Below are 57,671 nucleotides of genomic sequence, written 5' to 3'. Positions count from 1 at the left end.
AAGGCCAACCGCCCCCGTTTCCCCCCGGACCGGTCAGAATCCGGCCCGGAACTGCAGGAACAGGTTCCTCGGCGGCAGCGGATAGTAGTATGAGATCGAGCCGTCCGTATAGCCGCTGCCGTAGCGGTTGACCCCGGCCAGGTTATTCACGAACAGTGTGATCTCGTAGCCCCGGGCCGCGTCGCTCCACGCCACCTGGGCATCCGTGATGTACGCTGCCGGCAGCACGAACTGCCGGTCGCCCGTGTTGTCGAGGAACGATTGCGAGGTGTAGCGCCCCTCCAGCGACAGCGCGAGCCCCCGCGCCGGCGCGTAGCTCAACCGTTGGTTGGTGGACAGCTGCGGCGTGAGCAGCGGCGGGACGTCGTGGTACGTGATGCCGCTCGCGTCGTCGGTGTAGGCGGCGATCCAGTTGCGACTCAGGTTGCCGTTCACCGACGCGGTGAGCGCCGGCGCGAGCCGCCAGGCCACGTCCGCTTCGAGCCCCCGGCGCGTGCTCGCCGGCACGTTCTTCCGCAGCGGCAGCCCCAGATAGCTCAGCTGCCCGATCGCCGCGATCTCGTTGCGGAACTCCATGTCGTACCCGTCGGCGTCCAGCGTCACGGCCGCGCCGCGGTAGTGCACCCCCAGCTCCAGATCGTGGGCCGTCTCCGGACGCACCCGCTCGAAGCTCCCCACGAACGACACGTTCGACGTGTCCAGATTGTCGAATCCGGCCAGGATGTCGTTGCGGGCCGGCTCGCGGCCGTTCACGCCGTACGACGCGTACGCGCTCCAGGCCGGCGCCAACCGGTAGGTGAGCCCGCCCTTGGGGTTCAGGAACCGCCAGCTGATGCTCGCCGGCGCGATGTCGGCGTTCTGGTCGGGCACGTACCGCCACCAGGCATCGCGCGCCTGCACGTCGCCGAACAGCGTCACCCGGCCCACGTCGTAGGTGCCCTTCACGAACGCGCTCGCCTCGCGCTTGATCCCGCGGTTGGAGTACACCCGGTTGGCCAGATCGGGCAGCGTGAACATGTAGTGGTCCCGATGGTAGTCCGCTGCGTGCACGCCGATGTCCAGCTGCGTGCGGTCGCCGCGGTACGTGTACGTGCTCATCACCCCCGCCCACCAGAAGTCCAGGTGGTAGCGGTCGGTCTGCGGCTCCTTCACGTCGTAATAGCCGGTGGCCGAGACCCCGTACAGCGTGGTGGAGATGGACGACCGCGGGTTGATCAGCCGCGTGTAGGCCAGACTCCCGAGTTGCTCGCCGAAGTCGTCGCGCTCGTCGGGCGAGAGCGGATTGTCGCGGCGGTCGCGCACCAGCGTCGATTCAGCCGAGGCATAGTACGCCAGCTGGCTGTGCTCCTGCCCGGCCATGGCCGTGAGTTTCACGATGTTGCGGTCGCCGAAATATCCGGCGCTCAGAAAGCCCGAATGCGACATGTCGCCGGCGTGCTCGCGATAGCTGTCGGTGGCCTGGTCGCTGGCCCGCGCGTAGAACGCGAACCGGCTGGGCAGGAGCCCCGACGCGTAGTCCACGGAGCCGCGGCGCGAATTCCAGGCGCCCGTCCCCAGATCCACGTGCCCCCCGGCCGGCGTCGCGGTAAGCGATACCGACTCGAAGTTGATCGATCCGCCGTACGACGCCGTGCCGTTGGTGCTCGTGCCCACGCCGCGCTGGATCTGCACCGACTGCATGCTGGTCATGAAATCCGGCAGATCGGCAAAGTAGAAAACCTCGTCCTCCGGATCGTTGAGCGGGATGCCGTCGAGCGTGAGGTTGATCCGCGTCTGATCGATGCCGCGCAGGCGGATGTAGCTGTATCCCGAATAGCCCCCCTGCTCGGCGTACGACGTGAACGACGGCGTGTTGGCCAGCAGCAGCGGCGGCTCCTGGCCGAATGAGCGCGCCTGGATCTGCGCCTGGGTCACCACGTCGGCCGAGATCGGTGCGCTGGCGCCGGCCCGCAGCGCCGACACCGTCACCCGCTCCAGGCTCTGCGCCGTGCGCACCAGTTCCACCGCGGTCCCGCGCTCGGCCAGCACGTCGTGCTCCACGGTCACGTACCCGTGGCGGCTGAACCGGAGCCGCGCCGGCGGCGTGACGGCGAGCGTGAACCGGCCCGCCGAGTCGGTCACGGTGGCGGCGTGCGTGCGCACGTCCTCCACGCGGACGCCGGCCAACGGCGCATGGGTCTGGGCGTCGCGCACCACGCCGCCCAGGCCGGTGGCCGCGAACAGGGCGGTCAACAGGGTCAGGATGGTCATGCGCGGATCCCCCACGAGAGAGGACGCGAGTGCCGGCGCGCCCGATGGCGCGCCCGGTGGGCGGAATTGTGCATGGATGACTCCCTACGCCGGTACGAGCCGGTTCAGGTTCGACGGGTGTGATCTCAGCGCGGGCGCGGATGTGCGCCCGGGCACCCCGGTCAACGGAGGAACCTAATGCCGGCGCCCCGGGCCCGGCACCCGGGGAGGTCTGGCGCCGCCCGCCGGCCTGTTACACTATGGGGAGTGGGGCGCGCGGAGTGCCCCATCCAACCCCCCATTCCCCGGGCCGATGTTGCAGGAACCCCCGACCGGTGCTCGCTGGGAGCGTCTCCTCTCGGCCAGCGATGCCAGCCTGATCGATGCCGGAGCCGCCGGCGAGCGCACGGTGGCGCGGGCACGCCTCGTGTTCACGGCCATCCTCCTGCTGATCCCGCTGCAGAGCATCGTCCAGCGGTCCGACCAGCTCGAGAACTACGTGGGTCTCGTGGTGGGGTTGGTCAGCCTGGGGTTCGCCGCATCGGTGTTGGCGGCCGTCTCGCGCGGCCACTACCGCACGTGGTGGAGCATCGCGACCAGCGTCTACGACGTGACCAGCGTGAGCGCCATCCTGGCCGCGTTCATCCTCATCGGCCGCCCCGAGATCACCGTCAACAGTCGCGTCGTATTCGAGATCTATCTTCTCGCCATCGCCAGCACGGCGCTGCGCTACGACCGGCGGGCGCCGCTCGTGGCCGGCGCCGTGGCGGTGGTGGAATACGCCGCGCTCGTCCTCGTCGTGCACGCGCATTGGGATCTGTCCGACCCGCGCTACGCCGGCTACGGCAACTTCTCGTGGGGCGATCAGATCGGCCGTCTGATCGTCCTCGGTGTGGCCGCCATGCTGAGCCGTGCCGTGCTCGAGCGCGCCCACCGCCTGCGACAACTCTCCACGCACGATCCGCTCACCCGGCTCTTCAATCGCAACGTGCTCGAGGAACGCGTGCGCGAGGAGGTGGGGCGCGCCCGGCGCTACGGCCGGCCGCTCGCTCTGGCGATGGTGGATCTGGACCTGTTCAAGCAGTTCAACGACACGTTCGGGCACGCCTCCGGCGACGCCGCCCTGCGGGCGTTCGCGCACCTGCTCCGGCGCACCGTCCGCAGCACCGACATCGTGGCGCGGTTCGGCGGCGAGGAATTCGTGATCGTGCTGCCCGAAACGCCTGGCGACGACGCGGCGGTGAAACTCGACCAGATCCGTCGGCTCATGGAGACGATGCTGTTCGACATTCCGGGGGTGGTCGACGGCCACGTCACCTTCAGCGCCGGCGTCGCGACGCTCGATCGGGAGAGCGATCACGCCCTCGACCTCCTCCAGCGCGCCGACGACCTGCTGCTGGCCGCCAAGCGCGCCGGCCGCAACTGCGTGATGGGGGAATCGGGCCTGGTGGGGGCGCCGCGGTCCGATGCCGCGCCGGCGCGCGTTGACGGAACCGGTGGCCGGTCCTAGACTTCCCGCTGCCGCAGCCCCGCCCGCCGGAATTTCCCGGGCGGTGCCGCCTTCATGGAGAACTGGATGGCGAAGGAAGAAGCGATACAACTCGAAGGCCAAGTCACCGAAGTGCTCCCCAACGCCACGTTTCGCGTGCTCCTGAGCAACGGGCACACCGTGCTGGCCACGCTGGGAGGCAATATGCGCCGGTTCCGCATTCGCGTACTCGCCGGCGACCGGGTGACCATCGAGGTATCGCCCTACGATCTCAGCCGCGGCCGCATCACCTTCCGACACAAGAACTGAGAGCCGGCCGCTGCCCACCGCCTTCGGCGGGCAGCGTGCAGTGCGCGGTACGCAGCCGTCAGTGCATCACGTCGAGGGCCGGGATGCGGTGCGTGCCGGGATACGGCACCCCGTTCCCCTTGAGGTCGCGCCACAGGATGTGGTTGAACAGGTCCATGTTCGACATGTCCTCCACCTCCAGATCCAGCCGCCGCGACTCGCGCGCCCCGCGCCCCACGGATGGATTCACCGCGTCGAGCGACGGTGCGGGGGTGAGCGGCGTGTACGGCGTGAGATCCGGCGTGTCGGCCCAGATGTGCCGCAGCGGCCGCCCGTAATAGTCGAACTGCGACATCGACTGCAGCCCCAGGATCTCCTCGATCGTGCGGAGTACGTCGGTGGTATTCGTGAACCGGTGAATCGTGCCGGGCCGGTTGTACGCCGAGATCGTGAGCAGCACCGATCGATGCGAGTCCACGTGGTCGGGCCCGTTCTGCGCATCGTCCTCGAGCACGAAGATCACGGTGTTCTTCCAGTACGGTGAGTGGGAGATCGCCGCCACGATCCGGCCCAGCGCCAGATCGTTGTCGGCCATCGCCGCGAGCGGCGTCGGCGCGCCCGCCTGCGCGCCCGACGTGTGATCGTTGGGCAGGCGCACGATCTCGAGCGCCGGCAGCGTGCCCGACCGCACGTACGAGTCGAACTCGGCCTGCCACACGTCCACGCGATGCTGGTCCGTGATCCGCAGGTCGAAGCCCGGATAGTCGGGATTCGTGTGCTCCTTGAGGAACGGCTTGTCGCCGCGATAGGCGGCCGGCAGCGGGTCGTCCGGGTCGAGCGAGCCCGGCACCACGAACTCGCCGTAGTTCCGGAAGGTGATCCCCCGCTTCTGGGCCAGGTCCCACAGATACCCGTTCGCCGGCGCGGCCTCGTCGTCGCGCGGGATGCGCGCCTTCACGCCGCCCCCGAACACCGAGCCCTCGTAGTCATAGGGACGGCCGCGATCGGAGTAGTTCGACGGCACCGTCTTTTCCAGATAGTCGGTGGCGTACGCCGCCGTGGACCAGTTGTGCCCGTCGGCGCTCACCTCGGCGTTCACGAAGAACCGGTCGTACAGGCCGAACCGGTCGGCCAGCGCATGGTGGTTGGGCGAGTCGGCGCGCGGGAAGAACACCAGCGAGGTGTCGCCGTCGCCCGACGGCATGTCGCCGAACACCTGGTCGTACGTGCGGTTCTCCTTGATGATGTACACCACGTGCTGGAACGGCGGATAGTTCGCCGTGCGGCCCGTGGGCTGGTCCCACGCGTTGGCCCGCACCACGCGCTGGGTGAGCGCCGCCAACTCGGCGCCCCGCACCTCCGCCAGCGGCGCGATCGTCATCGTGGATTCCAACTGCCCCAGTGTGTAGTTGGTGCCGCGCGGCGGGTGCCCGGGCATCGGCACCGGCTGCGCGCCGTCGGGATTGGCCCGCGTGCCGTGGCCCTTGGCGCTCACCACGAGCAGGGTGTCGCGCACCGCGGCCACGAGCGTCGGATACCACGCCGTGGGCACGCGGCCCACCAGCGCGTCGGTGCCGGTGGCCGCCGCCACGCCCGCCGTCTTCGGGCTCAGGTCGAATACCGCCACCGCGTTGGCGTCGGCTTCGGCCGCGAACAACCGCGTGCCGTCGGCGGACAGCGCCAGCCCATTGGGCGTGCTCCCCTCGCCCGGTCCCGCCGGCGGCGGATCGAGCAGCGTCTGGATCACCCGATGCTCCGCCGTGGCCACGACGAATATGCGATCGGTGCTTCCCGACGCCACGAACAGTCGCGTGCCGTCGCCGTTGAGCACCATCGCCGACGGGTGACGGCCCACCGCGATTTTCCGCGCGCTCATGCCGTCGCCCTCGGGCGTGAATTCCGAGACGGTGTACCCGCCCCACGCCGAGACGAACACCCGACCGTCGCCCGCCACCACGACGCCATACGGATACGCATCGGTCGCGTAGCGATGCACCACGCGCCCGCTCGCCACGTCCACCGCGGCCAGCGAATCGGCCATGTTCTCGGCCACGTACAGCGTGCGCCCGTCGGGCGAGAACGCGAGGCCGGCCGCGTACCGCAGCCCCGGCGCGCGCGGGCGCTTGGGCGCCAGCACGATGCTGTCGGCGAGCGTCGCCCGGCCGTCGCTCCACGCGTAGCGATAGACCACGTCCTGATTGCCGCCCGAGGCGTAGAGTGATTGTCCGTCGGGCGCGAACGCCACGCCGATGAACGCCGCGGCCTGATCGAGCGTCTGCGTCACCTGGCCGGTGGTGCGGTCCACGATCTGCACGCCCTGTTCGCCCCACCCGCTCATCAACAGCGCCACGTGGCGGCCGTCGGGCGCCAGCGCCATCCCCAGCGGAAACTGGCCCACCGGGTACTGCACGCCGGCCGGGTCGAGGTGGACGCCGGTGGGCAGGCGGCCGATCGTGGCGCCCATGGAATCGCCGGCTCGCGGCGACCGCGGCGGCGACGCCTGGCAGGCGGCGAGCAGGAGCAGAGCGGTCGCGGCACTGAGCGCGTGCGCCGGCGTGCGATGGCTGTGCGACATGGGTCTCGGGTCGGGGACGCGTGGAAATTAGCACCGGGGCCATGGGGCGTAAGCCGCCCGGTGCACGACCGTTACTCGTGGGCCGCGCGCTCCAGCCGGTCGCGGACGCCGGCCCATTCGGGCGCGTCGGGCACGCGCTCCACGAGCACCAGCGCGCAGCCGCGATCGTCGAGCTCGTGCAGCTCGGCGTACAGCCGCCGCGCATACGCGGCCGCGCGGCGCGGCATGAGGCGCGGTTCGGCCACCGGCAGCGGCGAGAACGCCAGGCTGCCCACCCGCTCGCCGCGCGCCGTCGCGGCGGCGGCTTCGGCCAGGGCCGCGGCCCGCGAGCCGTCGTCGAACGGCAGCAGTCGCGCGCGCGGCGCGTAATGACGGTCCACCAGCCCGGGCGACGAACGCGCCGCGCCGGCTTCCACGGCCACCGGACGCTCGTCCACCGCGCCCACCACCGCGCCGATCTGTTCCGCGCTGATCATGCCGGGTCGCAACACGCGTGGCACGGGACCGGTGAGATCCACGACCGTGGATTCGATGCCCACGGTGGTCGGGCCGCCATCCAGCACCAGATCCACGGCGTCGCCCAGCGACGCCACCACGTGCTCGGCCGAGGTGGGAGACACCTGCGTGAAGCGATTGGCGCTCGGCGCCGCCACCGGAATCCCCGCCGCGCGCAGCAGCGCCAGCGCTACCGGGTGTCCGGGCACGCGCACCGCTACGCTGGGCAGGCCCGCGGTCACCGCGTCCGGGATCATCTCGCGCTTGGGAAGCACCATCGTGAGCGGGCCCGGCCAGAAGGCGCGCGCCAGGAGTTCGGCGGCCAGCGGCCAGGCGGACACGAGCGCGCGCGCGGCGTCGGCGTCGGCCACGTGCGCGATCAGCGGGTTGTACGCCGGGCGCCCCTTGGCGGCGTAGATCCGCGCCACGGCCCGCTCGTCCAACGCGTGGGCGCCGAGTCCGTACACGGTCTCGGTGGGGAAGGCCACCAGCCCTCCGGCGCGCAGCACCTCCGCGGCGCGCGCCAGCGCGGCCGGATCGGGAGCGGCGGGGTTCACGCGGAGCAGTTCCATACGGCCCGCAAGTTAACGCGCGCCGGTCGCGGCCGGTGGTGTTGCGCCGGTCACGCGGGGTATGTTACGTCGCGCCGGGGAACGGTCCCGCGGCGCGCCGTCCCATCGCGCCGGTACCGCATGCCGCCTCGCCCACCGCTCATCGCTGCGCTGCTCGCGCCCGTCATCGCCGGCGCGTCGCCGCGCATCGGATCGCCCGCCTGCCGGCGGTTCGCGAACCTTAGCCGGTGAGCGGCGTCGAGTGGTTCGCCGCGCTGGCCGGCGCGATCAGCGTGTACCTGAGCGCGCGAGAGAACATCTGGAGCTGGCCCACGGCAATCGTGAACGTGGGCCTCTACATCCTGATCTTCCAGCGCAACGGCCTCTACTCCGACATGGGGCTGCAGGTGGTGTATCTCGTGCTGTCGGTGTACGGCTGGTACGAGTGGCTGCATGGCGGAACCGACAAGACGCGACTCGAGGTCTCACGGGCGTCGGGCCGGGTGTGGCTCCTGTCGGCGGTGGCCGGCAGCCTCGGCTGGGTGGCGATCTACGCCGTCACGCGACATCTGCACGGCGTGTCGATCCCGGCCGTCGATGCCGCCCTCACCGCCACCAGCCTCGTCGCGCAGTGGATGATGACGCGCAAGATCCTCGAGAACTGGATTCTCTGGATCATCGCCGACATCGTCTATGTCCCGGTGTACATCTATAAGAAGCTGTACGTCACGTCGGGCCTGTACGCCGTGTTCCTGGTGCTCGCGATCCTCGGATGGGTGGAATGGAAACGCAGCCTCGATCGCCATCGGTTGTCCGCGTCGTCCTGACCGGGTCGGAGTCCACCGGCAAGACCACCCTCGCCCACCGGCTGGCGGCGCACTACGGCACGGTGGCGTCGCGCGAGTTCGTGCGCGAGTACGCGCTCGAGCGCGGCAACGTGCTCGGCTTCGAGGACCACGGGCCGATCGCCCGCGGACAGATGGCCGCCGAGGACGACGCGGCGGCGCATGCCACGCGCGTCGTGTTCATGGACACCGACCTCGTGAGCACCGTGGTGTACTGCGACCATTACTTCGGCCGCTGTCCCGCGTGGATCGCCGACGCGGCCATGGAGCGCGCCGCCGATCTGTATCTGCTCATGGACGTCGACGTGCCGTGGGTGCCCGATCCGGCGCGCGACCGCGGCGATCGCCGCGACGAGATGCACGCGCTGTTCCGCGATCGCCTCGACGCGCTGCATCTGCCCTACGTGGAGATCCGCGGAGACTGGGACGCGCGGTTCGCGGCCGCCGTGCGCGCCGTGGACGCGCGGCTCGCGCGCCGGTAGCCGCGGCTATTCCACCGCCGCCCGCTCGTCGTCCACGTGCAGCCGCGTGAGTTCGCCGCGGAACAACGCCGCCACGCGCAGCGACAGGAACAGCGCCACCGACGACAGTCCCGCCACGAACCCCCACCACAGGCCCGTGGGCCCGGCCGCCGTGCGGAATCCCAGGTAGAGACTCACCGGCAGCCCGATCGCCCAGTAGCCGGCGAGCATCGCCACCAGCGGCGCCCGCGTGTCGCCGATGCCCCGCAGGACCCCCGCCGCCACGGCCTGGATGCCGTCGAACACCTGGAACACGCCGGCCACCGGGATCAGCAGCGACGCGATCCCGATCACCGCGCCGTCCGTGGTGAACAACCGCGCCAGCGCCTCGGGCAGCGTCAGGAAGAGCAGGGCGGTGCCGCTCATGAATCCCACGCCGCACAGAAACGCCGCCCGTGCCGCCCGGCGCGCGCGCTCGCCGTCGTGCGCCCCGATGGCCTGCCCCACGCGCACCGCCGCCGCGGCCGACACCCCCAATGGCACCATGAACGTCAGCGCGGCGAGCTGGATCGCGATCTGATGCGCCGCCACCTGCGCCGTGCCGAACCACCCCATGAACAGCCCGATCGCTCCGAACGCCCCCACCTCCAGCACCTGCTGCAGGCCGATCGGGATGCCGATGGCCAGCATCCGCGCCAGCGCCCTGGCCTTCCAGGCATCGGCGTGGCGCGCCATGAGATACCGGCGCAGGGTGCGCCACGACAGCGCGAGTAGCGCCGCGAACATCACCCACCGGCTGACGACCGTCGCGATCGCGCTCCCCTCCACCCCCAGCGGCGCCGACCCCAGATGCCCGTAGATGAACACCCAGTTGAGCCCCGCGTTGAGCGCGTTGGCCCCCACGATCGTGAGCACGATCGGCGCCAGCTCGTGCATCGCCTGCAGGCTCTGACGCAACACCACGAAGGCGAGAAACGGCAGCACGCCCAGGATCGAGATCCGCACGTACGCCGCCGCGTCGGGTATGATCTCGGCCGGCTGGCGGGCCAGCGTGATCACCCGCGTGGCCGGCGCCATGACCGCGGCGCAGACCACGCTCAGCGCCACCGCCAGCAGCATCCCCCGCTGGATGCCGCGCGCCACCGCGGCGTCGTCGCGCGCGCCCACGGCCTGGGCCACGATCGGATCGAGCGCCATCAGCGTGCCCATGGCGAACACGATCACGTTGAAGAAGTAGATGTTTCCCAGCGCCACGGCCGCCAACGCCCGCGCCGACACATGACCGACCATGATCGAGTCGATCACGCCCATGCCCATCAGCCCCACCTGCACCACCACCACCGGCAGGGCCAGCGATACCAACGCCCGGAATTCGGTGCGCAGCGGGCTCGTGCCGTCGGCGGGCGGTCGGTTTGCGGCGGTTGCCATCCGGGGAATCTCGCAGGCCCGGTGCGCCGGTGCCACGCGGGCCCACCGCAATCGGGACAGATTGCGTTGACAAACCGTCCCGGCCCGTACTTCTTCCCCTGATACCTCCAGCCGTTCGGACCCCCGCATGCCGCGCTTTCGCACCGCCGCTGTCACCACGCTCCTGTTCGTCCCCATCGTCGCCGGCGGATTCCTGCTCCAGGAACCGCCGGCCCGCGCCAACGCGCGGCTGTTCGAGCAGGTGATGTCGCTCGTGGCCAACCAGTACGTGGACACCGTGCCGGTGCCCGACATCTACGCCAAGGCCGCGGCGGGACTGGTGCGGGAACTCGACGATCCCTACTCGCAGCTCTTCTCGCCCAAGGCCAGCGCCGATTTCGCGCGCGGCACCGGCGGCCGCTACGGCGGCACCGGGATGGTGCTCGGCGAGGATCCCGCCGGCACGTACGTGGCGCAGGTGTTCCCGCATACCCCGGCCGCCGACGCCGGCGTGCAGGAAGGCGATCGCATCACCGCCGTGAACGGCAAGAGCGTGATGGGCGTCTCCAGCGTCGACATCGCCACGAAGCTGCGCGGCGAAGTCGGATCCACCGTCGAGGTGACCTACGCGCGCCCGGGCGTGCCCACGCCCATCAAGCTCGCGTTCACGCGCCGCGAAGTGCACATCCCGGCCGTGCAGTACGCCACCGTGCTCGACCACAGCGTGGGCTACATCCCCATCCAGACGTTCAATGAGAACGTCGTGGAAGAGGTCACCGACGCGATCCGCAAGCTGTCGGCGCAGGGCGCCAAGGGCTTCGTCATCGATCTGCGCGGCAACGGCGGCGGCATCGTGGACCAGGCCCTGCAGCTGAGCAGCCTGTTCCTCAAGGATTCCCAGGAGATCGTGAGCGTGCGCTCGCGCAACGTGCCCGACGAGATCTCGCGGGCCGGCACGCAGCACATGCTGGTGGGCGCGCCGCTCGTGGTGATGGTCGACGGCGGCACCGCCTCGGCGTCGGAGATCGTGGCCGGCGCGCTCCAGGATCACGACCGCGCCCTCGTCGTGGGCACGACGTCGTTCGGCAAGGGCCTGGTGCAGTCCGTGTATGGCCCGCTCGACGGGGGCTACGGACTCAAGCTCACCACGGGCAAGTGGTACACCCCCAGCGGCCGCTCCATTCACCGGCCGCGCAAGCTCAACGACGCCGGCCAACTGGTGGAGACCCGGCCGGACTCGCTCGAGACCGACTCGGAGCGCCTGGCGCGTCCCAAGTTCCGTTCCGACGACGGACGCATCGTGTACGGCGGCGGCGGCATCACCCCCGACGTCGTGGTCCACGACGACACGCTCACCACGCTCGAACAGCAGTTCTTCCGGTCGCTGGCGCCCAAGGTGGGCGCCGTCGCCACCGAACTCGACGAGTATTCGCGCCAGCTCAAGGACAGCCTCAAGACGCCGACGCTGGAACTCAAGCCGGCCTGGCGCGCCGAGCTGCTGCATCGCCTGGACAAGCGGGGCGTGGTCATCGAGCCCAAGTTCGCCGCCGTCGGCGACTCGATCCTCATCCAGCAGCTCGCCGTGCGCACCGTGGGCAAGGCGTTCGGCGACGGCGTCGCCAAGCAGCTCACGCTGAACGAGGATCCCCAGCTCACCAGGGCGATCGACCTGCTCCGGCGCAGCGCCACGCAGTCGCAGCTGTTCACCGCCGCGCATACGCAGTAGTCCGGTGGGCGAGCACTTCCTGCGCGTCACGCGCACCGCGCGCTACCACACGCTCGGCGAGCCCGGGGCGCGCGTCCGAGAGGTCTGGATCGTCTGCCACGGCTACGGCCAGCTGGCCGGCCGGTTCCTGCGCCACTTCGCGCCCATCGCGCATCCGTCGCGTCTCATCGCCGCGCCCGAGGCGCTGTCCCGCTTCTACCTCGACCCCGCGCTCCCCCACAGCCCCGACGCCAAGATCGGCGCTACCTGGATGACCCGCGAGGACCGCGAGCATGAGATCGCCGACTACGTGGCGTACCTCGATGCCCTCGCCGCCACGCTCCTCGGCGGCGCCCACCGCTCGCGCGTGCGCCTCGTGGCGCTCGGCTTCTCGCAGGGCGTGTCCACGGTCATGCGCTGGCTGGCGCAGGGGCAGTCGCGCGCCGACCGGCTGATCGCGTGGTCGGGGAGCATTCCGCAGGACATCGACTTCGGCGCCGCGCGCGACCGGTTCGGGTCGGAGCCCGTGGCCTATGCCTACGGCGATCGCGACCCGTACTTCGGTGCGTCGCGGAACGCGCAGCAGATGGATCTCCTGCGCGGCGCCGGCATTCCCCTGGTCGCGGTGCCCTTTGCCGGCGGTCACGCAATCGACGCCGACACGCTCGTGCAGGTGGCGGGTCCGCCGCCCGACTGAGCGTCAGTCGCGCCGGCGGTCGATCAGCCGCTTGATGTCGCGCCGGTCCTTCTTGGTGGGGCGCCCCTTGTCCTCGAACACGAACGCCGCCGGCGCCAGGCGCAACTGCTCGGCCTGCCGCTGGCGCGCCGCCACCGACTCCGCGGTCTCCTCATACAGAACCTGGGCGTCGCGTGCCGAGCCGCGTCGCCCGGCCAGCGCGCGCACCACCAGCGAGTGCTCGTAGGGCCCGAGCCGCAGGCGCACCGTGTCGCCGGGCTGCACCAGCTTGGCCGGCTTCGCGCGGTCGCCGTTCACTTCCACCTTGCCGCCGGCCACGGCGTCGGTGGCCAGCGATCGCGTCTTGAAGAAGCGCGCCGCCCACAGCCACTTGTCGATGCGGATCTTTGACGCGTCGTCGGTCATGGCTGAACTATATCGCGCGCCACGCCGCGTGCGCACGCCCCCGTCCCCGCCGCTCCGGCTACTCCTCCGGGCCGCGGGTGGCCTGGACTCGTTCGAGAAAGCTCCGCTCCTCACGCTGGATCAGGCGCTTGGACTGCGCCATGGCAAAGTTCGCGCGCCCGTCGGGGTCCGCGCGCAGGCGGCTGCGGTACGCCTCGTACGCGGCGAGCGACGAGAACGAGATGAGCGCCCAGGCCACGTTGTTCGTTCCCTCGTAGGGCAGGAAGTAGCCGATCAGGTCCCCGCCGCAGCGGGGGATGATGCGCGTCCAGTTGGCCGCGTATTCGGCGAACGCATCGCGCTGGAAGGGGTCGATCTCGTAGCGGATGAAGCAGGTGATGGACACGGACGCTCCTGGCGTGAAGGGACGCACCCCGGCGATCGGCTGCAGCATAGCCGATTGCGCCACGCATATGGTTCGACTATTGTGGAACTATGGACGCCGCGCCGGATATCGTGCCGATCGCCAGGCTCATGGGCGACCGGGCCCGGGCCACGATGCTCATGGGGCTCATGACGGGCCGCGCCCTCACGGCAACCGAGTTGGCCCGGGCCGCGGGCGTGACCAAGCAGACGGCCAGCTCCCATCTCTCCAAGCTGGTCAAGGTGCGGTTGGTCGCCGTGGAGCGCGCCGGCCGCCACCGCTACTTCCGGCTGGCCAATCGCGACGTGGCCGCCGCGATCGAGCGCCTGATGGGGCTCGCCGGGCGCGTCGGCGCCGTCCACGTCAACTCGGGGCCGGCGGATCCGGGCCTCCGCAAGGCCCGGGTGTGCTACGACCACCTCGCCGGAGACCTGGGGGTGCTCGTCTTCGACCGCTTCAGAGAGCGCGGGTTTCTTCGCGGCCAGGGCCGCGCCCTGTCGCTCACCGCGGAGGGCGAACGGTTCTGCCTCGAGATGGGGATAGACGTCGCGGCGTTGAAGCGGGCCCGCCGGCCCCTCTGCCTGCCGTGCCTCGACTGGAGTGTTCGACGCCATCATCTGGCGGGCGCCCTCGGCGCCGCCATCCTGCGCCGGTGCTTCGCCCTCGGATGGGCGCGGCCGCACAGGACTACCCGGGTGGTCTCCTTCTCCGCCGTGGGGGAGCGGGCACTCCGCTCGACGCTCACCGGCCGCGGGTAAGGGGATCGCGGACCCATAAGTTGACATGTTACTGACCAGCAAGTAAGTTACCGCGTCGGCGAGGCTTAACCCACAGCCTCGCCCTCTTTTTGTCCTGTGCAGTAAATGACCGACTCGTCGGTTAGCCGTTACGTGTAAGGCATTGGAGGACACGATGGTTCAACCAGAACTCGCGCACGAACCCAAGTGGCGCCGGCTCCCCGAAGAGCGGCCGCGGCAGATCCTCGATGCCGCGTTCGCCACCTTTGCCGAGCACGGACTCGCCGACGCGCGGCTCGACGACATCGCCAAGCGCGCCGGCGTCTCCAAGGGCACCATCTACCTCTACTTCCAGAGCAAGGAAGAGCTGTTCCGCGAAGTCGTCCTCCATACCGTGGGCGACGCGATCGACGAACTCGAACGGCGCATCGCCGGCAAGACGGCCCTCGAGGATCTGCACTCGTTCATGGACGCCCAATGGCGCTTCATGTGCTCCGCCGCCTTTCCGCCGCTCCACCGCTGGGTGAACGCCGAGCTTCACGCTTTTCCCGACCTTGCCGACTTCTACGGCCGCCAGGTGTTCAGTCGCGGACGCGCGCTCCTGCGGTCGATTCTCGAGCGCGGCATGGAGCGCGGCGAATTCCGCCGCATGGATCCGGGCATGGCCGCCCGCATGCTCATCGCCCTCTTCGTCACCTACGGCAACTGGCGCCACCAGCCGGTGCTGTGCGACTCGATCGGCGGCAAGTCGGACCAGCAGCTGCTCGACGAGATCAAGCAGTTCTACCTCAACGCCATTCGCCCCGCGTCCGATGCGGCGGCCACGGATTCACCCTCATGAACGTCATCCTTCCCTCTCGCGCGCGCGCGCGTACCGCGCGCCCGTTGCTCGCCGCCCTGCTCCTGCTGCCGGCCGCGGCCGGCGCGCAGCAGCTCGCGCCCCAGCGGCTCTCGCTGGGCGACGCCGTGCGCATGGCGGCCCGGCAGAGCGCCCTCGTGGCCAGCGCCACGCTGCAGACGGCGGCGGCGCGGGCCCGCGTGGACCAGCAGCGCTCCAGTCTGCTGCCCAACTTCTCGGCGTCGGCCCTCGAGTCGGGGCACACGGTGAACTCGGCGACGTTCGGCTTCAACTTCCCCACGGCGCCCGGCCAGCCGCCGCTGCTCGATCCGCTCGGGCAGGTGATCGGGCCGGTGACCACCCTCGATCTGCGCGGCCGCATCTCGCAGACCCTGTTCGACGCCGGCGCGTTCGAGCACTATCGCGCGGCGCAGGCCAGCGCGTCCGCCGTGCGCGTGAACGAGAGCGCTGCCGCCGAGCAGGCCGCCACCCAGGCCGCGATGGCGTATCTGCAGGCGCTGCGCGCCGACGCGCAGCTCTCGGCGCGACTCGCCGATTCGTCGCTGGCCGTGGATCTGCTCGGCATCGCGCGCGATCAGCTGTCGGCCGGCGTGGGCGTGGCCCTCGACGTCACCCGGGCCGAGTCGCAGTTGGTGGGCGTCAGGGCGCAGCTCATCTCGGCGCGCAACGACCAGGCGCGGTCGCGCCTCAACCTGGCGCGCGCCGTGAATCTGTCGCTCGACACGCCGCTCGTGCTCACCGACTCGCTCGGCTCGCTGCCCGACGTGCCCGATGCCGCCGACCCGCAGGCGGCGGTGGAGGCGGCGCTCCGCGCCCGCCCCGACATCCGGGCGCTGGAACAGCAGCTCGCCGCCGAGCGCCTGCAGGTGCGCGCCATCCAGTCGGAACGGCTGCCCACGGTGGCGGCGTTCGGCGACGACGGCACGATCGGCATGCGGCTCAGCCACATGCTCGCCACGTACACGTGGGGCATCCAGCTCTCGGTCCCGATCTTCGACGGCATGCGCCGCGACAGCCGCGTGAGCGAGCAGCAGGCCAACATGCGCGACCTCGAAGTGCGCGAGCGCGACCTGCGCCAGCAGGTGATGGTCGACGTGCGCAGCGCGGTGCTCGACCTCTCGTCGGCCCGCCAGGTCGTGGATGCGACGCGCGAACGGTTGCGCCTGGCCGAGCAGGAAGTGGCGCAGGCCCGCGACCGCTTCCGCGCCGGCGTGGCCGGCAACGCCGACGTCATCACCGCGTCGCTGTCGCTCAACGCCGCCCGCACGCAGCTCATCGACGCCGAGACGTCGTACCAGGCCGCCCGCGTCGCGCTCGCGCGCGCCGAAGGCCGCACCACCTCGATCCAGTAGCCCGCGTCCCGATCGCCGTCACCACCACGAAACTCTCATAAGTACCGACCATGGCCACCTCACCGAATACCTCCGATCTCGACGCGACACCGACCGCCGGCAGCTCCCGGCGGCGCATCCTCATTCCCATCCTCATCGTAGCCGCGCTGGCCGGGCTCGGGTGGGCGTTCAATGCGTGGCGCTACGCCCGCGTCCACGAGTCCACCGACGACGCGCAGGTGGACGGCGACATGACGCCCGTCCTCGCCAAGGTCGGCGGCTACGTGCAGCGGCTCACGATCGACGAGAACGTCCACGTGGCCGGCGATTCGCTGCTCGTGCAGATCGACCCGGCCGAGTATCAGGCGCGCTTGGCGCAGGCCGAGGCCGACCTGGCCGCGGCGCGCGCCGCCGTGTCGGGTCCGCAGGGCGAGGGCCAGGCGCAGGCCATGGTGCAGGCCGCGTCCAGCCAACGGGCGTCGCTGCAGGCGCAGATCGGGGCTGCCCGGGCCAACCTCACCAAGGCCAACGCCGATCTGGCCCGGGCCCGGGAACTCGTGGCCAAGCAGATCGTGTCCAAGCAGCAGCTCGACGCCGCGCAGGCGGCGGCCGACGCGGCCGCGGCCACGCTGCAGGCGCTGCAACGCCAGCAGAGCGCGGCGGGGTCGAACATCACGGCCGCGCAGGCCGGGGTCAGGCTGGCGCAGGCGCGGTTGGCGGCGGCGCAGGCCGCGGTGGAGAACGCCAAGCTGCAGCTGTCGTACACACGCGTCACCGCGCCCATGGCGGGACTCGTCTCGCGCAAGCAGGTGGAGATCGGACAACTCGTCCAGCCCGGCCAGCCGCTGCTCACGATCGTCGCCGACACCGGCGTCTGGGTCACCGCCAACTTCAAGGAGACACAGCTCTCCGACATCCTGGTGGGCCAGCCGGTGGACATCGACGTCGATGCGTATCCGGGATGCGACGTCAAGGGCAAGGTCGAGAGCCTGAGCGCGGCCACGGGCGCCAAGTTCGCCCTGCTGCCGCCCGACAACGCCACCGGAAACTTCACCAAGGTCGTGCAGCGCGTGCCGGTTCGCATCGCCGTCACGCGCGGCTGCGGTCCCGATCATCCGCTGCGCCCCGGCATGTCCGTGGTGGCGCACGTCGTCACGCAATAGCAGCCGAGGCACCACCCGATGAAGGATTCGACCGGAACGGTCGACGACGGCGCGCGCATCATCGCCGGCGCGCGGGGCACGGCGCGCGTCGTGTTGCCAGCCGCGGCGTCTCAGGCCGTGGGCGACGAGGACCCATACAAGTACAAGTACATCATCGCCATCGCGGTCACGCTGGCGGCGGTGCTGGAGCTGATCGACACGTCGATCGTGAACGTGGCCATTCCCCACATGATGGGGAACCTCGGCGCCACGCTCGACGAGATCTCGTGGGTGTCCACCGGCTACATCATCGCCAACGTGATCGTGATCCCGATGTCGGGGTGGCTGTCGTCGTACTTCGGCCGCAAGCGCTACCTCACCGGCTCCATCGCGCTGTTCGTGTTCGCGTCGTTCATGTGCGGCGCGGCGACCTCGCTGGGCGGGCTCGTGCTCTGGCGCGTGGTCCAGGGACTGGGCGGCGGCGCGCTGCTGTCCACCGCGCAGACCACGCTGTTCGAATCGTTCCCGCCGGAGGAGGTGGGCATCGGCCAGGCGATGTTCGGCGTGGGCGTGATGGTGGGCCCGACGATCGGCCCCACGCTCGGCGGCTGGATCGTGGACAACTACAACTGGCCCTGGATCTTCTACATCAACGTCCCACTCGGCATTCTGGCCGGGTTCATGGTGTACACGTACGTCCACGACGCCGCCCACCAGGCGCGCGCCACGAGCATCGACATCCCGGGCATCGCGCTGCTCGCCACCTGCGTCGGCTCGCTGCAGTGGATGCTGGAGCGCGGCGAGCGCTACGACTGGTTCGATTCCCGGTTCGTGACCGTGCTGTGCGTGGTCTCCGTGACCTCGTTCGTGTTGCTCATCTGGCGCGAACTCACGGCCAAGGAACCGGTCATCAACCTGCGCGTGCTCAAGAGCCGGCAGCTGGCCGCCGGCGTGAGCATCGCCGCATTCCTGGGACTGGCGCTGTTCGGGTCGGTGTTCGTGCTCCCCGTGTTTCTCCAGCAGTTGCACGGGTTCACGGCCAACCAGACGGGCCTGGTCATCCTGCCCGGCGCCATCGCGTCGGCGATCACCATGGCCTGGGTGGGACGCAACGCCAACTGGCTGGACGCGCGCGCCACGGTCACGATCGGCGCGCTGTTCTTCTTCCTCTCGATGTGGCAGCTCTCCACGCTCACGCTCGACGCCGGGCGCGGCGATCTGTTCTGGCCCCTCGTGTGGCGCGGTGTGGGACTTGGCCTGATCTTCGTGCCCCTCACCAACGCCACGATGGCCGAACTCGCCACCCGGGACCTGGCGCAGGGCACGGGCATGTTCAACCTCACGCGCCAACTGGGCGGATCGCTGGGCATCGCGATCATGGCCACGCTGCTCACGCGATTCACGACGATCGCCAAGGCCGGCGTCACGGAGCATGTGACGACCATGGACCCGCAGTCGCTCGGCCGGCTCCACGCCCTCACCCAGGCGATGATCGCCCGGGGCGCGGCGCCGCTCGTGGCCCATCAGCAGGCGCTCGCCATCCTCGACTACCAGATCACGGCGCAGGCCAGCGTGCTCGCGTTCTCCAAGATCTACCTCCTGAGCGGCGCGCTGCTCCTGTCGTCGCTGCCGCTGCTCTTCTTCTTCCATACCGGCAAGGCGCGCACCACGGTGCGCTCCATGCACTGATCGCGCAGGCCCCTCGACGGGCAACCCCGGATGGGATAATGTGATGCCCATGCCGGAACCACGACATCACTGGATCGTGCGCGTCACGCATTGGGTGAATGCGTTTGCGCTCACCATCATGGTGGCCAGCGGCCTGCGCATCTTCGACGCGTATCCCGCGTTCGCGCGCAAGGGCGAGACGTTCTGCTGCTACCCGTTCGCGGGCAAGATCATCCCCGTGGGGCTCACCTTCGGCGGCTGGCTGGCCGGCGCCAGGAATTGGCACTTCGCCATGATGTGGCTGCTCGCGCTCAACGGGCTCGTGTACCTCGGGTTCATCTATCTGCACGGCGAGTGGCGCGACCTCGTGCCGCGCCGCGGCCAGCTGCGCGACGCCTGGGAGATGGCCCGGTTCTACGTCTTCGCGCGCCCGGACCATCCGCGGCAGGGCAAGCACAACGCGCTGCAGCGCGCCACGTACTTCGCCCTTCCGCTGTTCGGCATCGCGGCCGTGGTGTCGGGCATCGCCATCTGGAAGCCGGTCGAACTGGGCTGGCTCACCAGCATCCTCGGCGGTTATGTGTGGGCGCGCTACTGGCACTTCCTGGCCATGGTCGCGCTCGTCGTGCTGTCGCTGGCGCACGTCTTCATGGTGTTCGCCGTCGATCCGTACGCGCTCCGCGCGATGACCACCGGCGGCTACAACCGCGACCGATCGCCCGAAGCGCGCAACGCGCGCCCCTTCTGGTGGAAGCGGCCGCCCGCCGCCGCGCCCGCGGCGCTGCCGCCGGAGGCGGAATGACCATCGACCGCCGCCGTTTCCTGCAGCTCACCGGCGCGTCGCTCACCGCGGCGTTCTTCGCCGCGTGCGATTCGCAGGGCCCCCACGCCGCCCAGCCGCTGCTCCGGTTCGCCGAGCGCAGGAACGAGACGGTGGAGCGCTGGCTGTTCCGGCATACGTCCATGGACCGCGCGCCGCGCGGCGCCGCGCTGGCCGGCGCCGCATTTCCCGAGTACTACATCTCGGACGACGTTCCCGTCTGGGACGAGAAGACGCGCGGCCCCTGGACGCTGGAGATCGGCGGACTCGTGGACCGCCCGCTCACGCTGTCGCACGACGATCTGCTCCGCCTGCCGCGCGTCACGCAGCGCGTGAATCATTACTGCGTGGAAGGGTGGACGGCCGTGGCCGAGTGGACCGGCACGCGCGTCTCGGAGATCGCCAAGCTCGTCGGCGTGCATCCCGACGCCAGGTACGTGGACTTCGCGTCGTTCGACGACGACTACCATGAGAGTTGGGATCTGGCCAGCGCCATGCACCCGCAGACCCTCATCGCGTACGGCATGGACGGCAAGCTCCTCGCGCCGGCGCACGGGGCGCCCGCCCGCGTGCATTCCCCCGTCAAGCTCGGGTACAAGAACACCAAGTACCTGGTCCGCGTGCAGTTCATGGCCGAGCGGAATGGTGGGTATTGGAGTGATCAGGGCTACGAGTGGTACGGCGGCACGTGAGCCGCCGGATGTTTCTCCCGTTGCCGACTTGCGGCTCGCTCCGCCCCGCGCTCCCGCGCGTGCCTTAACGCTTTGCTCACGCCGGCGTCTCCCTTCACGAACGCCGCGCGACAATGTGCGGCACGGGAACCAGGGGGATGTATGCGAAAGTTCAATGCGATGATCGCCGGTGCGGCGCTGGTCTGCGGAGTGGCGGCGGTGGCCGCCGCCCAGCGCCCCGGCCCGATGGGGCCCATGCAGGGCCAGGGAAGGGGCGGGCGCATGGGAGCGATGATCACCCGCCAGCTGTTCCGCGGGATCACGCTCACCGACGCGCAGAAAGCGCAGATGCAGAAGCTGCGCGACGGCAACCGCGCGCAGATGCAGACGCTGGGCAAGTCGGCGCAGGCCGACCGCGAGGCGCTGCGTACGGCGCGCGAGCAGGGCGACACGATCGCGCTCCGCGCCGCGCGCCAGAAGATCGAGGGCGATCGCAATCGGGCCATCGCGTACCGCGGCCAGCTCCAGCAGAGCGTGCGCGGCGTGCTCACGGCCGATCAGCAGAAGCAGTTCGACGCCAACCGGACGCGCGTTGGCCAGCGCGTGGCCATGGCGGGCCGCGCCATGCGGCAGGAGCGCATGCGCTTTCGCCACCAGGCCATGATGCGCGCGTTCATGCCGCACCGCGGCGGCTTCGGGCCGGGCCGCGGGGAATTCGGGCCGGGCGCGCGGTGGAACCAGCGCGGTGGTCCGGGCATGATGGGGCCCGGCAGGATGGGCCCGGGCGGCATGGGCCCGTCGCAGCAGCGCGGCTTCGGTCCGCCAGGTGCCCGCGGTGGATTCGGGCCCCAGCGCCGCGACTCCACCAAGGTACCGCCGCCCGCGCCGCCCACGGGCGGCTGACCGGACGGGATAGACGGGGGTGGGACCACGAAGGGCTCGCGTTTCCGCGAGCCCTTCGTGCATCAGCCTACCAACCCGGCGCCATCTGCACGCCCACCACCCAGCCCTTGCCCGGGCGCTGGAACGGATGCGCGATGTACGTCTCCAGAATCAGGTAGCCGAGCACGTTCACGCGGGCCGTGATCCCCGTACTGAATACCGGAATGTGATCCACGCAGTTCACGAACTGGCTGGTGGCCTGCGCGGCCGGGCTCGAGCAGCTCGCCGGGATGTTGTTGGCCGTGGTCGCAATCCGCCAGTCGGGCGGCTGCGACGCCGAATAGGCGATGCCGCCGTCGAAGAACGGCGCGATCTCCACCGGCAGGAACGAGGTGGGAAACAGCCCGAACTGCTGCGAACCGAACAGCGGAATGCGGAACTCGAGATTGAACACGTCCACTCGACTGCCCAGCAGGCGGTCGAACACCGGGCACGCGTTGGACGCTCCATTGGCCACGCACTCGTTCACGCCGTACGACCCGTATCCGTACCCGCGGATCAACGTTTCCTCGCCCAGGTACAGCGGATAGATCTGCCCGGTGCCGTAGGCCTCGGCGTCTCGTCCGTACCGGCCGTAGTGCATGCCGCGCATGGCGAGCGTGAATGGCTGCATGAAGAAATACCGCCGGTAGTCGGCCAACAACCCCTGGAAATTCAGCTGTCCGACCGTGGGGTTGAATTCCAGCCGCCAGCGGTCGCCCGACACGGGCCCGGTGTACGCCGAATACGAGTTGTCTTCCACGAGCGCGATGTCGGCCTGCGCGTAGGAACTGGACGGGTATCCCACGCCGGTGGTCCGCGCTTCGTCCACCACCTGATTGCCCACCAACGTGAACCGGTCGATCTCCTGATCGTAGCTCAGCCGCGTGCCCGACACGCCCAGCTCCACGCGGCGCGTGGTCGAGAACGGATACTGCGTGTTGAACGACACCTGGTCGATGTAGATGCGCTGCAGAATCTGATAGTAGTTGAGCGCGGGGATGCCGCCGGCCGCCACGGTGTCGGAGAGGCCCGTGTAGCCGGTGAGATACGGGACGTGCTCCACGCCCACTGCCCAGTTCCACCGGTGCTTCAGATTCTGGTAGTACACCGCGCCGCCGATGTCCTTGACGGTGCCGTTGGCCTGCAACACGGTGGTGATCTGGCGGTCGCTCAATTGATCGCCCCACAGCGCCGCGATGCCGCCGGCCACGCCGGTGCCGAAATAGCCGCCCGTCTGCACGCCGATGCTCGGCTGGCTGATGGCGTCGAGCGAGAACGACGAGTGATACGGATGGGTGGTGAATGCGTTGCCCGACGGCAGGCCATTGAGCGGATCGTTGAGATACGCCGTCACCGTGTTGCTGCCCGGCAGGTCGCCCGGCGGCAGGATGCTGGCCACGTTCACCGCCGACGTCGGCTGCACCGGCAGTCCCTTGGTGGCGTCGGCGTCCAGCCCGTACACCGCATAGCCCTGGCCCTGGAACACCGTGAACAGCAGCCGGCCCGTGGTGGGCGACACCGTGATCGCCGGCGACTCCTCGGTGATGCCGCTCACGCCGGTGGCCACCTTGGTCACGCGCGTCACCGCGCCCGTGGCGAGCGTGAGCCGGTACACGTCGCTGAACCCGTCCTGGTTGGACACGAACAGCAGATGCTGCCCGTCGGGCGTGTACTGCGGATTGATCTCCTTGGCGTTCGGGAACGGCGCGTACACCGTCACCGGTCCGCCGTTCACGCTGATCGTCGCCAACTGCAGCGGCGAGTACGTCAGATTCTGGAAACTGGTCTGCGGACCGCGGTCGCTGGAGAACGCGATCGTCTGGCCGTCGGGAGAGAACTCCGGCATGAAGTCGGCGTAGCGATCATTGGTCAGCTGCCGCACCTTCTCGGTGGCCAGGTCGAGCACGTAGATGTCGCTGATGCCGCCCTGCATGCCCGACAGCGCCATCTGCTTGCCGTCGGGCGACCACGAGATGCCCGTCACCGCGCCCACGTCGGTGATCGAGATCCGGCGCGCGATCTGCGAATTCTCCACGTTGAGAATGGCGATGTCGTTCTTGCCGTTCTCATCCACGATGAACGCGAACTGCTTGCCGTCGGGCGACCAGGCGCCGCTGGAATTGATGAAGTTCAGGGCGTCGAAGTGCGGATCGCTGGACGGCGCCGCCAGCTTCTTGATGATCCGCCCCGTCTTCGCGTCGGCCACGTACAGGTCGATGCTGAACAGCCCGCGCGACGAGAAGAACGCCACGTACTGGCCGTCCGGGCTGATCACGGGCGACACGTTCATGTCCCCGCTCTTGCGCCCCGTCTGCAGCACCGGCTGCCCGGCGTCCTGCGGCTTGGTGCGCCCCACGAGCTGCGACGTATACAGCGCCTTGTTGGCGTCGGCCCAGTCCTTGCCCAGCGAATCGGGCGTCTCGCCCAACACGCGCGTGATCGCGTTGTCCAGACCCAGCCGCAGCGACGTGCGGTACACGTCCACCACCGCCCGCTCACCCCAACGGCCGGCCACGTACGCCCACAGGGCCTGGCCGTACCGGTACGGGAAGTACCTTGGGTCGGTGTTCAACTGCTTGATGGTGGGGAACGAGTCGCGCTCCACCGCGTCGCGCATCCACATCGCCGTCAACTCGCTGTTCCGGCCCAGCGAGAAGTACTCGGCCATGCCCTCGATGAGCCAGCCGGGCAGCGTGCTCATCCGCGCCAGGCCGTTCACGTCCCCGTTCTCCGCGATGTCGTACTGGAACACGTGCACCAGCTCGTGGCCGATCACGTGGTCGTTGTCGAAGTAGCTCCCCTGGAACGGCATCACCACCCGGGTGCGCATCCCCTCCGTCACGCCCTGCTCGCCCTGGTCCGGGGAGTCCTGCACCACGTTGGTCTGCTCGAAGTCCGAGTGATCGGCATACAGCACGATCGACTTGCGGTCGAACTGGTGGGAGAAGGTCTCGGAGTGGCGCGTGTACCAGCGCTCCGCCATCCGCCCCAGATCGTGCGTGGCCAGCGACTCCGCGGGATAGTAATAGATGTCGAAGTGCGGGGTCTTGAGCACCCTGAAGTTGAAATTGTCGTACTGGACCTTGTTCCGGCCGAAGTACTGGGCAGAGGCGCTCTGGACCCCGCCCAGCGCGACCAGCGCGAGGCCGAGGACCACCGGACGCGTGAGCGAACGAATCATTGAAGCCCCGCGGTCGAACCGCTTGATGTGGACGTCATCGCCGTGCTGTGCATGATCCCCTGCTGAATACCGGACGCCGCGCGCCGGGGCAAGGGGCACCGGTGGAACAAAAATGTGGTACGCCGAACTTCCCTCAAGGTGCCCGAGCGGGCGGGGATTGCCCGGATGCCGCCGCCCGACGAACGTACAACCCGCGGCCGCCCCCTCCGCCACCCCCATGCGAAATTCCGAACATTCGGTACCGCCCCGAGCACCCCATCCGTACCGGCCCACCCTGTCCGACCGGCACGGGCCAGACGCCTGGTTGATCCTCAAGGCCGCTGGCTGGAGCGCGCTCGGGGCCCTGATGTTCATTCCGGTGGCGGCCAATCACAACCCGACCGGCCTCCCGCCCGTTGTTTTCGTGCCGCTCTGCGTCCTGCTCGCATGGGTGGGGCTCACAGCGCTCTCGCTCGCCCTCATCGGACCGGGCGTGGCCGTGGCCAGGTTCTACCTGAATCCGAGCGGAGCCAGCACGCCGTACCAGGAGCAGTTCTCCGCCGAACAGGCACTGGTGATGAAAGGCCAGCTGCCCCTGGCGCTCGCATCGTTCGAGCGACGCATCGCGGCCGATCCGCTCGGCATCCCGGTGCGCATCCGCGCCGCGGAACTGTACGCCACACTCGCCGCCAACCCCGCCCGCGCCGCCGAGCTTTTCCACGAAGTGCAGCGCCTTCCCGGCCTCTCATCCGGCGACGATATGTACGTGGGCAACCGCCTCGCCGACCTCTACCTCGGGGCGCTCGGCACCCCCTCGCGGGCGCTCGTGGAGCTGCGGCGCTTGGTCGATCGGTATCCCGGCTCACGCGTCGCGCCCCAACTGCGGCAGGCGATCGCCGATCTGAAAGCCCGGCACGTGAGCGACGACCGCCCCGCCTAGTCCACGTCGTCGCGCCGGTCACGTTTGCGCTTGCCGCGATGGCGCTTGGCCTCCAGCCGCCGCTCCACCGATGCCCGCGTAGGACGCGTGGGCCGCCGCTTCCTGGGCACCACCAGCGCGCGGCGCACCACGCCCGCCAGCCGCTCTTCGGCTGCCTCCCGATTCTGCGCCTGGCTCCGGCGCTCGCTGGCCACCACGCGTAGCGTCCCGTCCGTGGTCAGGCGCGAGGCGAGCGCCGTCAGCAACCGCGCCCGCTGATCGTCGGTGATGGCGCGCGACCGCGCCACGTTCCACTCCACCGCGACGCGCGTGGACGAGGTATTCACGTGTTGCCCGCCCGCGCCGCCGGCCCGCGACGCGCGCACCTCCAGCTCGTGCCGCGGAATGGCCACCGACGCGTTCACGGAGAGGTCAGTCCGTTCCGGCATCGTCGCCCTCGGCGTCGGGGTGCACCCGCAGCGCCGCCACGCGGCGCCCGTCCATCGCCACCACCTCCAATTCACCGCCCGGATACGGCGCCCGGTCGCCCACGCGCGGCACGCGCCCCAGCCGCGCGAACGTGTACCCGCCGATCGTCTGCCAATCGCCATCGGGAATGGGCAGCTGGTGTTCGCCTCGCACGTGCTGCAGCGACAGCGAGCCCGCCAACTCCAGCACGCCGTCGGTCTCGATGGCCGAGCGCGTGGCCACGTCGTGTTCGTCGTTGATGTCGCCGATGACCTGTTCCACCAGGTCTTCGAGGGTCACGATGCCCGCCGTGCCGCCGTACTCGTCGAGTACCACGGCGATGTGGGCGCGCGTCTTGCGCAGATCGTCGAGCACGCGCTGGGCCGGGCGGGTGTCGGGCACGAACAGCGTCTCGCGCAGGTAGCGCGCCAGCGAGAAGGACGTGCCGGTTTCGTGCAGCCACAGGTCCTTGGCCAGAAACACGCCCACGATGTCGTCCAGCGACTCGGCGTAGACCGGGTATCGCGAGTACCGCTCGCGCCGGAGGACGTCGTGCACCTCCTCCTCGGTGGCGGTGAGCCGCAGCGCGGTGACCTCGGTGCGGGGGCGCATCACCTCGCGCACGCGCTGGTCGCGGAACTGGAGCACGCCGGCCAGCATCTTGGCGCCGGCGTCGGTGGCCGAATCGCCGTCGCGGGGGCTCACGGGGGCGTCCGGGATCCCGAACATGCCCCGAATCCAGCGGTCCATCCGTTGGAACATCGAGCGGAGGAAGGCGGGTCTCACGGGCGGGCTCGCCAGCCTGGCGGTGGGGGAAACTTCTGTACCAGAGGATCGTCCAAGGCTATAGCAGAATGCCAGAGTTGTTCCAAAACGGAATTCCTTGCACTTTGCAATGAACCAAACTCCTGTGCGCTCCCCATCCAGAGTTGAACCCGCGCCGCTCCAGGCCATGCTCGACCCACGCTATCTGCTGCGGTGGGTCTATCTGGTTCGGTTCTCGGTGGCCAGCGCGATCTTCATCGCCGGCGTGGTGAACTGGGCCACGCAGGAAACGGATGCCAGCAAGCTCACGGTGGTCACGGTCACCTTCGCGCTGGTCACCGTCTTCACGCTAGCGTCGTTCGTGTACAGCGAAATATACCGAAAGCCGCTCGGCAAAACGTTTCTCTACGTCCAGAGCATCATCGATCTGCTGTTGGTGACGGTGGTGGTGCACGTGACGCCCGGGGTGGGTGAATCGGGCGGCGTCTCACAGTTCTCGGCCCTGTACATCCTGGTCATCGCCGCGGCCACGCTCATGCTCCCGGTGGGCGGCGGGCTGCTCGTGGCGGCCCTGGGCATCGTGCTGTTCTTTGCCGACACGGTGTTCGGCGTGAACGTGGTCATGCACAGCGGCATCGTGTGGGCGCAGTTGGGCGTGTTCGCCGCGGTCTCGGTGGGCAGCGCCATTCTCGCCTCGCAACTGCAGAAGGCCGGCGAGGGCAAGGAGATCCTGGTCGCGGCCCTGGAGCACGCGCGATTGCAGGCCGCCGACATCCTGCGGAACATCCAGAGCGGCGTGTTGACCATCGATTCGAGCGGCCACCTGCTGTACGCCAACCCCAAGGCGCAGGGGCTGCTCGGCGTGCCCTTCGACACGGCGCTGGGCGAGCCAGTGCTCGACCGCATCGCGGCCGCGGCCCCCGAGTTGGCTCAGGCACTGCGACGGTCGGTGGCCGACCGCATCCGCACCACGCGGGCCGAAGGAATCGTGACCACGGCGTCCAAGCGGTTCCCGATCGGCGTGACCACCACCTATACCGAAGGCGACGGGCTGCGCACCGATCGCACGGCGACGGCGATCTTCCAGGACATCTCCGACCAGAAGCGCCTCGAGACGCTGCGCCTGCGCGCCGAACGCCTCGAAGGCGTTGCCGAACTGAGCGCGTCGCTGGCCCACGAGATCAAGAATCCGCTGGCGTCCATCCGGAGCGCCGTGGAGCAGCTGGCCGGCATGCCGCAGGAATCGGAGGACGGGCAGACGCTCAGCCGGCTCGTGCTGCGCGAGTCCGACCGCCTGTCCCGCCTGCTCACCGAGTTCCTGGACTTCGCGCGCGTGCGCGTGGCGCGCACCGGCGACGTGAAGCTGGCCGACATGGTGCGCGGCGCGGCGCGGCTGGCCGAAGCCCATCCCGAGGAACAGGGGCGCAACCGCGTGGTGTGCGTGGTGCCCGAGGACGACGACCTGTCGGTGCAAGGCGACGAGGATCTCCTGCACCGCGCGATCTTCAATCTGCTGCTGAACGCCATTCAGGCCTCGCCCGAGGGGGGCGTGGTGAAGATCGAGGCGACGGCGATGAGTCCCGACCAGCTCCCGCTGGGCGTGCGCTACGAGGCGGGCAGCGTATCGGTGCGGGTGAGCGACGAGGGACCGGGCATTCCGCTCGAGATCCGCGACCGCCTGTTCGATCCCTTCTTCACCACCAAGCCCGGCGGGAGCGGCCTCGGTCTGGCCGTCGTGCACCGGGCGATCGAGGCGCATCGCGGCATGGTGTTCCTCGACAGCGGGCCGCGCGGCACCACGTTCACCGTGATCCTGCCGCGCACCCAGACCGCTTCCGGAGACACCGCGTGAGCACCAGAGTCGTGGAGCATCCCCCCAACGTCCTCGTCGTGGACGACGAAGCCGGCATCCTCGAGTCGCTGCGCATCCTGCTGCGCCACGAGGGATTCGAACCGCACCTCGCGCTCGGCGGCAACAAGGGCCTCGAGATGCTGGCCGCGATGTCGCCGGACATCGTCCTCACCGACATCCGCATGCCCGGGGCCACCGGCGTCGAGATCCTCGCCGCGGCGCGGCAGAACGACCCCGACGTGCCCGTGATCCTGATGACGGCCCAGGCCACGCTGCAGTCGGCCATGCAGGCGGTGAACGAGGGCGCCTTCTATTACATCCAGAAGCCGTTCCGCAACGACGAGTTGATCGCCATCCTCAAGCGCGCCGCCGAGCACCGGCAGCTGCGCGTGGAGAACAAGTCGCTCAAGCAGGAGATCAAGCGACGCGATCGCCATCATGGTGACCGCCCGGTGGGCAACAGCAAGCCGTGGATCGAAGTGCTGCAGTTGGCCGAGACGGTGGCGCCCACCGAGAGCACGGTGTTGATCCAGGGCGAGTCGGGCACGGGCAAGGAAGTCGTGGCGCGGTACATCCATGAGCTGTCCACGCGCACCGGCGGGCCGTTCCTGTCCATCAACTGCGGGGCGTTGCCCGAGAGCCTGCTCGAGAGCGAACTGTTCGGCCACGTGAAGGGATCGTTCACGGGCGCCGTGAAGGACAAGTCGGGGCTGTTCGCCGCCGCCGCCCGGGGCACGTTCTTTCTCGACGAGATCGGCGAGACCACGCCGGCCACGCAGGTCAAGCTGCTGCGCGTGCTGCAGCACCGCGAGGTGATCCCCGTGGGCGCCACCGACGCCGAGCCGATCGATGTGCGGCTGATCGCCGCCACCAATCGCGATCTCGAGGAGGAGATCAAGGTGGGGCGGTTCCGCAGCGACCTGTACTACCGGCTCAACGTGATCCTCTTCCATCTGCCGCCGCTGCGCCAGCGCCGGGACGACATCCCACTGCTCGTGGATCACTTCCTGCAGCGCATCGCGCAGGCTCGCGGCGAGGCGCCCAAGCATCTCGACGCCGATGCCCTCGAGGTGGCGCAGGGGTACGCCTGGCCCGGCAACGTGCGCGAGTTGGAGAACGCGCTGGAGCGCGCCGCCATCCTCACCACCGGCGAGACGATCGGCGTGAGCGGGTTGCCCGAGCGGGTCACGCAACGCAACGCCGAGCCGCTGGTGGCGTCGCGCACGCCGGCCAATCCCACGCTCGAGGCCGTGGAGCGGGCGTACATCATGTGGGTGCTCCAGACGGAAGGCGGCAACAAGTCGCGCGCCGCCGAGGCCCTGGGCATCGATCCGTCCACGCTCTATCGGAAGCTCTCCCGGTACGGGGTCGAGGTGTGACCGCGGGGGCCGAGGAGGTGGAACCGTCGCCTGCGTCCGCGGCGCTCGGCTGGCCGGCGGGGCTGGTGCGCCTCACTGGCTGGCTGGCGCCGGTGATCGTGCTCGTGCTGGCGGCGCGCGCCGTCAACCCGTTTCCGGTGGGCGCGGTGCCCGACGAAGCGGTGTACGTGGTGCTCGGCAAGGCGCTCGCCACGGGGCAGGGATACCGGTATCTGAATCTTCCCGGCGCGCCCGCGGCCACGCACTTCCCGCCGGGCTACCCGGCCCTGATCGCGCTGCTCTGGCGCATGGCGCCCACGTTTCCCGCCAACGTGCTGCTGTTCAAGCTCGTCAACGCGCTGCTCGTGGCCCTGGTGGCCGTGGGCGTGGCGCAGTGGGCGCGCCGGCGGTTCGACTGCTCGCCGATGGCCGCGAGCGTGTTCGCGGTGGTCTCGGCAGCCGCCGTGCCGATGCTCGTGCTGAGCGCGCTCGTGATGTCGGAGCCCCTCTTCCTGGCGCTGCTCGTGCCGGTGCTGCTCGTGGCCGAACGGGCGGTGGACGGACGCGGCCCCGCCGCCGCTGATGCGCGCCTGGCCGCGTTCGCCGGACTGCTCGCGGGCGCGCTCACCCTCGTGCGCGGGCTTGGCCTGGCGCTGGTGGCGGCCGTGGTGATGGCCCTGCTCGCGCGCCGCCGCGTGCGCGACGCACTGCTGGCGGGCAGCGCCGCCCTTCTCGTCATGCTGCCCTGGCAGTGGTGGGTGCACATGAACGCCACCGCCGTGCCGGCACCCATCCGGGGCACCTACGGACCGTACGGCGCCTGGCTGGCCGACGGCTGGCGCCTTGGCGGTGCCGCGTTCGTGGCCGGGACCGTGCGCGGCACCGTGGGCCAGGTGGCCGCGTTGCTCGCCACGCTGGCGGCCCCATCGGCGCCGCGCGCCGTCGTGCCCCTGGCGCTCGGCGCCCTGCTCGCGCTCGCCGCCGCCGGCGCATGGCGCATGTGGCGCGCGGCCCGCGTGAGCGCGCTCTTTCTCGGGTTCTATGTCGCGATTGTGCTGGTGTGGCCGTACGCGCCGGCGCGGTTTCTGTGGGGCATCTGGCCGCTGCTGCTCGCCCTGCCCCTGCTCGGCGTCGTGGCCCTCTGGCGGTGGTGCCCCGCAGGGCGCGGGGCGCGGGTGCTGCGCGCCTGCGTCCTCGCGGTGGCCGCGCTGCCGGCCATGGGGTACACGGTGTATACCGTGAAGGGGTATCGCGGCAGCTGGTGGGCCAATATTCCGCGCCAGCGTGGCGCAACGCTGCGTGCCGTGGTCTTGGGAGTGAAGGAATACGCCACGCCCACCGCGACGCTATCCGCCGAGGACGATGCGGCGATCTACCTGTACACCGGCCACCCTGCGGTCCCGTTCTACTCGTTCAGCGCCACGGATTTCTCGCACCCGCCCACGATCACCGAGGGCGCCGGCATGCTGCGGGCGATCCTGGCGGCGTACGCCATTGACGACGTCGTGGTGACGACGTCCGATCAGCGCGACATCGCGCAGACGCTGGTCGCGCAACACCCGCCCGAGCTTGCCCTGCGGGACAGCTTTCCCGGCGGACTGGTCTATTCCCCGATCCCGAGATGACGATGTCCGTCCCCGACGTGCCCACCGGATCCCGCGTCCCGGGAGGGCTGAGCCCCGCCGCCCGCCGAACGCCGCTCACGCCGCTCGACATGAATGCCTGGCGCCTGTCGGTGCTCATCCCCGTGTACAACGAACTGAACACCATCGAGACGATCCTCGACCGGGTGCACGCCACGCCCCTGCCCAAGGAGATCGTCTGCGTGGACGACTACTCCACCGACGGCACCCGCGAACGGCTCCAGCAGCTGCACGCGGAAGGCCGCATCGACCGGCTGATCCTGCAGCCGCACAACATGGGTAAGGGCGCCGCCATCCGCACCGCGCTCGCCGCCAGCACCGGGCACGTGGTGATCGTGCAGGACGCCGACCTCGAATACCACCCGTCCGATTGGCCGGTGCTGCTCGCCCCGATCATCGACGGGCGCGCCGACGCGTCGTTCGGCTCGCGGTTCCTCGGCGGCCCCCACCGCGTGCTGTACTACTGGCACTCCGTGGGCAACCGCATGCTCACCACGTTCAGCAACATGCTCACCAACCTCAACCTCACCGACATGGAGACCTGCTACAAAGCCATGCGCGGTGACCTGGCGCGCTCGCTGCGGCTCACCGCCAACCGGTTCGGGTTCGAGCCCGAAGTCACCGCCCGCCTCGCCCATGCCAAGGCCCGCATCTTCGAAGTGCCGATCAGCTATTCCGGCCGCACCTACGCCGAAGGCAAGAAGATCAACTGGAAGGACGGCGTCGCCGCGTTCTGGCACATCCTCAAATACAACCTGTTCGAATGAAACGCCGCACCTGGTGGATGCTCGCCGCGAGCATCGGTCTGCTCTCGTTCCTCGCCTCGTTCACGTCGCTGGCCAACCAGTTCGCCTACGACGACGTCTACGTCATCCAACGGGACGATCGCCTGCACTCGCTGGCGCACTGGTGGCACTTCTTCGCCGACTCGTACTGGTCCAAGGCGTGGGGCGGCGACGGCTACCGTCCGCTCACCATCCTCGGCTTCGCCGTGCAGTGGGTGCTGGGGCACGGATCCCCCGCCATCTTCCACGCCACGAACGTCGGGCTCTACATCGCCATGTGCGTCGCGGTGTACTGGGTGCTCTCGGGCGTGCTGCCCACCGTGCCGGCGTGGATCGCCGCCGCGCTGTTCGCCGTCGACCCGCTGCACGTCGAGGCCGTAGGCAACATCGTCGGCCAGTCGGAACTCACCGTGGGGCTCCTGCTCACCGTGGCCATGGGGCTCTACGTGTACGGTCGCCAGTTCGGGCCGCTCTCCGTGGGCCGCATGATCGCGATCGCCGCCTGCTACGCGGCCGCCATGCTGTTCAAGGAGCACGGCATCACGCTGGTGGCGCTGGTGGTCGTGGCCGAGATGACGGTGGTGCGCGATCCGCGCCCGCTCTGGGACCGCCTGGTGGCCATGCGCCCGTTCGTACTCGGCCTCACGGCCGTCGCCCTCGCGTTCCTGTGGGCGCGGGGCGTGGTGCTGCCCGGCAGCTTCGAGGGGTTCCATCCGTTCGTGCCCTTCCAGGGACTCCACCTCTCCAACACCAATCGCATCCTCACGATGATCGGCGTGGCGCCGCAATGGGGACGCCTCTTCCTCTGGCCCGCGCACCTGACCACCGAGTACGCGCCGCCGTACATCGAGATCGCCCAGGGCGTGAGCATCACGCAACTGCCCGGCTTTCTGCTCATGATCGGCGTGATCGGTCTCACGTTCGCGCTCCGCAAGCGGATCCCCGCCGCCAGCTTCGGCCTCGGCTGGCTCATCGTCGCCATGTCGCCGGTGAGCAACATCGTCGTGCCGGCCGGGTTCCTCATCGCCGAGCGCACGCTGCTCTTTCCCAGCGTGGGCGTGGCCATCTTCGTGGGATCGCTCATTCCGCTGGTGTACGAATGGCTCTCGGCGCGGCGGCTGGCCCTGACCGGCGCCGTGGTCACCGCCGGGCTCATCGGCATCGGCGCGTGGCGCAGCGCCGAGCGCCAGCGCGTGTGGCACGATGACGACATCCTCTTCAAGACCGCCGTCAAGGACGCGCCCGACAGCTACCGCGCCCACTTCATGCTGGGCGCCTGGTACATGCAGAACAAGCGCATGCGCGACGGCGAGGCCGAATACCACCGCGGGATGCAGCTCTTCCAGTTCGATCCGTTCATGGCGTTCAGCTTCGCCGAGAACTATCGCGCCTGGGGCATCTGCAAGCCCGCCATCGAGTTGTATCGGTGGGCCGTGGCCGTGGACAGCAATATCGTCGTCGCCCGGCCGCAATGGGCCGACTGCCTGTACATGGAGAGCAAGTACGACTCCGCCAAGGTCATCGCCCTGCAGGCGCTCAAGCATCACGGTCCGATCACCGAGCTCCACCGGATCATCGTGCGGAGCGACAGCGCGCTGGCAGCGGAAGCCGCCCGAAAGACCGCCAAACCCGATTCTGGCGAATTGCGGCGGTCGTTGCAGAACACACCACGGCCCGTTGGAGCCAAGGGGCAGGCAGTAAATACAACTCGTTGATACAGAGCGTCTTAGTGGGGTTTCAGAACCTGGCATCGGCATTGCCATTAAGGAATCGTTGAGATTCGCGATCCCCCCCCTGAACACACCACACCTGAGGCAGACCATGCTGCAGAATCGCAAGGGCTTCACGCTCATCGAGCTTCTGATCGTCGTCGTGATCATCGGCATTCTGGCCGCGATCGCGATCCCCAAGTTCGCGAACACTAAGTCCAAGGCGTACGTCACGGCCATGAAGTCGGACCTCCGCAACATGGTGACGGCGGAAGAGGCCTTCTTCTCGGATTCGTCCAAGTACTCCACGAACCTGAGCGCCATCAACTTCAAGCAGTCGACGGGCGTGAACACGCCGGCCGTCGTGGTGGGCGCCGGCTACTGGTCGGCTACCGTCACCCACAGCCAGCTGTCGGGCCACACCTGCGCCATCGCGGTGAACACGGCCAACCCGCTCGTGACCACGGCGGGCGAGGGCGAGCCGGTCTGTAACTGAGCGCCTGGCTCGGTACGCTTGAAAGGGACCGGACGCGCATGCGTCCGGCCCCTCTTGCATTGTGGCACTGGTTTCGCACGTTGCGGGTGAATCCGGTTACGGGTGCGGCCCTTTGCCCGCCCATCATGCGGCATGCGGCCTGCCTCCGTATGCGTTCACGCCCGTTCCCGTTCCCATCGCCGCCGACTCCGGCGCGGATTCACGCTCGTCGAGTTGCTCGTGGCACTCGTGCTGTTCGACGGTGCGCTGCTGGCCATGGCCGGGAACGCCGCCCTGCTCGTCCGGCTGCACGCCACGGCCAACCGGCGGGCCGCCGCGGCTGCGGCCGCCGCCACGCGCATTGCGCTCCTCCGGGCGCAGGGCTGTCCCGATGCCGCCACCGGCACCGCATCGCCGGCGCCCGGCCTGGTCGAACACTGGGCGGTGGCCCGCCTGGGTGCCACCGCCCGCCTGCTGTACGACAGCGTGACGTACGACGCGCGGGCGCCGCAGGCCGCGTTCGTGCTGCGCGCCGCCCTGGTCTGCTAGATCATGCGGCGCGGCGTCACGGCCATCGAGATGGCGGTCACGCTGTGCCTACTCGGCCTGGTGCTCGCGTTGCTCGCGCGTCGCGCCGCTTCGCTCGAGCGCTGGCAGCGCGCGCTCCAGGCGTCGCGGCAGCAGGCGTGGGCGGCGCGCCAGACACTCGACGTGCTCGCCGCGCAGTTGGCGCCGATCGCTGGGGGCGACATCGCGCCTCAGGCGGCGTCCGACTCGGCCGTCGAGGCGCAGGCGTTCGTCGGGACGGCGGTGGCCTGCATGCAGGGTGCCGAGCTTCGCGTGGCCGGCGATGCCGTTGCCGACGGCCCGGCGCTCGCGTCGTTCGTCACGCCGCCCCGCGCCGGCGATCGCCTGTTCGCGCTCGACGAGCGCGGCGCCCCCGAACGCTGGGTGGAGCGCACCGTCACGCGCGTCGTCAGCGGCGGCGCGGCGTGCCTGTTCGTGGCGCGTGGCGACGGGCTCGTCCTGGCGCTCGACGCGCCGCTCCCGATGGCCGGCTCGGCGCTGGTTGCGGTCCGGGTCGCCCGCCGTACCCGATTCAGCCTGTATCTGAGCGGCGACGGCCTCTGGTATCTGGGGCTGCGCGAGTGGAACGCCGACGCGTCGCGTTTTGCCGGCATCCAGCCGGTGGCCGGTCCGCTGAGCGCGTACCGCGCGAACTCCGATCGGTCCGGATTACGGTTCACGTATCTCGATGCTGCCGGCCGTCCGCTCGCCCGGCCGCTCGCGCTCGCCGAGTCCATTGGCGGCGTGGAGATCGCGGCGCGCTCGGATCCGGGCGCGTTCGCGGCGCATCTGGCCGTCGTGCTGCGCGATGCGCGCCCGTAGCGGGCGCTCCCGCAGGGCGCGCCGCGGCATCGCGCTGCTGCTTGCGCTCGTGGCGCTCGGGGTGGCCGGCAGTTTCGTGGCAGCCGCATTCTTCGCAGCGCGTATCGCGTGGACCGCCGACCGTCTGGCGCAGCGCACGCTGCAGCTCCAGGGGGCCACCGACATCGCGTTAGCGCAACTGATCCAGGCATGGGACGCGGCGCGCTGGCTGCGCCAGCCGGTGGGCACCACGCAGCCGGCGTTGGAGTTCGACGTGGATGCCGGTGCGCGCACCCGCGGCTGGATCACGCGGGTGTCCAGCCGCACCTTCCTGGCCACGATCCGGGCCACGGATCGGGCGGACAGCGCCGCCGCCGGCGCGACGCACCTTCTGCGCGTCGAGTCGCCGCGGTTCCCGGGGCTGGCCGCGCTCGTGGCCCGCGGCGACGTGCGCGCCGACGGCGTGCTCCAGACCAGCGCCGACGATTCGGCCGACGCGAGCGGATGCGGGTCGATGGCCGCGGCGGTGCCGGGGATCATGGTGCCCCCCGGGCGGACGGCGCCGCCCATGGCCGTCGAGGGGCGCGAGGCCGGCATCGACTCCACCTACCTCGTGTTCGGGACCAGTTCCCTGGACGGGCTCGTGCGCGGCGCCACGCTCGAATTGGGGGCCGGCGCGGCGGTGGCCGCGCCGGCCGCGGTGCTGGCGCACGCGGCCGGCGATCTGGAACTGGTGGGTGGATCCGGATCGGGAATCCTGATCGTGGATGGTCGCCTCAGGGTGACGGGACCGGTGTCGTACCGCGGTGTGATCGTGGCCGTGGGTGGACTGGAGGTGGCGGCGGCCGGGGTCACGGTTGATGGCCTGATACTGTCGGCATCAGTAGATGCGTCGAGCGTACTTGTTAAGCCAAATGCTGGCTTGCACTTACGATATTCCGTGTGCGCTGTGGAGGCTGCCGTTTGGCCAATCGGCCGGCTGCGGTTGGTGATTCCGCGGGGCTGGGCGCCGACTCCCTGACCGCCCGGGTGGCCGGCTGGCGGCGGCATCGAGCTTCGGGCCTGTGGGTGTTACCTCGTTGCGCGTAGTTCGTGTACCGTGAGGCGCAACCGGCCGGGTTCGGTTTGGCGGCGTCCGGTGTCCGGAATCGGCAGTCCGAGTGTGTGGTAAGTGCTGTCGGCACTACCCGGTACGGCTCACCGTTGCAGCGTTGACCTTCCACGGAATACGGCGGGATTCCCCGCCGTTTTCTTCAGACGCCGACGCTCACCTGCACTTGGGGCACGGGCCCCGCGTGGTGAGTGCGGCACGACCCAGACCTTCCCCATGGCATTCCTTGGTCGGAGCAAGACGACAATCGGCCTGGATATCGGATCGGGCCTGATCAAAGTCGCGGTGATCGATCACTCGAAGGGCGAGCCGGAACTGGTGAAGGTTGCCACGGCGCCGCTGCTCGTCGACGCCATCGTCGAGGGCGAGGTGATGGATCCCGGCATCGTCGCCGAGGCGATCCAGTCGGCGATGCTGGCGGCGGGCGTCAAAGCCAAGCAGGTGGTGACGGCCGTGGGCGGGCGCGACGTGATCATCAAGAAGATCCAGATCGAGCGCGTGAAGGAGCAGCAGGCGCGCGAGTTGATGCGCTGGGAAGCCGAGCAGCACGTGCCCTTCGATATGGAATCGGTGGAGCTGGACTTCCAGATCCTCGATCCTGACGGCGACGGGTTGGAGATGAGCGTGTTGCTGGTGGCGGCCAAGCGCGAGTTGGTGGAATCCAAGCTGCGCGTGCTGACCGACGCGGGGCTCGAGGCCGGCATCGTGGACGTGGATGCGTTCGCGCTGCACAACGCGTTCGAGCTCAACCATCCCGACGCGATGACGGGGGTGGTGGCGCTGGTGAACGTGGGGCATGAAGTCACGAACATCAACATCCTCGAGGACGGCGTGCCGATTCTCACCCGCGACCTGGCGGTGGGGACGCGGCGGTTCCGCGAGGATCTACAGCGCGAGCGCGGCCTGAGCGCCGACGACTCGCAGGCGCTGTTGCAGGGATTCGACCGCTCGCCGCACCTCGACGTGATTCTCGAGGGCCGCGGCGAGGAGATCGCGTTGGGCATCGAGCGGGCGGTGGCGTTTCTCGCCTCCAACTCGCGCACGGCAAGTTCGGTGCGGGCCGTCTACACCTGTGGCGGCGGGTCCCGGATTCCGGGGCTCACCGGCATGCTGGCCAACCGACTGAAGCTCGCCGTGGAGCAGGCCAACCCGTTGGCATCGCTGAAGGTGCGTGACGGGGCGCTGGACTCGCTCGTCACTGACGAAATCGCACCGCTCCTGATGCTTCCCATCGGGCTGGCGCTGCGGAAGGTCGCATAGCCCCCATGCGTCACGCCTCATGATCGAAATCAATCTTCTCCCAGGCGCTCGCAAGAAATCGAGACGCGGCGGTGCGCCGCGGGTCGACTTCGCGTCGTTGACGTCGGGATTTTCGGATCGCATCAAGGATCGGTGGCTCGCGGCCGCCGTGGTCTGCGGCGTCGTGTCGCTGGCGGCCGTCGGGGCCATGTATGTGTACCAGAGCCGCCAGGAGTCGCAACTCACCAATGCCGAGCAGCTCGGACTGGCCGACTCCACGCGCTACGCCTCGGTGCTCAACGAACGCGTGCACCTGGAAGCCAAGCGCGACACGCTGCTCCGTCAGCTCAACATCATCCGCGCCATCGACGGCGATCGGTTCGTCTGGCCGCACGTGCTCGAGGAAGTGAGTCAGGCGCTGCCGCCGTACACCTGGCTCACCGGGCTCACGTACACGGGCACGCCGCAGGGCCAGAACATCGTCACCGCGCGCCCGCCCGGGGATGAAGCGCCCAAGGCCAAGAAGGTCGCCAGGCTGGACACCACCATTCCGCTCGATACGGTGCGCGTACGCGTGCTGGGCCGGACGGTGGACATCCAGGCGCTCACGCGGTTCATGAAGGGTCTCGAAGACTCGCCGTTCCTCGGCAACGTGACGCTCGACAAGTCGGAAGTCGCGGTGGACAACGGCGTCCAGGTCACCGACTTCCAGCTGACGATGCTCTATACGCGCCCGGACTCGAGCGTCATCCATCGGGTGCCTCTCAACGTTTCGGTGAAATAGCCATGGCTCTCCTTCCGACCGGCCGAAACGATCAGATCAAGCTCATGGTGGTCATCCTGTTCCTGGCCATCGCCGGGCTGTACTACCAGTACGTGTGGACGCCCAAGGCCCTCGTGCTGCAGCTGGCCAGCGAGCACGTCGACAGCCTGCAGGCCATGAACAAGAAGGCCAAGGACGACGTGGCGCGCGGCAGCATCGACAAGCTGCGGGCGCAGGCCAACGAGTATGCGGGCGAAGTGGAGATCATGCGTCAACTCGTGCCCACCGGCAACGAAGTGCCGGCGCTGCTCGAGGCGGTGTCCACCGCGGCGCGCCAGGTGGGGCTCGACATCTCGTCGGTCTCGCCCGACGGCGTCACGCAGGGTGACCAGTTCGATACCTACAAGTACAAGCTCGGAGTCACCGGGCCCTATCACAAGATCGCGGAGTTCCTCACCAACGTGGGCGAACTGCGCCGCATCGTGGCGCCGATCAACGTGTCGTTGACCCCGTCCAGCGCCAACGACCGGAACAAGAACCCCATGGTGCATCTGCTCGACGCGACGTTCGACATCCAGACGTACGTCGCCCACACCTCCCCGGCGGCGATGCCGCTCAAGGAGGGCAAGTGAGGCGTGCACTGATCGTCGCGGCGCTGGTGGCCCTCGGGGCCGGTACGGCGCACGCGCAGATGACCAAGGCCATCGACAAGGCCCGCAAGGCGGCGGGCGCGGCCGACGCGCACGTGGCCGCCGAGCAGAACGCCCCGGCCCAGGCGCAGGGCAAGAAGGCGCCGGCCAAGCCGGCTCCGCAGTCGGCGCCGCCCAAGGGCGCGGCGCTCGGCACCGGGACCGGCGGCAAGGTGGGGCCCCACGGGCGCGTGGCCGCCAAGACCGACAGCGTGCCGTCGTTCGTGATGCGCGAGGCGTTCGACTACGACCGCACCGGCACGCGCGATCCGTTCGTCTCGCTGCTCAACACCAGCGAGCTGCGGCCCGTGCTCTCCGATCTGCACCTGATCGGCATTCTCTACGACGTGTCCGGCCACCGGTCGGTGGCCGTGATGCGCGATCAAGCCAACACGCTCTACCGCGCGACGGTGGGGCAGACGCTGGGCCGGATGCGCGTGGCGCAGATCAAGCCCCGCGTCGTGATCTTCACCATCGAAGAATTCGGATTCAGCAGGCAGGATTCGCTGGTGCTCACTGATTCTACGAAAGCGAGGATTCCATGAAGCGAGTGATGACGCTTGTCGCGGCGCTGGCCGTCGCGCTCGTCGCCGGCGCGTGGCGGCCGGCCGCCGGGCCGGACGCGGGAGCCGTGACGTCGTTGAGCGTCGTGCCGATGAGCGGCCGCGCCCAAGTCCTGATCGGAGTGGGCGGCACGGTGTCGGTTCAGGATTTCACGCTCCAGGATCCTGACCGGCTGATCGTCGACATCAGCGGCGCATCGCTGCGCGTGCCCACGGGCGGCTACGACCAGGCCGACCGCGGCGGCGTGCTCGGCGTGCGCTATTCACAGTTCAGCCGCGGCGTGGTGCGCGTGGTCGTCACGCTCGACGCCCCGCACCGGTACTCCGTGGCCCAGGAGAACGGCCGCATCCGCGTGACGGTGGACGGGACGTCCGCCGACTTCGCGGCCTGGCACGTGGGCTCGGCGCTCACCGAGGCCGCGCCGCACGTGGACGCCGCGCCGGCCGCCGAGAACCCGGCGCCGGTCCCGGTGACCGCGCCGGCCGCCCCGGCCCGCCTGTCGCTCAAGGCCGTATCCGCGGCACGCCTCACCACCTTCGAACCGCAGCACACCACGCAGCCCCGCATCACCGTGAGCTGGGAGAACGCCGACATCCGCGACGTCGTCGCGGCATTCTCCACGTACTCCGGCCGCACGATCATCCTGTCCAAGGGTGTCGACGCCGCGAAGATCACCGCCAACATCACCGACCAGCCGTGGGACGTCGCGCTCCGCGTCGTCCTCAACGCCAACGGGCTCGACGCCGTCGAGGATCCCAGCGGCATCCTGATCGTCGATACACAGGAACACATCGCGGCCCGCCGCGCGGCGGCGCCACTCGTCACGCGCACGTTCCGCCTGAACTACGCCAAGGCCTTCAATCTCATGCCGAGCGTGCAGGTGCGCCTGTCGCGCGATTGCGGCACGCAGGGCCAGGGCCAGCAGCAGCAGGGCCAGCCCACCGGCACCGTCGGCGGCGCGGGCGAAGGCGGCAACGCGGCGCCGGTGACCACCAACCTGAGCTGTCCGGTGCGCGGCGCGGTCACGGTGGACACCACCACCAACAGCATGAGCGTCACCGACGTGGCCGGCAACATCGACTCGCTCGAAGCCTACGCCAAGAGCCTCGACCTCCGGCAGCCGCAGGTGAACATCAAGGCCAAGATCATCCTCGTGGACCGGACCTCGCTCGAGGCCCTCGGTCTGCAGTACGACATCGGCAGCGCACATCAGTACTTCAACGACCTGGTGCCGCGCCTCGACTCCACCGGCAAGCCGCAGACCACGCCCGGCGTGATCTACCTGGGCGGCAACACGATCTCGGCGATCGCCAACGCCACGCAGTCGGTGCCCGGCGCCGCGCTCAAGGCCGTGTACTCGGCGGCCATGGGCGGGTTCAGCTTCACCAGCTTCATCCAGGCGCTGACCACGATCTCGCTGCTCGACGTGCAGGCCGAACCGAGCGTGACCACGCTCAACAACCGCACGGCCAACCTCACCGCCGGCACCCAGGTGCCGATCCGCGTGGTGGATGCGTCGTCGGTGGGCGGCCAGACGGGCCCCAAGGCCACCGTGAGCTTCCACCAGACCGGTATCATCCTCACCGTCACGCCGCAGATCACGGCCAATCACCAGATCCAGATGACCGTGCACGCCGAGAACTCCGACGTGCAGACCTTCTCCAACGACGTCGGCGCGGTGTTTCCCACGCAGAGCGTGGACAACGTGATGCTCGTGGCCGATGGACAGACGGCCGTCATGGGCGGACTCACGCAGAACACCGTCACCGTGACCAAGAGCGGGATCCCGGTCCTCGTCGACCTGCCCATTCTCGGCAAGCTGTTCGGCTTCACGCAGCGATCGGAAACCAAACGCGATCTCCTCATCCTCATCACGCCGCACATCGTTGACGATGGGCAGCCGATGCCGGGTGACGGAAGCTCGCACTAGCCGGAGCGGAGTGACCTGATGAAACCCGCACTCGTTCGCCTGCTCGCATTGGGCGCCGGCATCGCGATTGTCGTCAGTTGCGATTCCGCGCCGCTCACCGCGCCGCTCGGTTCCGGCGGCACGGCCAATGCCGGCACCGGGGGCGTCGATCTGGTCGCGCCCACGGTGACCATCGACACGCCCACCGTCGGCAGCGTGGTCAACGCCGGCGATTCCATTCTCGTCACCATGCACCTGCACGACGACCGCGCCCTCGGCGGTCTCATGCTCACCGGCTACAAGGAAACCGGCAGCATCGCCCTCGGCACGTTCCAGCGCACGGCGCGCTATGCCGCGATCGCGGTGCCCGTGGGCGGCGTGTTCCGCCCCGGACTCCGCGACACCGTCATCCGGCGCTATCTGCAGCCCGCGCAGCCGGTGGACACGTCGCTCGACAGCCTCGTGGTGGTGGCCATCCTCAGCGACTCGGCCGGGAACGTGGACTCCACTTCGCGGCGCATGGACATCGTGGCCGGCCCCAAGGTGAACTTCGTGGCGCCGGTGACCGGCGACAGCGTGCCGGCAGGCGTCGGCATGACGGTCACCCTCCACGCCACGCACTCGCAGGGCGTAGCCAGTCTCAGCTTCCGCGTGCAGGGTGAGTCCAACTGGCCCACCAAGCTCGACACCACCGTGGCCACCACGTACCCGCCCAACAGCCGGGACGTCACGCTCACGGGCATCGTCCGCATTCCCGCCGACGCCCCGGTGCGCGGCCGGATCACGGTCACCTCCGCGGCCACCGACGTGAACGGCCAGCCCGGCAGCGCGGCCCCGCTCTCGGTGATCGTGCGCAGCGGCAGCAATGCCGAGCCGACCGTCACGCAGAGCGTGCTCGCGCGTTCCGAGATGACCGACAGCGTGACCATCTCCGCCAACGGCGACGGCATCCAGACGGTGGGCTTCGTGGTGCTCGACACCCTGGGCAACCAGCTCAAGCGCGACAGCGTGGTGCTCCTCGCGCCGTACGCGTCCAACGTCCGGCAGGCCATGCCGCTGAACCTCGATCCCACCACGCAGGGCAGCAAGGTCTTCATCTACAGCTTTGCCAAGGATCAGGCGGGCCGGGTCGGCTACTCGATCAAGGTGGGCACCACCAACCCGCAGAGCTCGGCGTCTGGCGCGTACACCGACTCCACGCTCGTGGCCTACGGCGAGACCTTCCCGCTCCCGGCGTCGCGCCAGGGCGTGGTGGGCGACATCGCCGTGGATCCCGTGCACGGCAACGTCTTCCTCTCGAACACCAACTACAACCTGCTCGAGATCTGGCAGAACGCCACGCAGACGTTCGTGCCCAACGGCGTGGCCGTGGGCGCGCAACCGTGGGGCATGGACATCTCCACCGACCCCACCACGCTGCTCGTGGCCAATTCGGGCGGTACCAACATCAGCGAGGTGTCCATCGGCACCTCCACGGCGAGTTCGATCACCGAGAACCTGGCCAAGCGCATCAACACCCGGAATACCGTGGTGTACGTGGTGCACACCACGGTCACGTTCAACGTCGATACGTCGGGCAAGGACACCACCGACACCTACCACACGTCGTTCGACGGACCGTTCAGCTACTCCGACCGGCCGCAGTACGTGGAACAGGGCGCCAGCGGACAGATCTACTACTCCACGCGGCCCACGAGTGCCGCCACGCCGGGCACCATCCGCGTGATCGATCCCACGCAGGCCGTGGCCGACCCGCGCCACATCTGGCAGTACGGCGCGCAGGCCGGCGATCTGGCCCAGATCGCCGTCTTCAACGTGGACTATCTGAACGTCATCAAGGCGCCGGTGGGAAGCACCAACATCTCCGACCAGATCGTGGCCTGCGACCACGCGCCGGGCACGGCCAACCCCCAGCAGTGCGTGACCGACTCCACGGCCGCCGGCATCCAGACGCAGCTCGTGGCCAAGGTGGGCAGCGACATCGACGAGGTCACCGGCCTCGACGTGACCACCCTCGGGCTCACCGACACCACCTTCGTGGCGCGCAGCGGCGATCGCCAGTGGATCGGCTTCGGCGAGGGCGACACCAAGGGTCGAGCCGGCCGCGTGATCATGGCCCACGATGGCGCCAACTTCGGTGCGATCACGGTATCGGGATCCATTCCGATCTCCGACGCCGTCGAGAACGCGTCGGACATCGTGAACGGACTGGCCATCGACAGCACGGGCCAGGTAGCCGGCATGCACGGCAACCTGGAGTCGTACATCCTCAGCGTTGGCAATCCACTGCCGCTGCGCTTGTTGGGCAGCTACAACTCGGCCGATCTGGGGCAGGGCATCACGTTCAGCCCGGGCGCCAACGGCGTCGGCACGCCCAACCTTGCCGATCGCGTGGCGTTCGTGGGCTCGGCCACCGGAAAGATCGAGATCGTGGACATCGCGCACTACAACAACCGCGGCACGCTGCAACTCAAGTACGGGCTCTACGGGCCGCTCCGCGCCACGCGGCCGCTGCCCGGCGATCCCGCCGGCGTCGTGCTCAAGCTGTACGGCATGACCGCCAACGGGCTCGTGGTGATCAATCTGCGCGCGTCGGACATCAAGGCCGGCTCGCCGTAGTTCACGCCGCGACGTTCGCATGGTAGAATTGGTGAGCCCGGCCCTGCGTCGGGCTCACCGCGTTTGAGGACCCATGATCCGATTCACCACAGCCGGCGAGTCGCACGGACAGGCGCTCGTCACCATTCTCGAAGGCATCCCCGCCGGATTGCCCCTGCTTGCCGCCCACGTCAACGCCGAACTCGCCCGCCGGCAGCAGGGCTACGGCCGCGGCCGCCGCATGCAGATCGAGCAGGACGCCGTGGAATTCCTGGCCGGCGTGCGCGCCGGCGAGACCATCGGCGCGCCCATCGCCATGCTCGTCCGCAATCGCGATTGGCAGAACTGGGCCGAGATCATGGATCCGGCGCCGCGCGATGGCGAGGACCCCTCGGCGCTCCGCAAGCGCGCCGTCACCCGCCCGCGCCCCGGGCACGCCGATCTCACCGGCCTGCTCAAGTACGACCGCGACGACGCGCGCGACATCCTCGAGCGCGCCTCGGCGCGCGAGACCACGGCCCGCGTGGCCGCGTCGGCGGTGTGCCGCCGGCTGCTCGCCGAGTTCGACGTGCGCATCGGCAGCCACATCGTCCACCTGGGCGGCATCGACGCGCGGCGCCCCGAGCCGATGCCGGCCGACATCAACGCCGCCGCCGATGCGTCGCCGCTCCGCACGCTCGACCCCGACGCCGAGCAGGCGATGATCGCCCGCATCGACGAGGCCAAGCGCGCCGGCAATACGCTGGGCGGCATCTGTGAAGTCGTGGCCGACGGCCTGCCCGTGGGGCTCGGCTCGCACGTGTCGTGGGACCGCAAACTCGACGGCCGCATCGGCGCGGCCATGATGAGCATTCCGGCGGTGAAGGGGGTAGAGATCGGCATGGGTTTCCAGGCCGCGCGCGTGACCGGCGCCGAGGTGCACGACGCGATCGAACTCGCCAGGGGGCGCCCCCTGGCCGGCAACGTGCGCCGCACCACCAATCGCGCCGGTGGACTGGAGGGCGGCATGACGTCGGGCGAGCCGCTCGTGGTGCGCGTGGGCATGAAGCCGATCAGCACGCTCATGCGGCCGCTGGCCACGGTGGACGTGGCCACCAGCGAAGCGGCGGCCGCGGTGGCCGAACGGAGCGACGTCACCGCCGTGCCGGCGATGGGTGTGATTGCCGAGGGCATGCTGGCCCTGGTGATCGCGAATGCCTTTGCCGAAAAATTCGGCGGGGACTCTCTCGGAGAAATGCGCCGCAACTATGACGCCTACCTTTCGCACATCGCAGGGCGGCTCGGCGGCTGATCCGTCGGTCCCGCACCTGATCCTCGTGGGGCTCCCGGGCTCCGGGAAGTCCGTGGTCGGCATGCGGGCCGCCGAGATCGCCGAACGGACCTTTCTCGACTTCGATGCCGAGATCGAGCGCCGCGAGGGCAGGCCCATCGCGCAGATCTTCGGCGAGTCGGGCGAGCATCACTTCCGGGCCAAGGAGCGCATCCTCACCGAGGAGCTGCGCGAGATGGGCGGGATGATTCTCGCGCCCGGCGGCGGGTGGATCGTCAACCCGGACGTGGTGTCGCTGCTCCGGCCCCCGAGCATCATGGTGTACCTCAAGGTACGGCCGGAGACGGCGCTCAAGCGCATGGGCAAGCGGCAGGAACTCCGGCCCCTGCTCATGCGGGCCGATCCGGCTCAGGAGATGCGGCGGTTGTTCGAGGCGCGTCGCCTATTATATGAAGGGGCCGACCAGGTGATAGATTCGGAACACCTTACGTTGCAAGAGGTTACGGAAAAGGTAGTTGCATTAGCAAAGGAATTGCGTTAGGGGTTCTCACCCCTCCGAGTGGCCCAGAAGTTGACGCGGTGCGTAGAATGCGGCATTCGGGCGGGGCTTGGAAAGGCCCGGAATCGGCCCGCACTCGCGGCGGCGATCCCGGATATTCGCGGTCCACACGACGCAGCGGCCGGGTACGTCCGGCAGGGGATCAATGCCATGCGTGCTCGGCGGACGGTCAAATTTGGTGGTCCCGGTGGGCCACCGGGCCCGGCAGGGACATGACGATACGAGTGTTGGGGCCGCACGAGCGCGGACGGTTCGCGCCGGAGGCCTGGGGATATTTGCTCGCGCTCGGCAGTACGGGAGCCGTGAACTCCTTTGAGTTGGAGACGATCATCGAACGGGCGCTGTCGCAGGTGGACGGCCGCATCGGGCTCGACGATCTGCGCTCGCTGCTCGAAGGGACCGGCTTGGACGATGGGCGCTCGGGCAACGACAATCAGACGGTACACTGATCATGGCTGTGAAGAAGAAGACCACAACGACCAAGAAGCGCGCCACCGCCCGCAAGGCCAAGGGCAGCGCGGCCACCACCAAGCGGCGGGGCCGCGCGGCGGCGGCCGAGCCCGAAGAGGAGCTGCCGTCCGAGCCGGGTTCGACGTCGTTGGTGATCGTCGAGTCGCCGGCGAAGGCCAAGACCATCGGCAAGTATCTGGGCCGCGGCTACCGGGTGCGGGCCACGGTGGGCCACATCATGGACCTGCCCGAGAAGAAGCTCGGCATCGACGTGGAGAACGGGTTCGAGCCCGATCTCGTGCCGATTCCCGGCAAGGAGAAGACGATCGCCGAGCTCAAGAGCGCGGCGAAGACGTCCAAGGAAGTATTGATCGCCACCGACCCTGATCGTGAAGGTGAGGCGATCGCGTGGCACGTGGCGGAGCAACTCAAGCCCAAGCGCGGCAAGTCCACCATTCCCATTCGGCGCGTGCTGTTCCACGAGATCACCAAGGACGCGGTGCAGCGGGCGATCAGCGCCGCCGGCGAGATCGACGAGCGCAAGGTGGAGGCGCAGCAGGCGCGCCGCGTGCTCGACCGTCTGGTGGGCTACAAGGCCAGCCCGGTGCTCTGGAAGACGGTGAAGAAGGGCATCTCGGCGGGGCGCGTGCAGACCGTGGCGTTGCGCCTGATCGTGGAGCGCGAGCGCGAGATCCGCGCCTTCAATCCGGTGGAGTACTGGACGGTGGAGGCGTTGCTCGAGAAGAGCGGCACGACGTTCACCGCCAAGCTGCACCACATCGACGGCAAGAAGCCGGAGATTCACCACCAGGCCGACGCCGAGCGGATCCTTGCCGATCTCAAGGGGCGCAAGACGTTCGGCGTGACCGACGTGAAGCGGCGCGAGCGGCGCAAGAATCCGTCGGCGCCGTTCACCACGTCCACGCTGCAACAGGAAGCGGCCAAGAAGCTGTCGTTCGGTTCCAAGCGCACGATGCGCGTGGCGCAGGATCTGTACGAGGGCATCGAGGTGGGCGCCGAGGGCGCCGTGGGTCTGATCACCTACATGCGCACCGACTCCACGCGTGTGGCCGAGAGCGCCGCGCTGCAGGCGCGCGACGTGGTGCGCAAGGCGCACGGCGAGGAGTACCTGGCGTCGGCGCCGCAACTGTACGGCGACGGCAAGAACAAGAGCAAGAACGCGCAGGACGCGCACGAAGCGGTGCGGCCCACCGATCCGGCGCGGCGTCCGGACGACGTGAAGCGCTATCTGTCGCCCGATCAGTTCAAGCTCTACCAGCTGGTCTGGCAGCGGTTCATGGCGTCGCAGATGGCGCCGGCGGTGTTCGACACGACCACCGTGGACTTCGATCTTCCCGCGTCGTCGCAACCCGACATCGGGCGCCGCAACTATCTGTTCCGGGCCACGGGGAGCATCGTGAAGTTCCCGGGGTTCCTGGTGCTGTACCGCGAGGCGCACGAGGAGGGCGAGCACAAGGCGCTCGAGGACGAACAGGCGCTGCCGGTGGTGGACGTCAAGGAGCAGGTGCCCGTCAAGTCGATCACGCCGTCGCAGCACTTCACCGAGCCGCCGCCGCGCTTCTCCGAGGCCAGCCTGGTCAAGGAGCTGGAGAAGCTCGGCATCGGCCGCCCGTCCACGTACGCGGCGATCATCTCGGTGCTGGCCGACCGGCGCTACGTGAACCTGGAGCAGCGCCGCTTCTTTCCCACCGAGCTGGGCGAGACGGTGGAAAAGGTGATGGTCAAGCAGTTCCCCGACGTCTTCAACGTGGGGTTCACGTCGGAGATGGAAGGCGAGCTGGACAAGATCGAGGACGGCGAGCTGAGTTGGCGCAAGGTGCTGCAGGATTTCTACGGCCCGTTCGCCAAGTCGCTGGCGTCGGTGGATGCGCCGGCGCTGATCGCGGCGGCGCACGATCTGTCGGGGCTGGCGGCGCTGCGCTGTCCCGACTGCGGCGGCAAGCTCGAGCCGCGCGGCGGATTCTTCGGGCCCTTCCTGGCCTGCGAGAACCATCCCAAGACGTGCAAGTACACGCGGCCCATCAAGGGCGAGAAGGCCAAGCCGCGGATGACCGACGTGCCCTGTCCCCTGTGCGCGCAGCCGATGGTGGTGCGGCAGGGACGGAGCGGGGAATTCCTGGGCTGCAGCACGTTTCCCAAGTGCCGCGGCACGCGGTCCATGCCCACGGGTGTGTACTGCCCCAAGGACGGCGGCGAGATCGTGGAGCGCCGGTCCAAGAAGCGCGGAACCGCGTTCTTTGCCTGCGCCAACGAGACCTGCGACTTCGTGGTGTGGAACCGCCCGGCGGTGGAGAAGTGCCCGGAGTGCGGCTACATCGGCGCCGAGATGAAGTCCACCAAGGCGCGCGGCGACTTCCGCAAGTGCATCAAGTGCGGCAACGAGTGGGAAGCGCCCAAGAGCGAAGAAGCCGAGCCCGCGCTGGCGGGATGAAAGACGGTAGGACGGTAGGACGGTAGGGGGGTAGGACGGTAGACTGCGTACCGCAGTCATCGGTCCTACGCTCCTACCCCCCTACCGTCCGACTCTACTAGTAATGAGCCACCAGACTCCAGTAACCATCGCCGGCGGCGGACTCGCCGGATCGGAAGCCGCGTGGCAGCTGGCCGAGCGCGGGCACGACGTGGTGTTGCACGAGATGCGTCCCGTGCGCGGCACGCCGGCGCACAAGACGGATCGTCTGGCCGAGCTGGTGTGCTCCAACACGTTCAAGAGCACCGAAGCCACCAACGCGCACGGGCTGCTCAAGGCCGAGATGCGGCTGCTGGGCTCGCTGGTGCTCTGGGCGGCCGATCAGGCGCGCGTGCCGGGCGGCAGCGCGCTCACCGTGGACCGCGACGTGTTCTCGCGCGCCGTGCACGACCGCCTCATGGCGCATCCGCGCGTGACCGTGATCCGCGAGGAGGTCACGGCGCTTCCGTCGCCGGGCATCGTCGCCACCGGGCCGCTCACCTCCGACGCGCTGGCCGAGGCCATTCGCGCGCGGCTGGGCGTGGCCTCGCTGGCGTTCTACGACGCCATCGCGCCCATCGTCTCGCGCGAGTCGATCGACGACTCGATCGCGTTTCGCGCGTCGCGCTACGACAAGGAAACCATGGAGGGCGCCGAGCCCGAGGGCGCCTATCTCAACTGCCCGTTCACGCGCGACGAGTACGAAGCGTTCCTCGACGCGCTGCTGGCGGCCGATCTGCACCACGGCCACGAGTTCGACGAGGTGCCGTACTTCGAAGGCTGCATGCCGGTGGAGGTGATGGCGCAGCGCGGCCGCGACACGCTGCGCTTTGGCCCCATGAAGCCGGTGGGGCTCGTGGATCCGCGCACCGGCCGGCGTCCGTGGGCGGTGGCGCAGCTCCGCATGGAGGACCGGGCCGGACAGATGTGGAACCTGGTGGGCTTCCAGACGCGGCTGCGCATTCCGGAGCAGAAGCGCGTGTTCACCATGATCCCGGCGCTGGCCAACGCCGAGTTCCTGCGCTTCGGCACCATCCATCGCAATTCGTATCTCAACGCGCCGGCGTCGCTCACCCCGCATCTCTCGCTGCGCGATGACCCGATGACGCTGTTCGCCGGCCAGCTCACCGGGGTCGAGGGCTATACCGAGAGCACCGCCACCGGGCTCGTGGCCGGCGTCAATCTGTCGCGCCTGCTGCACGGGCAGGACGCGGCGGTGCCGCCGCCCACGACCATGCTCGGCGCGCTGTACCGGTATCTGCGCGAGGCCGACCCGCGGCACTTCCAGCCCATGAACGCCAACTTCGGGCTGGTGGAGCCGCTGCCGCAGGAGGTGCGCGACAAGGCCAGGAAGCGCGGCATGATCGCCGAGCGCGCGCTGGCCGACATGGAGCGCTGGCGCGACGAGTTCGTGTCCGCGGTGGCGGCGCCGTGACCAGCGACGCGCCGGCGCCGGCCGAGGTGGAGGAGTACCTCACGCATCTGGCCAAGGAGCGCGACGTGTCGCCCAACACGGTGATCGCGTACCGGCGCGACCTCAAGGAATTCGTCGGGTTCCTGGGCGCCTACCATGGCGGCGCGGTGTGGAGCTGGCAGGGCGTGGACCGCCTGACCATGCGCGGGTTTCTGGGCCACCTCACGCGGCGCGGGCTGTCGCGGCGCTCGATGTCGCGCACGTTGAGCGCCGTGCGCGGGTTCTACCGGTTCCTGGCCCTCAACGACCTCGTGTCGGTGAATCCGGCGCGGGCCGTGGGCGCGCCCAAGCTGGAGAAGCACCTGCCCGGATACCTCGACCGCGCGCAGATCGACCTGCTGTTCCAGGCGGCCGAGGCGCGGGCCATGGAGGGGCGGTTCGAGGACGTGCGCAACCTGGCCATCCTGGAGCTGTTCTACTCCACCGGCATGCGCGTGTCGGAGCTGCAGGGGCTCAACCGTCCGGATCTGGATCTGATCTCGCAGCAGGTGAAGGTGCGCGGCAAGGGGCGCAAGGAGCGCATCATCCCCGTGGGCGACCACGCGCAGCTCGCCGTGCGCAATTACGAGGCCAAGCGCGAGGCGCTGCCGGGCGCGCTGGGCGCCGGGGCGGACCGGCGGGCGCTGTTCGTGGGGCGCACCGGCAAGCGCCTCACCGTGCGCGCCGTGCAGAAGCTCATGAGCAAGTTCCTATCGCAGGTGGACGAGGAGGCGGGGCTCACCACGCACTCGCTGCGGCACACCTTTGCCACGCATCTGCTCGACGCCGGCGCCGACCTCCGGGCGGTTCAGGAGCTGCTGGGCCATGCGTCCATCAGCACCACGCAGATCTACACGCACACCAGCGTGGAGCGGCTGAAAGAGGTGTACCACAAGTCGCACCCGAGAGCATAGCCGTTGGCTCGCGGCCGTACGCCGGTTGCTCGCGACCTTCCGTTCAGGATGCCCGAACGAAACCGGGATCGTCCCGTGTCCGTTGTGTGATCCGTCATCACCCGACCATCATGCTGCGTCCCGGCCCGCTCATTCACGATCTCTGGCTGCTGCTCCTGGCCGTCTGGCTGGTCGGCGCCTTTGCCACCAAGCGGACGGCCCGGCGCCAGGGTCGCGGCTCCCGCATGGTTCAGATGGTGTTCGTGGTTTCGGCGTACTTCCTGCTCTTCGATTCGGACACGGCGAAGGGATGGCTGGGCTGGCAATTCTCCAAGCCGAGCGCTCCGATCGCCTGGACGGGCGTCGCGCTCACGGCGGCCGGCGTCGGCCTCGCGATCTGGGCGCGCGGCGTCCTCGGCGGCAACTGGAGCGCCACCGTCACCGTCAAGGACGACCACGATCTCGTCGAGCGTGGCCCGTACCGGCTGGTCCGCCACCCCATCTATTCGGGGTTCTCGCTGGCCGCCGTGGGCACGGCGCTGGCCATCGACCAACTGCGCGGGGTGGTCGCGGTCGGGCTCATGCTGCTCGCCTGGCGTCTCAAGTGGCCGATCGAGGAGCGCTTCATGATCGAGGAGTTCGGAGACCGGTACCTGGACTACCGGAAACGGGTAAGCGCAATTATCCCACGCATTTGGTAGCCGGTCGCCGCCCGTCGGGAGGGGGGCTATCTTTCACTCATGCCACTCCCGATCATTCGCGCCACCACCATCCTGGCCGTCCGCCGCGAGGGCAAGGTCGCCATCGGCGGCGACGGACAGGTGACCGTGGGCGACACCGTGATGAAGGCCAAGGCGCAGAAGGTGCGCGCCATGCAGGGCGGCAAGCTGCTCACCGGGTTTGCCGGTTCGGTGGCCGACGCGCTCACGCTGTTCGAGAAGTTCGAGGAGAAGCTCACGCGCTTTCCGGGCAACCTGCCGCGCGCCGTGGTGGAGTTGGCCAAGGAATGGCGCAGCGACCGCGTGCTGCGCCGGCTCGAGGCGATGCTCATCGTGGCCGACGTCAGCAACGGCTACATCATCTCGGGCACCGGCGAGGTGATCGAGCCCGACGACGGCATCCTCGCCATCGGTTCCGGCGGCCCGTACGCGCTGTCCGCCGCCCGCGCCCTGGCCAACAACACCACGCTGGCCCCGCGCGAGATCGTGGAGCGCAGCCTGCAGATCGCGGGCGAGATCTGCATCTATACCAATACCAATATAACCGTCCTCGATGCCTGAGCCGGCGTAGCCGGCGCACGCGACGGCCCATTCCGCGCCGCCGCGCCCGCCGCCGGCCTCCCGGCGCGTGCCCATGCCAACCAACCATACCGAGCAAGTCCTGGCCCGTCTCGCCGACCTGACCCCGCGTCAGATCGTGGCCGAGCTGGACCGCTACATCGTGGGCCAGGCCGACGCCAAGAAGGCGGTGGCCATCGCGCTCCGCAACCGGTGGCGCCGGCAGCGCGCCCCCGAGGGCATCCGCGAGGAGATCGCCCCCAACAACATCATCCTCATCGGGCCCACCGGCGTGGGCAAGACCGAGATCGCGCGCCGCCTGTCCAAGCTGGCCGGCGCGCCGTTCATCAAGGTGGAGGCCTCCAAGTTCACCGAGGTGGGCTACGTGGGGCGCGACGTGGAGTCCATGGTGCGCGACCTGGTGGAGAGCGCCATCGACATGGTGCGCACCGAGCGCGAAGCCGAGATCGAGGACCTGGCGCACGAGCGCGTGGAGCAGCGGCTGCTCGACCTGCTGCTCCCGGCGCCCGAGGCGCCCAAGGCCAGGACCCCCGAGCAGCCGGACGCCGAGACGTCCAACGTGTTCGTGGTCTCGGCGCGCGGCGACGTGACCCGCGAGCAGGAGCTGGCGCAGGAGCGCCACCAGCGCACGCGGGAGAAGCTGCACCAGCTGCTCAAGGACGGGCAGCTCGAGGGGCGCGAGGTGGAGGTGGAGGTCACGCCGCGCGCGCCGATGATCGACGTGCTGTCGGCGCAGGGCGCGCCCGAGGGGATGGAGAACTTCACCGACATGCTCAAGGACATGCTGCCCAAGCGCCAGAAGAAGCGCAGCGTGAAGGTGAGCGAGGCCCGGCGCATTCTCCTCGAGCAGGAGTTCGAGAAGCTGATCGACATCGAGGAGGTCACGGCCGACGCGCTGGAGCGCGTGGAGAAGCTCGGCATCATCTTCCTCGACGAGATCGACAAGATCGCCGGCGAGCGTTCGCAGATGGGCGGCCCCGACGTGTCGCGCGAGGGCGTGCAGCGCGACCTGCTGCCGATCGTCGAGGGCTCCAACGTGCAGACCAAGTACGGCATGGTGAAGACCGACCACGTGCTGTTCATCGCCGCCGGCGCCTTCCACGTGTCCAAGCCCAGCGATCTCATCCCCGAGCTGCAGGGGCGGTTTCCCATCCGCGTGGAGCTCAAGCCGCTCACCGAGGCCGATTTCGTGCGCATCATGACCGAGCCCGAGAACGCCCTCACCAAGCAGTACGCGGCGCTGGTCGAGGCCGAGGGCGCCAAGCTCACGTTCACCGACGACGGCATCCGCGAGATCGCGCGCATCGCCGCGCTGGTGAACGAGCGCATGGAGAACATCGGCGCCCGCCGGCTGCACACCGTGATGACCACGCAGCTCGAGGAGGTGCTCTACGAGTTGCCCGACCGCGGCACCGCCGAGATCGTCGTCGACGCCGCCGCCGTGCGCGACAAGCTCAAGGCCATCGTGGAAGACGAAGACCTCCGGCGCTACATTCTCTAGTCCCCAACCCTCAAACCACTCGGCATCTTCCCATGGCCAAGCCCGTCACCGCCGCCGCGCCCGCCCTGCCGCCCGAGTCGTATCCGCCGCACCGCGACTTCCTGCAGATCACCGACTTCACGCGCCCCCAGCTCGAGCGGCTGTTCGCGCTCGCCGAGCGGATGCGCGGCGGCGGCTACACCAAACAGCCGCTGGCCGGCAAGACGCTGGCGATGATCTTCATGAAGGCGTCCACGCGCACGCGCGTGTCGTTCGAGGTGGGCACGTACCAGTTGGGCGGGCACGCGCTGTTCCTCTCGCCCCGCGACGTGCAGCTGGGCCGCGGCGAGCCCATCGCCGACACGGCGCGCGTGCTGTCGCGCTACGTGAACGGGATCATGATCCGCACCTTCGCGCACCAGGACGCCGAGGTGCTGGCGCAGTACGCGGGCGTGCCCGTGATCAACGGGCTCACCGACATGGTGCATCCCTGCCAGGTGCTGGCCGACCTGCTCACCGTGCGCCAGCATCTGGGCAGCTATGAGGGAAAGGTGATTGCCTGGATCGGCGACGGGAACAACATGGCCAATTCGTGGATCAACGCCGCCAACCGGCTGGGGTTCGAGTTGCGCATCGCCTGTCCCGAAGGCTACGAGCCGGCCGACCACCTGCTGGTGGAAGCCAAGAAGCACGCCAGGATCACCGTGACGCGCGACCCGATGGCCGCCGCCGAGGGGGCCCACGTGGTGACCACCGACGTGTGGGCGAGCATGGGGCAGGAGGAGGAGCAGAAGACGCGCGCCAAGGCGTTCGCCAAGTACACCGTCAACGCCAAGCTGATGAAGAAGGCCGACCCGGGCGCGATCTTCCTGCACTGCCTGCCGGCGCATCGCGGCGAGGAGGTCTCGGCCGACGTGATCGACGGGCCGCAGAGCCGCGTGTGGGACGAGGCCGAGAACCGCCTGCACGTGCAGAAGGCGATCATGGCCGTGCTGATGGGCGGGGAAGAGGTCGGGTAGGGCCTCCGCCGGGCGTGGCCGATGGGCAGCAGGCGGCGACCGCCCACTGCCCACCGCCCACGCTTCCTACCGGGTGAGCGTGAGCAGCGCGAACGAATTGGGCTTCACGGGCGGGCGGCCGCGTCCACCGGCCGGCCTGGCGCCGAACTCGGCCGACACCGTGTAGAGCGTGTGCGTGGCCGGATCGAGTTCCATGGTCCGCGCGCCCTCCATGGTCTTCACCGTCTGCACCACCGTGTAGTGATCGGGCGAATCCTCGTGCATCACGGTGATCGTGCCGTCGCCGCACGACGCGAACGCGAGCTGCGTGCCGGCGTCGAACCGCGTGGCGTCCACGCCCTGACCGATGGGCACGGTGGTCACGAGCTTGCCGGCCGCGGCGTCGGAGATGGCCATCACGCCGCTCCGGCAGCCGCTGAACAGCCGGTGGTGGGCCACGTCGATGGCCAGCCCGGTGGGCGCCTTGCACGGGGCGATGGACCACTGCCGCACCACCTTCATGGACGTCACGTCCACCTCGTCCACGGCGCCCTTGCTCTCGATGTTCACGTACACGTGTCCCTCGCCGTCCGACACGCCGAACTCCGGTTTGCCCTGCAGATCGATGGTGCCCAGGTTCCGGCCCGTGACGGCGTCGATCACGCTGGACGAGCCGGCGTCGCCGTTCATGGTGAAGATGTGCTTGCTGTACGCATCGTACAGGATGCCGTCGTCGTCCACGGCGGCGTGCGTCTTGCCGATCACCTTGAGCGTTTTGAGATCGATCATGCGCACGGTGCTGTCGCCGCCCGAGGTGGCGAAGGCGTGGCCGGCGCCGTAGGCGAACGCCACGCCGTGCGCGCGGTCGAAGCCGGGGATCTCGGCGATCACGGCGCCGGTGGCCGGGTTCACCACCATCACGCGATTCTCGCGCGCGATGAACAGCCGGTGTCCCTGGCCGTCGAGCGCGAGATAGTCCCAGCCGCCGTCGCCGCCGATGGCGTGGGTGGCGGCCACATGGTAGCCCGGGCCCTGCGCGGGGGCGGCCGCCATCAGCACGGCTGCCGCGGGAAGGAGGAACGACCGAAACATCGACATGACATGCGCTCCAGATGAGTGAATGCGGAGCCGGGTGGGCCGGCCCCTGACGCGAGCGGGGAGCCGACGGTGACCCGCCGGCTCCCCGAAATGTGGGCTCGGTGCCTGTCAGGAACCTTACAGCGCCCGGGGCCTCACGCCCCGCCGAACCCGATCTTGGTGCCCAGGATCACGGTGCGTCCGTAGAACTCGCGCTGCACGCTGTAGGCGTGGCCCGGCGAGCCGTTGAAGAAGCCGAACACGGCGTCGTTCAGGTTCAGCCCCTGCAGCTGCACCTGCACGTCGCTGGTCACGTTGTAGACCAGCGAGGCGTCGATCTGGGAGTGGGCGTAGAAGTAGTTGTCGCCGTTGGCGGTCTGGGAGCCGTCGCCGTAGCCGGCGATGTTGGCGCCCTGGTACTGCCAGGCTGCCCGGGCGTCCACGGGCCCCCAGTTGTACGTGAGCGCCACGTTGGCCACGTTGGGCGAGGTGCGGGGCAGGGGCGCGGTGCGGGCCACCACGGGGGCGCCGAGTCCGGCGGCCGTGGTGGCGGTGTCGGCCAGGATCTGGGCCTGCGATTCCACGTGCGTCCAGTTCACGTCAAAGCCCAGCCCCGCCCACGCGCCGGGCAGGAACCGCAGGCGGT

General features: G+C 69.3%; 51 protein-coding genes and 1 riboswitch. Of the genes, 40 read left to right on the top strand and 11 right to left on the bottom strand.

Going from position 1 to position 57,671, the window contains the following annotated elements; genetic code table 11:
- Window positions 1-33 precede the first annotated feature (33 nt).
- The gene (locus VNE60_03635) at window positions 34-2,250 is read right to left on the bottom strand and encodes a TonB-dependent receptor (GenBank protein HVB30601.1); all 2,217 of its coding nucleotides are present in this window, start codon (window positions 2,248-2,250) and stop codon (window positions 34-36) included.
- 64 nt (window positions 2,251-2,314) lie between these two features.
- Window positions 2,315-2,420: riboswitch (TPP riboswitch) on the bottom strand.
- 122 nt (window positions 2,421-2,542) lie between these two features.
- Here VNE60_03635 and VNE60_03630 point away from each other — a divergent pair.
- A complete protein-coding gene (locus VNE60_03630; protein HVB30600.1) occupies window positions 2,543-3,739 on the top strand; it encodes a GGDEF domain-containing protein in 1,197 nt (398 codons plus the stop codon).
- Window positions 3,740-3,805: 66 nt separating this feature from the next.
- Window positions 3,806-4,027: a translation initiation factor IF-1 gene (infA, locus tag VNE60_03625; GenBank protein HVB30599.1), complete on the top strand. Its 222-nt coding sequence runs from the start codon at window positions 3,806-3,808 to the stop codon at window positions 4,025-4,027.
- A gap of 58 nt (window positions 4,028-4,085) precedes the next feature.
- On the opposite strand, the gene VNE60_03620 is transcribed toward infA, so the two are convergent.
- Together VNE60_03620 and VNE60_03615 are read right to left on the bottom strand one after the other, a co-directional pair.
- The gene (locus tag VNE60_03620) at window positions 4,086-6,581 is read right to left on the bottom strand and encodes a bifunctional YncE family protein/alkaline phosphatase family protein (GenBank protein ID HVB30598.1); all 2,496 of its coding nucleotides are present in this window, start codon (window positions 6,579-6,581) and stop codon (window positions 4,086-4,088) included.
- A gap of 71 nt (window positions 6,582-6,652) precedes the next feature.
- Entirely contained in the window at window positions 6,653-7,648 is a 996-nt protein-coding gene (locus VNE60_03615) for an L-threonylcarbamoyladenylate synthase (protein ID HVB30597.1), read from the bottom strand.
- 227 nt (window positions 7,649-7,875) lie between these two features.
- On the opposite strand from VNE60_03615, the gene pnuC reads away from it, so the two are divergent.
- Entirely contained in the window at window positions 7,876-8,454 is a 579-nt protein-coding gene (gene pnuC, locus VNE60_03610; GenBank protein ID HVB30596.1) for a nicotinamide riboside transporter PnuC, read from the top strand.
- Complete coding sequence (locus tag VNE60_03605) at window positions 8,409-8,954, top strand: ATP-binding protein (GenBank protein ID HVB30595.1); 546 nt, start codon at window positions 8,409-8,411, stop codon at window positions 8,952-8,954. Before pnuC ends, VNE60_03605 begins: the two co-directional genes overlap by 46 nt.
- Before the next feature lie 6 nt (window positions 8,955-8,960).
- Here VNE60_03605 and VNE60_03600 read toward each other — a convergent pair whose 3' ends face one another.
- The gene (locus tag VNE60_03600) at window positions 8,961-10,361 is read right to left on the bottom strand and encodes an MATE family efflux transporter (protein HVB30594.1); all 1,401 of its coding nucleotides are present in this window, start codon (window positions 10,359-10,361) and stop codon (window positions 8,961-8,963) included.
- Window positions 10,362-10,488: 127 nt separating this feature from the next.
- On the opposite strand from VNE60_03600, the gene VNE60_03595 reads away from it, so the two are divergent.
- Both VNE60_03595 and VNE60_03590 read left to right on the top strand, forming a co-directional pair.
- Window positions 10,489-12,066, top strand: coding sequence for a S41 family peptidase (locus VNE60_03595; GenBank protein HVB30593.1), 1,578 nt, complete (start codon window positions 10,489-10,491; stop codon window positions 12,064-12,066).
- 4 nt (window positions 12,067-12,070) lie between these two features.
- Window positions 12,071-12,742: a hypothetical protein gene (locus VNE60_03590; GenBank protein ID HVB30592.1), complete on the top strand. Its 672-nt coding sequence runs from the start codon at window positions 12,071-12,073 to the stop codon at window positions 12,740-12,742.
- A 3-nt stretch (window positions 12,743-12,745) separates the two neighbouring features.
- Here VNE60_03590 and VNE60_03585 read toward each other — a convergent pair whose 3' ends face one another.
- Window positions 12,746-13,147 (bottom strand): S4 domain-containing protein, encoded by a 402-nt coding sequence (locus VNE60_03585; protein ID HVB30591.1) that lies wholly within the window; start codon window positions 13,145-13,147, stop codon window positions 12,746-12,748.
- Window positions 13,148-13,205: 58 nt separating this feature from the next.
- On the bottom strand, window positions 13,206-13,532 hold the full coding sequence (locus VNE60_03580) for an NIPSNAP family protein (GenBank protein ID HVB30590.1): 327 nt from the start codon (window positions 13,530-13,532) through the stop codon (window positions 13,206-13,208).
- 89 nt (window positions 13,533-13,621) lie between these two features.
- Here VNE60_03580 and VNE60_03575 point away from each other — a divergent pair, with 89 nt between their 5' ends.
- From VNE60_03575 to VNE60_03540, 8 genes are all read left to right on the top strand, one after another.
- A complete protein-coding gene (locus VNE60_03575; protein ID HVB30589.1) occupies window positions 13,622-14,308 on the top strand; it encodes a winged helix-turn-helix domain-containing protein in 687 nt (228 codons plus the stop codon).
- Between the two features lie 154 nt (window positions 14,309-14,462).
- A complete protein-coding gene (locus VNE60_03570; GenBank protein HVB30588.1) occupies window positions 14,463-15,128 on the top strand; it encodes a TetR/AcrR family transcriptional regulator in 666 nt (221 codons plus the stop codon).
- Entirely contained in the window at window positions 15,125-16,498 is a 1,374-nt protein-coding gene (locus tag VNE60_03565) for a TolC family protein (protein HVB30587.1), read from the top strand. The genes VNE60_03570 and VNE60_03565 overlap by 4 nt, the downstream gene beginning before the upstream one ends.
- A 50-nt stretch (window positions 16,499-16,548) precedes the next feature.
- Window positions 16,549-17,640 carry an HlyD family secretion protein gene (locus VNE60_03560; GenBank protein HVB30586.1) on the top strand — a complete coding sequence of 364 codons (1,092 nt, stop codon included), beginning with the start codon at window positions 16,549-16,551 and terminating at the stop codon, window positions 17,638-17,640.
- 18 nt (window positions 17,641-17,658) lie between these two features.
- A complete protein-coding gene (locus VNE60_03555) occupies window positions 17,659-19,308 on the top strand; it encodes a DHA2 family efflux MFS transporter permease subunit (protein HVB30585.1) in 1,650 nt (549 codons plus the stop codon).
- 49 nt (window positions 19,309-19,357) lie between these two features.
- On the top strand, window positions 19,358-20,089 hold the full coding sequence (locus tag VNE60_03550) for a cytochrome b/b6 domain-containing protein (GenBank protein ID HVB30584.1): 732 nt from the start codon (window positions 19,358-19,360) through the stop codon (window positions 20,087-20,089).
- Complete coding sequence (locus VNE60_03545) at window positions 20,086-20,799, top strand: molybdopterin-dependent oxidoreductase (GenBank protein ID HVB30583.1); 714 nt, start codon at window positions 20,086-20,088, stop codon at window positions 20,797-20,799. The genes VNE60_03550 and VNE60_03545 overlap by 4 nt, the downstream gene beginning before the upstream one ends.
- Window positions 20,800-20,940: 141 nt before the next feature.
- Window positions 20,941-21,681, top strand: coding sequence for a Spy/CpxP family protein refolding chaperone (locus VNE60_03540; GenBank protein ID HVB30582.1), 741 nt, complete (start codon window positions 20,941-20,943; stop codon window positions 21,679-21,681).
- A gap of 67 nt (window positions 21,682-21,748) precedes the next feature.
- On the opposite strand, the gene VNE60_03535 is transcribed toward VNE60_03540, so the two are convergent.
- Complete coding sequence (locus tag VNE60_03535) at window positions 21,749-24,883, bottom strand: hypothetical protein (protein HVB30581.1); 3,135 nt, start codon at window positions 24,881-24,883, stop codon at window positions 21,749-21,751.
- A gap of 346 nt (window positions 24,884-25,229) precedes the next feature.
- Here VNE60_03535 and VNE60_03530 point away from each other — a divergent pair, with 346 nt between their 5' ends.
- Entirely contained in the window at window positions 25,230-25,802 is a 573-nt protein-coding gene (locus tag VNE60_03530; GenBank protein ID HVB30580.1) for a hypothetical protein, read from the top strand.
- On the opposite strand, the gene arfB is transcribed toward VNE60_03530, so the two are convergent.
- Window positions 25,799-26,230, bottom strand: coding sequence for an alternative ribosome rescue aminoacyl-tRNA hydrolase ArfB (gene arfB, locus VNE60_03525; protein HVB30579.1), 432 nt, complete (start codon window positions 26,228-26,230; stop codon window positions 25,799-25,801). The two genes, VNE60_03530 and arfB, sit on opposite strands and share 4 nt — an antisense overlap.
- Window positions 26,214-27,035, bottom strand: a complete 822-nt coding sequence (locus VNE60_03520) for a hemolysin family protein (GenBank protein HVB30578.1) — start codon at window positions 27,033-27,035, stop codon at window positions 26,214-26,216. The genes arfB and VNE60_03520 overlap by 17 nt, the downstream gene beginning before the upstream one ends.
- 166 nt (window positions 27,036-27,201) lie before the next feature.
- Here VNE60_03520 and VNE60_03515 point away from each other — a divergent pair, with 166 nt between their 5' ends.
- From VNE60_03515 to argF, 25 genes are all read left to right on the top strand, one after another.
- Window positions 27,202-28,866 (top strand): ATP-binding protein, encoded by a 1,665-nt coding sequence (locus VNE60_03515; protein ID HVB30577.1) that lies wholly within the window; start codon window positions 27,202-27,204, stop codon window positions 28,864-28,866.
- Window positions 28,863-30,245, top strand: coding sequence for a sigma-54 dependent transcriptional regulator (locus VNE60_03510; protein ID HVB30576.1), 1,383 nt, complete (start codon window positions 28,863-28,865; stop codon window positions 30,243-30,245). The genes VNE60_03515 and VNE60_03510 overlap by 4 nt, the downstream gene beginning before the upstream one ends.
- Window positions 30,242-31,849: a hypothetical protein gene (locus VNE60_03505; protein ID HVB30575.1), complete on the top strand. Its 1,608-nt coding sequence runs from the start codon at window positions 30,242-30,244 to the stop codon at window positions 31,847-31,849. Before VNE60_03510 ends, VNE60_03505 begins: the two co-directional genes overlap by 4 nt.
- Window positions 31,846-32,634, top strand: a complete 789-nt coding sequence (locus VNE60_03500) for a glycosyltransferase family 2 protein (protein HVB30574.1) — start codon at window positions 31,846-31,848, stop codon at window positions 32,632-32,634. The genes VNE60_03505 and VNE60_03500 overlap by 4 nt, the downstream gene beginning before the upstream one ends.
- Window positions 32,631-34,367 carry a hypothetical protein gene (locus VNE60_03495; protein ID HVB30573.1) on the top strand — a complete coding sequence of 579 codons (1,737 nt, stop codon included), beginning with the start codon at window positions 32,631-32,633 and terminating at the stop codon, window positions 34,365-34,367. Before VNE60_03500 ends, VNE60_03495 begins: the two co-directional genes overlap by 4 nt.
- Before the next feature lie 106 nt (window positions 34,368-34,473).
- Entirely contained in the window at window positions 34,474-34,857 is a 384-nt protein-coding gene (locus tag VNE60_03490) for a prepilin-type N-terminal cleavage/methylation domain-containing protein (protein HVB30572.1), read from the top strand.
- Between the two features lie 132 nt (window positions 34,858-34,989).
- On the top strand, window positions 34,990-35,385 hold the full coding sequence (locus tag VNE60_03485; protein ID HVB30571.1) for a prepilin-type N-terminal cleavage/methylation domain-containing protein: 396 nt from the start codon (window positions 34,990-34,992) through the stop codon (window positions 35,383-35,385).
- 3 nt (window positions 35,386-35,388) lie between these two features.
- Complete coding sequence (locus VNE60_03480; GenBank protein HVB30570.1) at window positions 35,389-36,225, top strand: hypothetical protein; 837 nt, start codon at window positions 35,389-35,391, stop codon at window positions 36,223-36,225.
- Window positions 36,212-37,225: a hypothetical protein gene (locus VNE60_03475; GenBank protein ID HVB30569.1), complete on the top strand. Its 1,014-nt coding sequence runs from the start codon at window positions 36,212-36,214 to the stop codon at window positions 37,223-37,225. The genes VNE60_03480 and VNE60_03475 overlap by 14 nt, the downstream gene beginning before the upstream one ends.
- A 306-nt stretch (window positions 37,226-37,531) precedes the next feature.
- The gene (pilM, locus tag VNE60_03470; protein HVB30568.1) at window positions 37,532-38,575 is read left to right on the top strand and encodes a type IV pilus assembly protein PilM; all 1,044 of its coding nucleotides are present in this window, start codon (window positions 37,532-37,534) and stop codon (window positions 38,573-38,575) included.
- 97 nt (window positions 38,576-38,672) lie between these two features.
- Complete coding sequence (locus VNE60_03465; GenBank protein HVB30567.1) at window positions 38,673-39,338, top strand: PilN domain-containing protein; 666 nt, start codon at window positions 38,673-38,675, stop codon at window positions 39,336-39,338.
- A gap of 2 nt (window positions 39,339-39,340) precedes the next feature.
- On the top strand, window positions 39,341-39,949 hold the full coding sequence (gene pilO, locus VNE60_03460; protein ID HVB30566.1) for a type 4a pilus biogenesis protein PilO: 609 nt from the start codon (window positions 39,341-39,343) through the stop codon (window positions 39,947-39,949).
- Window positions 39,946-40,551 carry a hypothetical protein gene (locus tag VNE60_03455; protein ID HVB30565.1) on the top strand — a complete coding sequence of 202 codons (606 nt, stop codon included), beginning with the start codon at window positions 39,946-39,948 and terminating at the stop codon, window positions 40,549-40,551. Before pilO ends, VNE60_03455 begins: the two co-directional genes overlap by 4 nt.
- Window positions 40,548-42,500, top strand: coding sequence for an AMIN domain-containing protein (locus VNE60_03450; GenBank protein ID HVB30564.1), 1,953 nt, complete (start codon window positions 40,548-40,550; stop codon window positions 42,498-42,500). The genes VNE60_03455 and VNE60_03450 overlap by 4 nt, the downstream gene beginning before the upstream one ends.
- An 18-nt stretch (window positions 42,501-42,518) precedes the next feature.
- Entirely contained in the window at window positions 42,519-45,098 is a 2,580-nt protein-coding gene (locus tag VNE60_03445; GenBank protein HVB30563.1) for a hypothetical protein, read from the top strand.
- A 73-nt stretch (window positions 45,099-45,171) separates the two neighbouring features.
- The gene (aroC, locus tag VNE60_03440) at window positions 45,172-46,368 is read left to right on the top strand and encodes a chorismate synthase (protein HVB30562.1); all 1,197 of its coding nucleotides are present in this window, start codon (window positions 45,172-45,174) and stop codon (window positions 46,366-46,368) included.
- Window positions 46,325-46,888 (top strand): shikimate kinase, encoded by a 564-nt coding sequence (locus VNE60_03435; GenBank protein HVB30561.1) that lies wholly within the window; start codon window positions 46,325-46,327, stop codon window positions 46,886-46,888. Before aroC ends, VNE60_03435 begins: the two co-directional genes overlap by 44 nt.
- 230 nt (window positions 46,889-47,118) lie before the next feature.
- Window positions 47,119-47,355 carry a DUF494 family protein gene (locus VNE60_03430; GenBank protein HVB30560.1) on the top strand — a complete coding sequence of 79 codons (237 nt, stop codon included), beginning with the start codon at window positions 47,119-47,121 and terminating at the stop codon, window positions 47,353-47,355.
- 2 nt (window positions 47,356-47,357) lie between these two features.
- A complete protein-coding gene (topA, locus tag VNE60_03425) occupies window positions 47,358-49,808 on the top strand; it encodes a type I DNA topoisomerase (GenBank protein ID HVB30559.1) in 2,451 nt (816 codons plus the stop codon).
- A 103-nt stretch (window positions 49,809-49,911) separates the two neighbouring features.
- On the top strand, window positions 49,912-51,261 hold the full coding sequence (gene trmFO, locus VNE60_03420) for a methylenetetrahydrofolate--tRNA-(uracil(54)-C(5))-methyltransferase (FADH(2)-oxidizing) TrmFO (protein ID HVB30558.1): 1,350 nt from the start codon (window positions 49,912-49,914) through the stop codon (window positions 51,259-51,261).
- A complete protein-coding gene (locus VNE60_03415) occupies window positions 51,258-52,193 on the top strand; it encodes a tyrosine recombinase XerC (GenBank protein HVB30557.1) in 936 nt (311 codons plus the stop codon). The genes trmFO and VNE60_03415 overlap by 4 nt, the downstream gene beginning before the upstream one ends.
- A 110-nt stretch (window positions 52,194-52,303) precedes the next feature.
- Window positions 52,304-52,873 carry an isoprenylcysteine carboxylmethyltransferase family protein gene (locus tag VNE60_03410; GenBank protein HVB30556.1) on the top strand — a complete coding sequence of 190 codons (570 nt, stop codon included), beginning with the start codon at window positions 52,304-52,306 and terminating at the stop codon, window positions 52,871-52,873.
- A 39-nt stretch (window positions 52,874-52,912) separates the two neighbouring features.
- Complete coding sequence (hslV, locus tag VNE60_03405) at window positions 52,913-53,452, top strand: ATP-dependent protease subunit HslV (GenBank protein ID HVB30555.1); 540 nt, start codon at window positions 52,913-52,915, stop codon at window positions 53,450-53,452.
- 73 nt (window positions 53,453-53,525) lie between these two features.
- On the top strand, window positions 53,526-54,971 hold the full coding sequence (gene hslU / locus VNE60_03400; protein ID HVB30554.1) for an ATP-dependent protease ATPase subunit HslU: 1,446 nt from the start codon (window positions 53,526-53,528) through the stop codon (window positions 54,969-54,971).
- 32 nt (window positions 54,972-55,003) lie between these two features.
- A complete protein-coding gene (gene argF, locus VNE60_03395) occupies window positions 55,004-55,969 on the top strand; it encodes an ornithine carbamoyltransferase (GenBank protein HVB30553.1) in 966 nt (321 codons plus the stop codon).
- A gap of 66 nt (window positions 55,970-56,035) precedes the next feature.
- On the opposite strand, the gene VNE60_03390 is transcribed toward argF, so the two are convergent.
- Together VNE60_03390 and VNE60_03385 are read right to left on the bottom strand one after the other, a co-directional pair.
- Window positions 56,036-57,046, bottom strand: coding sequence for a hypothetical protein (locus VNE60_03390; GenBank protein ID HVB30552.1), 1,011 nt, complete (start codon window positions 57,044-57,046; stop codon window positions 56,036-56,038).
- A 134-nt stretch (window positions 57,047-57,180) separates the two neighbouring features.
- The coding region (locus VNE60_03385; GenBank protein ID HVB30551.1) for a hypothetical protein at window positions 57,181-57,671 on the bottom strand (491 nt) is incomplete at its 5' end.

It is taken from the genome of Gemmatimonadaceae bacterium (genome assembly GCA_035533755.1).
Classification (GTDB): Bacteria; Gemmatimonadota; Gemmatimonadetes; order Gemmatimonadales; family Gemmatimonadaceae; genus JAGWRI01.
Note: the sequence above shows the minus strand (reverse complement) of the source record. Positions and strands in the feature narration are given on the sequence as shown.

What these genes read in the sequence shown, in the direction of transcription:
- VNE60_03475 (HVB30569.1), top strand. Translation starts at nt 36,212, where the DNA reads ATGCGCGCCCGTAGCGGGCGCTCCCGCAGGGCGCGCCGCGGCATCGCG.
- argF (HVB30553.1), top strand. Translation starts at nt 55,004, where the DNA reads ATGGCCAAGCCCGTCACCGCCGCCGCGCCCGCCCTGCCGCCCGAGTCG.
- VNE60_03635 (HVB30601.1), bottom strand. Translation starts at nt 2,250, where the DNA reads ATGACCATCCTGACCCTGTTGACCGCCCTGTTCGCGGCCACCGGCCTG.
- VNE60_03560 (HVB30586.1), top strand. Translation starts at nt 16,549, where the DNA reads ATGGCCACCTCACCGAATACCTCCGATCTCGACGCGACACCGACCGCC.
- VNE60_03570 (HVB30588.1), top strand. Translation starts at nt 14,463, where the DNA reads ATGGTTCAACCAGAACTCGCGCACGAACCCAAGTGGCGCCGGCTCCCC.
- VNE60_03585 (HVB30591.1), bottom strand. Translation starts at nt 13,147, where the DNA reads ATGACCGACGACGCGTCAAAGATCCGCATCGACAAGTGGCTGTGGGCG.
- VNE60_03500 (HVB30574.1), top strand. Translation starts at nt 31,846, where the DNA reads ATGACGATGTCCGTCCCCGACGTGCCCACCGGATCCCGCGTCCCGGGA.
- arfB (HVB30579.1), bottom strand. Translation starts at nt 26,230, where the DNA reads ATGCCGGAACGGACTGACCTCTCCGTGAACGCGTCGGTGGCCATTCCG.
- hslU (HVB30554.1), top strand. Translation starts at nt 53,526, where the DNA reads ATGCCAACCAACCATACCGAGCAAGTCCTGGCCCGTCTCGCCGACCTG.
- VNE60_03595 (HVB30593.1), top strand. Translation starts at nt 10,489, where the DNA reads ATGCCGCGCTTTCGCACCGCCGCTGTCACCACGCTCCTGTTCGTCCCC.
- aroC (HVB30562.1), top strand. Translation starts at nt 45,172, where the DNA reads ATGATCCGATTCACCACAGCCGGCGAGTCGCACGGACAGGCGCTCGTC.
- VNE60_03605 (HVB30595.1), top strand. Translation starts at nt 8,409, where the DNA reads ATGGAAACGCAGCCTCGATCGCCATCGGTTGTCCGCGTCGTCCTGACC.
- pilM (HVB30568.1), top strand. Translation starts at nt 37,532, where the DNA reads ATGGCATTCCTTGGTCGGAGCAAGACGACAATCGGCCTGGATATCGGA.
- VNE60_03515 (HVB30577.1), top strand. Translation starts at nt 27,202, where the DNA reads ATGCTCGACCCACGCTATCTGCTGCGGTGGGTCTATCTGGTTCGGTTC.
- VNE60_03545 (HVB30583.1), top strand. Translation starts at nt 20,086, where the DNA reads ATGACCATCGACCGCCGCCGTTTCCTGCAGCTCACCGGCGCGTCGCTC.
- VNE60_03430 (HVB30560.1), top strand. Translation starts at nt 47,119, where the DNA reads ATGACGATACGAGTGTTGGGGCCGCACGAGCGCGGACGGTTCGCGCCG.
- VNE60_03600 (HVB30594.1), bottom strand. Translation starts at nt 10,361, where the DNA reads ATGGCAACCGCCGCAAACCGACCGCCCGCCGACGGCACGAGCCCGCTG.
- VNE60_03540 (HVB30582.1), top strand. Translation starts at nt 20,941, where the DNA reads ATGCGAAAGTTCAATGCGATGATCGCCGGTGCGGCGCTGGTCTGCGGA.
- VNE60_03490 (HVB30572.1), top strand. Translation starts at nt 34,474, where the DNA reads ATGCTGCAGAATCGCAAGGGCTTCACGCTCATCGAGCTTCTGATCGTC.
- VNE60_03535 (HVB30581.1), bottom strand. Translation starts at nt 24,883, where the DNA reads ATGATTCGTTCGCTCACGCGTCCGGTGGTCCTCGGCCTCGCGCTGGTC.
- VNE60_03495 (HVB30573.1), top strand. Translation starts at nt 32,631, where the DNA reads ATGAAACGCCGCACCTGGTGGATGCTCGCCGCGAGCATCGGTCTGCTC.
- VNE60_03450 (HVB30564.1), top strand. Translation starts at nt 40,548, where the DNA reads ATGAAGCGAGTGATGACGCTTGTCGCGGCGCTGGCCGTCGCGCTCGTC.
- infA (HVB30599.1), top strand. Translation starts at nt 3,806, where the DNA reads ATGGCGAAGGAAGAAGCGATACAACTCGAAGGCCAAGTCACCGAAGTG.
- VNE60_03480 (HVB30570.1), top strand. Translation starts at nt 35,389, where the DNA reads ATGCGGCGCGGCGTCACGGCCATCGAGATGGCGGTCACGCTGTGCCTA.
- VNE60_03565 (HVB30587.1), top strand. Translation starts at nt 15,125, where the DNA reads ATGAACGTCATCCTTCCCTCTCGCGCGCGCGCGCGTACCGCGCGCCCG.
- VNE60_03630 (HVB30600.1), top strand. Translation starts at nt 2,543, where the DNA reads ATGTTGCAGGAACCCCCGACCGGTGCTCGCTGGGAGCGTCTCCTCTCG.
- VNE60_03390 (HVB30552.1), bottom strand. Translation starts at nt 57,046, where the DNA reads ATGTCGATGTTTCGGTCGTTCCTCCTTCCCGCGGCAGCCGTGCTGATG.
- VNE60_03445 (HVB30563.1), top strand. Translation starts at nt 42,519, where the DNA reads ATGAAACCCGCACTCGTTCGCCTGCTCGCATTGGGCGCCGGCATCGCG.
- VNE60_03555 (HVB30585.1), top strand. Translation starts at nt 17,659, where the DNA reads ATGAAGGATTCGACCGGAACGGTCGACGACGGCGCGCGCATCATCGCC.
- hslV (HVB30555.1), top strand. Translation starts at nt 52,913, where the DNA reads ATGCCACTCCCGATCATTCGCGCCACCACCATCCTGGCCGTCCGCCGC.
- VNE60_03435 (HVB30561.1), top strand. Translation starts at nt 46,325, where the DNA reads ATGACGCCTACCTTTCGCACATCGCAGGGCGGCTCGGCGGCTGATCCG.
- topA (HVB30559.1), top strand. Translation starts at nt 47,358, where the DNA reads ATGGCTGTGAAGAAGAAGACCACAACGACCAAGAAGCGCGCCACCGCC.
- VNE60_03530 (HVB30580.1), top strand. Translation starts at nt 25,230, where the DNA reads ATGTTCATTCCGGTGGCGGCCAATCACAACCCGACCGGCCTCCCGCCC.
- VNE60_03575 (HVB30589.1), top strand. Translation starts at nt 13,622, where the DNA reads ATGGACGCCGCGCCGGATATCGTGCCGATCGCCAGGCTCATGGGCGAC.
- VNE60_03550 (HVB30584.1), top strand. Translation starts at nt 19,358, where the DNA reads ATGCCGGAACCACGACATCACTGGATCGTGCGCGTCACGCATTGGGTG.
- VNE60_03620 (HVB30598.1), bottom strand. Translation starts at nt 6,581, where the DNA reads ATGTCGCACAGCCATCGCACGCCGGCGCACGCGCTCAGTGCCGCGACC.
- trmFO (HVB30558.1), top strand. Translation starts at nt 49,912, where the DNA reads ATGAGCCACCAGACTCCAGTAACCATCGCCGGCGGCGGACTCGCCGGA.
- VNE60_03485 (HVB30571.1), top strand. Translation starts at nt 34,990, where the DNA reads ATGCGGCCTGCCTCCGTATGCGTTCACGCCCGTTCCCGTTCCCATCGC.
- pilO (HVB30566.1), top strand. Translation starts at nt 39,341, where the DNA reads ATGGCTCTCCTTCCGACCGGCCGAAACGATCAGATCAAGCTCATGGTG.
- VNE60_03410 (HVB30556.1), top strand. Translation starts at nt 52,304, where the DNA reads ATGCTGCGTCCCGGCCCGCTCATTCACGATCTCTGGCTGCTGCTCCTG.
- VNE60_03615 (HVB30597.1), bottom strand. Translation starts at nt 7,648, where the DNA reads ATGGAACTGCTCCGCGTGAACCCCGCCGCTCCCGATCCGGCCGCGCTG.